52 protein-coding genes and 1 tRNA gene (2 of these 53 only partly in view) are annotated in these 57,671 nt (G+C 65.0%); 22 read left to right on the top strand and 31 right to left on the bottom strand.

Annotation, left to right across the window (positions count from 1 at the left end; genetic code table 11):
- Window positions 1-178, top strand: partial view of an ABC transporter permease gene (locus CH296_RS21470; RefSeq protein WP_094685707.1) — the end only. The gene continues 578 nt to the left of window position 1, outside the view; 178 of the gene's 756 nt are visible here — the last part of the coding sequence; the start codon falls outside the window, past its left edge; its stop codon occupies window positions 176-178.
- Window positions 179-241: 63 nt separating this feature from the next.
- On the opposite strand, the gene CH296_RS21465 is transcribed toward CH296_RS21470, so the two are convergent.
- The 17 genes from CH296_RS21465 to infC all read right to left on the bottom strand — a co-directional run bounded on the left by CH296_RS21465 (window position 242) and on the right by infC (window position 19,036).
- Window positions 242-448, bottom strand: a complete 207-nt coding sequence (locus CH296_RS21465; RefSeq protein ID WP_032394286.1) for a Trm112 family protein — start codon at window positions 446-448, stop codon at window positions 242-244.
- Window positions 449-549: 101 nt separating this feature from the next.
- A complete protein-coding gene (locus CH296_RS21460; RefSeq protein ID WP_094632470.1) occupies window positions 550-3,567 on the bottom strand; it encodes an AMP-binding protein in 3,018 nt (1,005 codons plus the stop codon).
- Window positions 3,568-3,675: 108 nt separating this feature from the next.
- A complete protein-coding gene (gene argH / locus CH296_RS21455; protein WP_230596634.1) occupies window positions 3,676-5,124 on the bottom strand; it encodes an argininosuccinate lyase in 1,449 nt (482 codons plus the stop codon).
- Window positions 5,121-6,320, bottom strand: coding sequence for an argininosuccinate synthase (locus CH296_RS21450; protein WP_094647846.1), 1,200 nt, complete (start codon window positions 6,318-6,320; stop codon window positions 5,121-5,123). Before CH296_RS21450 ends, argH begins: the two co-directional genes overlap by 4 nt.
- 51 nt (window positions 6,321-6,371) lie before the next feature.
- Window positions 6,372-6,887: an arginine repressor gene (locus tag CH296_RS21445; protein WP_037192611.1), complete on the bottom strand. Its 516-nt coding sequence runs from the start codon at window positions 6,885-6,887 to the stop codon at window positions 6,372-6,374.
- Complete coding sequence (gene argF / locus CH296_RS21440) at window positions 6,884-7,819, bottom strand: ornithine carbamoyltransferase (RefSeq protein ID WP_094632456.1); 936 nt, start codon at window positions 7,817-7,819, stop codon at window positions 6,884-6,886. Before argF ends, CH296_RS21445 begins: the two co-directional genes overlap by 4 nt.
- Window positions 7,816-9,021: an acetylornithine transaminase gene (locus tag CH296_RS21435; RefSeq protein WP_094647845.1), complete on the bottom strand. Its 1,206-nt coding sequence runs from the start codon at window positions 9,019-9,021 to the stop codon at window positions 7,816-7,818. Before CH296_RS21435 ends, argF begins: the two co-directional genes overlap by 4 nt.
- Window positions 9,018-9,932: an acetylglutamate kinase gene (argB, locus tag CH296_RS21430; protein ID WP_094658413.1), complete on the bottom strand. Its 915-nt coding sequence runs from the start codon at window positions 9,930-9,932 to the stop codon at window positions 9,018-9,020. The genes CH296_RS21435 and argB overlap by 4 nt, the downstream gene beginning before the upstream one ends.
- The gene (gene argJ / locus CH296_RS21425; RefSeq protein ID WP_094685706.1) at window positions 9,929-11,167 is read right to left on the bottom strand and encodes a bifunctional glutamate N-acetyltransferase/amino-acid acetyltransferase ArgJ; all 1,239 of its coding nucleotides are present in this window, start codon (window positions 11,165-11,167) and stop codon (window positions 9,929-9,931) included. The genes argB and argJ overlap by 4 nt, the downstream gene beginning before the upstream one ends.
- Window positions 11,164-12,219, bottom strand: coding sequence for an N-acetyl-gamma-glutamyl-phosphate reductase (gene argC, locus CH296_RS21420; RefSeq protein WP_094685705.1), 1,056 nt, complete (start codon window positions 12,217-12,219; stop codon window positions 11,164-11,166). Before argC ends, argJ begins: the two co-directional genes overlap by 4 nt.
- Before the next feature lie 52 nt (window positions 12,220-12,271).
- Window positions 12,272-12,829, bottom strand: coding sequence for a hypothetical protein (locus CH296_RS21415; protein WP_094647843.1), 558 nt, complete (start codon window positions 12,827-12,829; stop codon window positions 12,272-12,274).
- 115 nt (window positions 12,830-12,944) lie between these two features.
- Window positions 12,945-15,431: a phenylalanine--tRNA ligase subunit beta gene (gene pheT / locus CH296_RS21410; protein WP_094685704.1), complete on the bottom strand. Its 2,487-nt coding sequence runs from the start codon at window positions 15,429-15,431 to the stop codon at window positions 12,945-12,947.
- Between the two features lie 56 nt (window positions 15,432-15,487).
- Complete coding sequence (pheS, locus tag CH296_RS21405; RefSeq protein WP_094632466.1) at window positions 15,488-16,555, bottom strand: phenylalanine--tRNA ligase subunit alpha; 1,068 nt, start codon at window positions 16,553-16,555, stop codon at window positions 15,488-15,490.
- 106 nt (window positions 16,556-16,661) lie between these two features.
- Complete coding sequence (locus CH296_RS21400) at window positions 16,662-17,468, bottom strand: RNA methyltransferase (RefSeq protein WP_094632447.1); 807 nt, start codon at window positions 17,466-17,468, stop codon at window positions 16,662-16,664.
- A 38-nt stretch (window positions 17,469-17,506) separates the two neighbouring features.
- On the bottom strand, window positions 17,507-17,896 hold the full coding sequence (gene rplT, locus CH296_RS21395) for a 50S ribosomal protein L20 (RefSeq protein WP_032378959.1): 390 nt from the start codon (window positions 17,894-17,896) through the stop codon (window positions 17,507-17,509).
- 87 nt (window positions 17,897-17,983) lie between these two features.
- Complete coding sequence (gene rpmI, locus CH296_RS21390; protein WP_032394297.1) at window positions 17,984-18,178, bottom strand: 50S ribosomal protein L35; 195 nt, start codon at window positions 18,176-18,178, stop codon at window positions 17,984-17,986.
- 117 nt (window positions 18,179-18,295) lie between these two features.
- On the bottom strand, window positions 18,296-19,036 hold the full coding sequence (infC, locus tag CH296_RS21385; protein WP_045199680.1) for a translation initiation factor IF-3: 741 nt from the start codon (window positions 19,034-19,036) through the stop codon (window positions 18,296-18,298).
- 381 nt (window positions 19,037-19,417) lie between these two features.
- Between infC and CH296_RS21380 the strand changes: the two genes are divergently transcribed.
- Window positions 19,418-19,798, top strand: a complete 381-nt coding sequence (locus CH296_RS21380) for a DUF1844 domain-containing protein (RefSeq protein WP_052049360.1) — start codon at window positions 19,418-19,420, stop codon at window positions 19,796-19,798.
- Between the two features lie 114 nt (window positions 19,799-19,912).
- On the opposite strand, the gene uvrA is transcribed toward CH296_RS21380, so the two are convergent.
- Window positions 19,913-22,843, bottom strand: coding sequence for an excinuclease ABC subunit UvrA (gene uvrA, locus CH296_RS21375; protein ID WP_094632464.1), 2,931 nt, complete (start codon window positions 22,841-22,843; stop codon window positions 19,913-19,915).
- Between the two features lie 258 nt (window positions 22,844-23,101).
- Here uvrA and CH296_RS21370 point away from each other — a divergent pair, with 258 nt between their 5' ends.
- From CH296_RS21370 to CH296_RS21360, 3 genes are all read left to right on the top strand, one after another.
- On the top strand, window positions 23,102-23,791 hold the full coding sequence (locus CH296_RS21370; RefSeq protein ID WP_032394298.1) for an MBL fold metallo-hydrolase: 690 nt from the start codon (window positions 23,102-23,104) through the stop codon (window positions 23,789-23,791).
- Window positions 23,792-23,928: 137 nt separating this feature from the next.
- A complete protein-coding gene (locus CH296_RS21365; protein WP_094685703.1) occupies window positions 23,929-25,119 on the top strand; it encodes a DoxX family protein in 1,191 nt (396 codons plus the stop codon).
- Between the two features lie 140 nt (window positions 25,120-25,259).
- A complete protein-coding gene (locus CH296_RS21360; RefSeq protein WP_032394300.1) occupies window positions 25,260-27,581 on the top strand; it encodes an ATP-binding domain-containing protein in 2,322 nt (773 codons plus the stop codon).
- Window positions 27,582-27,650: 69 nt separating this feature from the next.
- Here the strand turns inward: CH296_RS21360 and CH296_RS21355 are convergent, their stop codons facing one another.
- Entirely contained in the window at window positions 27,651-28,103 is a 453-nt protein-coding gene (locus CH296_RS21355; protein WP_032378962.1) for a universal stress protein, read from the bottom strand.
- Between the two features lie 182 nt (window positions 28,104-28,285).
- On the opposite strand from CH296_RS21355, the gene CH296_RS21350 reads away from it, so the two are divergent.
- Both CH296_RS21350 and CH296_RS21345 read left to right on the top strand, forming a co-directional pair.
- Window positions 28,286-31,135 carry an alpha/beta fold hydrolase gene (locus CH296_RS21350; protein WP_094685702.1) on the top strand — a complete coding sequence of 950 codons (2,850 nt, stop codon included), beginning with the start codon at window positions 28,286-28,288 and terminating at the stop codon, window positions 31,133-31,135.
- Window positions 31,132-31,989: an ABC transporter permease gene (locus CH296_RS21345; protein WP_032394302.1), complete on the top strand. Its 858-nt coding sequence runs from the start codon at window positions 31,132-31,134 to the stop codon at window positions 31,987-31,989. Before CH296_RS21350 ends, CH296_RS21345 begins: the two co-directional genes overlap by 4 nt.
- A gap of 6 nt (window positions 31,990-31,995) precedes the next feature.
- On the opposite strand, the gene CH296_RS21340 is transcribed toward CH296_RS21345, so the two are convergent.
- Window positions 31,996-32,862, bottom strand: coding sequence for a hypothetical protein (locus CH296_RS21340; RefSeq protein ID WP_094685701.1), 867 nt, complete (start codon window positions 32,860-32,862; stop codon window positions 31,996-31,998).
- Between the two features lie 166 nt (window positions 32,863-33,028).
- Window positions 33,029-35,191 carry an excinuclease ABC subunit UvrB gene (gene uvrB / locus CH296_RS21335; RefSeq protein ID WP_032394304.1) on the bottom strand — a complete coding sequence of 721 codons (2,163 nt, stop codon included), beginning with the start codon at window positions 35,189-35,191 and terminating at the stop codon, window positions 33,029-33,031.
- A 77-nt stretch (window positions 35,192-35,268) separates the two neighbouring features.
- On the opposite strand from uvrB, the gene CH296_RS21330 reads away from it, so the two are divergent.
- Complete coding sequence (locus CH296_RS21330; protein WP_032394305.1) at window positions 35,269-35,814, top strand: DUF402 domain-containing protein; 546 nt, start codon at window positions 35,269-35,271, stop codon at window positions 35,812-35,814.
- A 45-nt stretch (window positions 35,815-35,859) separates the two neighbouring features.
- Here the strand turns inward: CH296_RS21330 and coaE are convergent, their stop codons facing one another.
- Entirely contained in the window at window positions 35,860-37,077 is a 1,218-nt protein-coding gene (coaE, locus tag CH296_RS21325) for a dephospho-CoA kinase (protein WP_094685700.1), read from the bottom strand.
- 129 nt (window positions 37,078-37,206) lie between these two features.
- Here coaE and CH296_RS21320 point away from each other — a divergent pair, with 129 nt between their 5' ends.
- On the top strand, window positions 37,207-37,416 hold the full coding sequence (locus CH296_RS21320) for a hypothetical protein (RefSeq protein ID WP_032394307.1): 210 nt from the start codon (window positions 37,207-37,209) through the stop codon (window positions 37,414-37,416).
- A gap of 156 nt (window positions 37,417-37,572) precedes the next feature.
- On the opposite strand, the gene rpsA is transcribed toward CH296_RS21320, so the two are convergent.
- Window positions 37,573-39,051 carry a 30S ribosomal protein S1 gene (gene rpsA, locus CH296_RS21315; RefSeq protein ID WP_027497255.1) on the bottom strand — a complete coding sequence of 493 codons (1,479 nt, stop codon included), beginning with the start codon at window positions 39,049-39,051 and terminating at the stop codon, window positions 37,573-37,575.
- Window positions 39,052-39,266: 215 nt separating this feature from the next.
- Between rpsA and CH296_RS21310 the strand changes: the two genes are divergently transcribed.
- A complete protein-coding gene (locus CH296_RS21310; protein WP_094635399.1) occupies window positions 39,267-40,094 on the top strand; it encodes a class I SAM-dependent methyltransferase in 828 nt (275 codons plus the stop codon).
- 15 nt (window positions 40,095-40,109) lie between these two features.
- Here the strand turns inward: CH296_RS21310 and CH296_RS21305 are convergent, their stop codons facing one another.
- Window positions 40,110-41,207, bottom strand: a complete 1,098-nt coding sequence (locus tag CH296_RS21305) for an isocitrate/isopropylmalate dehydrogenase family protein (protein WP_094685725.1) — start codon at window positions 41,205-41,207, stop codon at window positions 40,110-40,112.
- 10 nt (window positions 41,208-41,217) lie between these two features.
- Between CH296_RS21305 and CH296_RS21300 the strand changes: the two genes are divergently transcribed.
- The 3 genes from CH296_RS21300 (at window position 41,218) to trxA (ending at window position 43,391) form a co-directional block, all read left to right on the top strand.
- Window positions 41,218-41,724: a 2'-5' RNA ligase family protein gene (locus tag CH296_RS21300; protein ID WP_094658420.1), complete on the top strand. Its 507-nt coding sequence runs from the start codon at window positions 41,218-41,220 to the stop codon at window positions 41,722-41,724.
- Between the two features lie 209 nt (window positions 41,725-41,933).
- A complete protein-coding gene (locus CH296_RS21295; RefSeq protein ID WP_094685699.1) occupies window positions 41,934-42,932 on the top strand; it encodes a helix-turn-helix domain-containing protein in 999 nt (332 codons plus the stop codon).
- An 87-nt stretch (window positions 42,933-43,019) separates the two neighbouring features.
- Window positions 43,020-43,391 (top strand): thioredoxin, encoded by a 372-nt coding sequence (gene trxA, locus CH296_RS21290; RefSeq protein ID WP_032394311.1) that lies wholly within the window; start codon window positions 43,020-43,022, stop codon window positions 43,389-43,391.
- Window positions 43,392-43,468: 77 nt separating this feature from the next.
- On the opposite strand, the gene polA is transcribed toward trxA, so the two are convergent.
- A complete protein-coding gene (gene polA / locus CH296_RS21285; RefSeq protein WP_032394312.1) occupies window positions 43,469-46,210 on the bottom strand; it encodes a DNA polymerase I in 2,742 nt (913 codons plus the stop codon).
- 261 nt (window positions 46,211-46,471) lie between these two features.
- On the opposite strand from polA, the gene CH296_RS21280 reads away from it, so the two are divergent.
- From CH296_RS21280 to CH296_RS21265, 4 genes are read left to right on the top strand one after another with little or no spacing between them, the layout of a single operon-like run.
- The gene (locus CH296_RS21280; protein ID WP_052049316.1) at window positions 46,472-47,812 is read left to right on the top strand and encodes a branched-chain amino acid ABC transporter permease; all 1,341 of its coding nucleotides are present in this window, start codon (window positions 46,472-46,474) and stop codon (window positions 47,810-47,812) included.
- Window positions 47,813-47,819: 7 nt separating this feature from the next.
- On the top strand, window positions 47,820-48,809 hold the full coding sequence (locus CH296_RS21275) for a branched-chain amino acid ABC transporter permease (protein WP_032394313.1): 990 nt from the start codon (window positions 47,820-47,822) through the stop codon (window positions 48,807-48,809).
- On the top strand, window positions 48,802-49,899 hold the full coding sequence (locus CH296_RS21270) for an ABC transporter ATP-binding protein (protein ID WP_094685698.1): 1,098 nt from the start codon (window positions 48,802-48,804) through the stop codon (window positions 49,897-49,899). Before CH296_RS21275 ends, CH296_RS21270 begins: the two co-directional genes overlap by 8 nt.
- The gene (locus tag CH296_RS21265) at window positions 49,896-50,696 is read left to right on the top strand and encodes an ABC transporter ATP-binding protein (RefSeq protein WP_032394315.1); all 801 of its coding nucleotides are present in this window, start codon (window positions 49,896-49,898) and stop codon (window positions 50,694-50,696) included. Before CH296_RS21270 ends, CH296_RS21265 begins: the two co-directional genes overlap by 4 nt.
- A gap of 144 nt (window positions 50,697-50,840) precedes the next feature.
- On the opposite strand, the gene CH296_RS21260 is transcribed toward CH296_RS21265, so the two are convergent.
- Window positions 50,841-52,175, bottom strand: a complete 1,335-nt coding sequence (locus tag CH296_RS21260; protein ID WP_032394316.1) for an ABC transporter substrate-binding protein — start codon at window positions 52,173-52,175, stop codon at window positions 50,841-50,843.
- Between the two features lie 173 nt (window positions 52,176-52,348).
- Window positions 52,349-52,981 carry an ANTAR domain-containing response regulator gene (locus tag CH296_RS21255; RefSeq protein WP_032394317.1) on the bottom strand — a complete coding sequence of 211 codons (633 nt, stop codon included), beginning with the start codon at window positions 52,979-52,981 and terminating at the stop codon, window positions 52,349-52,351.
- Window positions 52,982-53,101: 120 nt separating this feature from the next.
- Here CH296_RS21255 and CH296_RS21250 point away from each other — a divergent pair.
- From CH296_RS21250 to CH296_RS21240, 3 genes are all read left to right on the top strand, one after another.
- Window positions 53,102-53,178: transfer RNA gene (locus CH296_RS21250), tRNA-Leu, on the top strand.
- A 1-nt stretch (window position 53,179) separates the two neighbouring features.
- A complete protein-coding gene (locus CH296_RS21245) occupies window positions 53,180-53,419 on the top strand; it encodes a hypothetical protein (RefSeq protein ID WP_032394318.1) in 240 nt (79 codons plus the stop codon).
- A gap of 3 nt (window positions 53,420-53,422) precedes the next feature.
- Window positions 53,423-54,154 carry an AAA family ATPase gene (locus CH296_RS21240; RefSeq protein WP_094685697.1) on the top strand — a complete coding sequence of 244 codons (732 nt, stop codon included), beginning with the start codon at window positions 53,423-53,425 and terminating at the stop codon, window positions 54,152-54,154.
- On the opposite strand, the gene CH296_RS21235 is transcribed toward CH296_RS21240, so the two are convergent.
- A complete protein-coding gene (locus CH296_RS21235) occupies window positions 54,139-55,128 on the bottom strand; it encodes an AraC family transcriptional regulator (protein ID WP_094629267.1) in 990 nt (329 codons plus the stop codon). The two genes, CH296_RS21240 and CH296_RS21235, sit on opposite strands and share 16 nt — an antisense overlap.
- A gap of 19 nt (window positions 55,129-55,147) precedes the next feature.
- On the opposite strand from CH296_RS21235, the gene CH296_RS21230 reads away from it, so the two are divergent.
- Window positions 55,148-55,768 (top strand): DUF1772 domain-containing protein, encoded by a 621-nt coding sequence (locus CH296_RS21230; RefSeq protein ID WP_256980527.1) that lies wholly within the window; start codon window positions 55,148-55,150, stop codon window positions 55,766-55,768.
- On the opposite strand, the gene CH296_RS21225 is transcribed toward CH296_RS21230, so the two are convergent.
- Window positions 55,744-55,947 carry a hypothetical protein gene (locus CH296_RS21225; RefSeq protein ID WP_141214795.1) on the bottom strand — a complete coding sequence of 68 codons (204 nt, stop codon included), beginning with the start codon at window positions 55,945-55,947 and terminating at the stop codon, window positions 55,744-55,746. The genes CH296_RS21230 and CH296_RS21225 overlap by 25 nt on opposite strands.
- A 57-nt stretch (window positions 55,948-56,004) precedes the next feature.
- On the opposite strand from CH296_RS21225, the gene CH296_RS21220 reads away from it, so the two are divergent.
- Entirely contained in the window at window positions 56,005-56,523 is a 519-nt protein-coding gene (locus CH296_RS21220) for a DNA-deoxyinosine glycosylase (protein ID WP_094685696.1), read from the top strand.
- Here CH296_RS21220 and CH296_RS21215 read toward each other — a convergent pair.
- Together CH296_RS21215 and pyk are read right to left on the bottom strand one after the other, a co-directional pair.
- On the bottom strand, window positions 56,489-57,322 hold the full coding sequence (locus CH296_RS21215) for an acyl-CoA thioesterase II (protein WP_256980531.1): 834 nt from the start codon (window positions 57,320-57,322) through the stop codon (window positions 56,489-56,491). The genes CH296_RS21220 and CH296_RS21215 overlap by 35 nt on opposite strands.
- A gap of 96 nt (window positions 57,323-57,418) precedes the next feature.
- On the bottom strand, window positions 57,419-57,671 hold the end of the coding sequence (gene pyk / locus CH296_RS21210; RefSeq protein ID WP_082073683.1) for a pyruvate kinase. Its footprint extends 1,166 nt past the window's final position; the window shows 253 of its 1,419 coding nt (coding positions 1,167-1,419); the start codon falls outside the window, past its right edge; it ends in the stop codon at window positions 57,419-57,421.

The following is a 57,671-nucleotide window of genomic DNA, read 5'->3' as shown; positions in this document are numbered from 1 at the left end:
CTGGCTGAGCGCGATCAGCGATGTTCTGCCGCTGAGCTACCTGGTCGACGCGCTCCAGGAGATAGCCCGGTACCCCGCGGCCACCGGCCGTATGTGGACCGACCTCGCCCTGGTCATGGCTTTCACCGTCGCCGCGCTGATCGGAGCCGCCGCGACATTGCGTCGTAGAACCCCGTAGTCGTAGAACGCCGTAGTCGACGAACCCAGTGGTCGACGAACGCGGGGTGACCGACGGAAAGTACTAGGACGTGGCGCGCGACAGGATCGACTCGTGCTCGGCGTCGTCGACATCGCGGGCGTCGTCCGCGAGCAACACCGGGATTCCGTTCTCGATGGGATATGCACGCCGAAGTCGCGGGTTGTATAGCAGTTCCCCTTCGATCAACAACAGCGGTCCCTTGTCCACTGGGCACGCAAGAATGGAAAGCAGTGTCGAATCGATTGCCACGGGTGTCCTTCGTTCTGATCCGGTCGAACCGGAAGTGGTGTACTCGCTTACGCTACCGAACACGTTCCGTTCTGCACTGAGTCATTGCTATGACGTCATTGCTACGACGATTGTTCGGCGGCGGCTTCTCGTCCGACGAACCGCTCGGCCACAACAGCTTTCGTCATTCGACGATAGCTGTTCGACTCGGAGTCGTAGTACCACGAACGCGCACTCGGCGTCGGAATGCCGACCTGCTTCAACGCCGTCGCGGTCGGTCGGTACGCGCGACCCACCGGAATTTCGGGCACCACGTGCACGATCGCCGGACGCTCCGCCGGCAGGAGCACGCCGAGAGTGTCCGTCAACGCGCGAGCAGTGATCACGGCTTCCGGTTGCAGCGATATGGCGCAGACGGCCACCTCGGTGGCCGATGCCTCGACGCGCACCGATCGTGGCCGATCGGACGTCACCCGCACTCCGTACACCACAGCCGAATCGACCTGATCCAGGTCACCCACCGCGTCGACGATCGGTTGGGTGTACACCGGCCCGCAGGCCGATCGCACGACGGTGTCCTTGCGGTCGACGAGCCAGTAGTCGCCGTCGGAATCGCGACGGAACAGGTTCTCGGTGGGGATCCACGCGTCCGCGGGTTCGAATACTCCCCGCATGACGTGACTGGTCGCTTCGCCGTCTCCGCTCGGTCGGCCGAGGAGTAGTCCGATCTCGTCGTCGCGGCACTGTCGGACGAAGCCCTCGTCGTCCTCTTCGAGACGCCCGGTGATCGGGTCGTAGGCCGCCAATGCAACCCGTGCGCTACCGGGCAACGGGCGGCCCTTAGATCCGATCTTCGAGCCTGCGACGTTGGCCAGAATCACGTCGTTCTCGGTGGAGGCGTAGAACTCGAGTACCCGAGCCGGGCTGAATCTTGCGAGAGTGCGTCGCCACAGCCCCACCGGCATGCCGGATCCGATGAACAGCCGCACCGGGTGACCGGAGTCGACGGGGAATCGGCCGTCGTCGAGGATCTGACGCATCATCGTCCAGGTGTAGCTCACGACCGTGACGCCGTAGCGGTAGACCTCTTCGCTGAACCTCTCGGGCTCGAGACCACGCGACAGTGCGATCCGCGATCCGCCCGCGAGTGCACCACCGATCGTGACGAGGATTCCTGCCGAATGATGCAGCGGTGCAAGGCAATACACAGTATCGCCGGGACCGAGAGCAGCAGTGGTGGCCGTACCGAAAGCGGACAAGGCCCAGCGGTGGTTGGTGATGTATCGCGGTTCGAGACCGTGATCGGTAGTCGTGAACAGGATCATCGCCAGTTCGCGGGCACGACCCGGGTCCGGCTCGTACCACTGGGGCAAACGCACCGTGTCGGGATCGATGGCCTCGAGATCTGTGACCTCGTATCCGGACGGGACGTCGAGCGTCCGCGTGTCTCCGCCGCCGAGCACCAGGACGTTCGGTGTCACCGACACTGCAGCTGCCACGTTCTCCGGATCCGCGATCACCGTGTCGACGTCGACGGTCCGCAAGGCTGCAGTCAGGTCGCTGCCAGGCTGCAGCAGAACAGGCACCGCCCCGATCCGCGAGAGCGCCGCCATGGCAGCCAACGCGCTGGGGCGGGTCTCCATCAGCACTCCGATGCGCGACGCGGGCCGCACGCCGACGCTGATCAGACCGCGCACCACGTTGTCGATGCGAACGTTCACGGCATCGTAGGTGTGCACTCGATCGTCGAACAGGAAGCACTCGCCGTTCGGAGATTTACGTCCCTGTTCGGCGATCAAGCGGCCCAACGAGACTCGGCTGTGGGGCTGCATCTGCCCCAGGCGGGCGAGCCTCGGCAAGGTACGCACGGCTTCGGACGAGATCTCCCGGGTACCGCGCACCGCCCCCGTCGCGGCCGACGCCAGCCCGCGGCCGACACCGACGCCGACTTCGGCGATGGAGGCAGCGGTATGAATCAGTCGATTGGTGATCGACACTCCGCTGTCGCTGTCACCGTGATCCTCGCGTTCCATGACGCGGACCGCCTCGGGCCTGGGTCCGAGATCTTCCCGCCACCGAATCCAGTTTCCCGTCGTCGGCCACGTCTGCGCAGCCGCGGTACTGCCGACAACCAAGCCGAAATGGCCTGCGCGCAAGGTTGTTTCGAAGACCTGCGCACGCGGGGCAGCGCGCTGGATGCCGCGGACGGCGAGCGGTTGACCGATGTCGTCCACCTCGCCGACGAAGGCCAACACCGGCACCGTCAGTTCTGCCAGAGTCAACAGTCTGTCCTTGATGACAAACCCGCCGGTCATCATGCGGTTGTGCACGACGAACTGCTTCAACAACTCGGCAACGGCCGGGCCGGACCAGGCCACCCACCCGTCCATCGCCAGAAAGCGTCGCTGCGGCTCGCGTGGCAACAGTGCCTCACGGTCGTGCAACTGGCGTAGGAAATCCAAGCGCGACCGCACGGTCTTCGCCGGATCGAGCAATTGGAATCCCGTCCGCGCCATCCACCCCGACACGGCGAGCCGGGTGAACACATGGTCGGCCAGGAACTCCGCACCTCGCGTCGCCACTCCGGCCGGGATCCCGAGAGGCAAACCGGCGAGTGTATCGACCGGAGCCCCGAAGGTGATGAGACTGGCCAGATTTCGGCCGCCTCGGTAGGCGGCCGCCTGGTAGCAGAACATTCCGCCCTGGGAATAGCCACCCAGGTGTACATCGCGACCGGTGTGCTCGTGCACCTTGTCGACGACCTCGCTGATCGCCACCACGTGATCGGCGAGCGTGCGGCCCCATCCGCCTTCCTCGGTATCGGGCGAACCGAAGTCGACGACCCACGGATCCAACCCCATGCCGTGCAGGATTCCCGCCGCCCCTTGGTCGGTCGTCACGTCGTAGACGTCCGCGGAGACCATCATCGGAGGAATCAGCACCACCGGAGGACTGTCCGCAGGAACATCGTCGGGGAAGTAACGACGAAGCCGATACATCGGCTCGCGGTCCATCACCCGAAACGGTGACGGGTCCACCTCGGTCTCGAGCCCACCGAGACGGATGACCTCGAGACCGTTCTGCGCCGTGGCGATGGCACGGCGCAGTGGGCCGCGTACGGCGTCTGCATTCAGTCCCACAAGTACACTCCTGCGTTCGGCCCCGACGGAACGACCGGCATCGGTCTTCGCGTGACGAAAGCTTCTCACATCACACTCGACGAACCGGCAGGGATGTCGATTGCGCACTCAGTGCCGCAACACCGGTTCCTCGGCCCACGTACGCAGCATCGACGCCGTGGCTCGCACGCCCCCGAGCTGATGCGCCACCTGCACCGCGGCAGTGCCACCGCGGGCGTCCCGCGACGAGATGGAACCCTCCACCGTGAGCACCTCACGAACGGCCGGCGTGAGGGAAGGATCGATCGCGGCGAGCTCGTCGTCGGTCAGATCCGCCAGCCCGACGCCTCGAGCCTCGGCCGCTCGGACACAGGCACCCGCGGCCTCGTGAGCTACGCGGAACGCGATCCCCTGCCGCACCATCCACTCGGCGATGTCGGTGGCGAGCGTGAACCCGGCCGGTGCGAGTTCGGCCATGCGCTCGGTGTGGAATTCGAGCGTTGCCGTCAATCCCGTGAGTGCAGGCAGCAACAGCTCGAGCTGCGCCACCGAGTCGAACACCGGCTCCTTGTCCTCCTGGAGATCACGGTTGTAGGCCAACGGTTGTGCCTTGAGCGTGGCCAGTAGACCGGTGAGGTTTCCGATCAGTCGACCGGTCTTTCCGCGGGTCAGCTCCGCGACATCCGGATTCTTCTTCTGCGGCATGATCGAACTGCCCGTGGACCATGCGTCGGCCAATGTGACGTAGCCGTACTCGGGCGTGCTCCACGATATGACCTCCTCGGCGAACCGAGACAGATCGACCGCCGTCATCGCCAACACGAACGCAGCCTCGGCCGCGAAGTCGCGCGAGGACGTGGCGTCGATCGAGTTCTCGGCGGACGAGTCGAATCCGAGCTCGGCTGCGATCTTCTCCGGACTCAGACCCAGTGACGAACCGGCGAGAGCCCCGGAACCGTACGGCGACACCGCTGCTCGCGTGTCGAAGTCCGCGAAGCGCTGCACGTCGCGCAGCAACGGATGGGTGTGCGCGAGCAGATGATGCGCCAGCAACACCGGCTGCGCGGCCTGCGAATGTGTCTTGCCCGGCATGACGGCCGTCGGATGCGCCGCTGCCTGGGTGGCCAACGCGTCGACCACATCGAGAACGCCGACCGACACCCGACGGACGGCGTCGCGCAGCCACATCCGGAACAGCGTGGCGACCTGGTCGTTACGCGACCGGCCCGCGCGCAGCCGGCCCCCGACCTCGGGTCCGACGCGATCGATCAGCCCGCGTTCGAGAGCGCCGTGCACGTCCTCGTCGGAATCGGCTGCCACGAACGCACCGGAGGCGACGTCGTCGGCGAGACGCTGCAAACCGTCGAGCATGGTCTCGAGGTCCTGCGGGGTGAGCAGTCCGGCACCGTTCAGCACCCGGGCGTGCGCCATGGATGCGCGGATGTCGTACGGCGCGAGTACCCAGTCGAAGTGCGTCGACTTGCTCAACGCCGCCATGGCGGCGGCCGGTCCGGATGCGAATCTGCCACCCCAGAGCGAACCCTCGTTGGTTCCGTGTGAGATCTCCGAATTCGTCACAGGCCCAGGTCCCGCTTCGCGGCGATCTTCGACGAGAGTCCGTGCAGCTGAACGAATCCCTTGGCCGCGGACTGGTCGAACGTGTCGCCCTCGTCGTAGGTGGCGAGGTTGAAGTCGTACAACGACTCACCACTGCGGCGTCCGTTGACGATGATCCCGCCCGCGTGGAGGACCAGGCGGATGTCGCCGGAAACGTGCTCCTGCGTGTGCTGCACGAACGTGTCGAGAGCGCCCTTGAGCGGGGAGTACCACAGGCCGTCGTACACCAGCTCGGCCCACTTCTGGTCGGTGTGGCGCTTGTAGCGACCGAGCTCGCGCTCGAGGGTCACGTGCTCGAGCTCCTCGTGGGCCCGGATGAGCACCATGGCACCGGGTGCCTCGTAGATCTCGCGACTCTTTATGCCGACGAGCCGATCCTCGACGACGTCCAAGCGGCCGACACCCTGCGCTCCGGCACGAGTGTTGAGCTCCTGGATCGCTTCGAGTACCGAGACCGGACGGCCGTCGATCGCGACGGGGCGACCCTTGTCGAACGAGACAATGAGCTCGTCGGGAGCCTGGAAGTTGACCGTCGGATCCTCGGTGTAGTCGTAGACGTCCTTGGTCGGCGCGTTCCACAGGTCCTCGAGGAAACCGGTCTCCACCGCGCGTCCCCAGACGTTCTGGTCGATCGAGAACGGCGACTTGGTGGTCACGTTGATCGGGATGTCGTTCTCTTCCGCGAACTTGATCGCCTTCTCGCGCGTCCACGCGTAGTCGCGAACCGGTGCCAACACCTCGAGCTCGGGGGCGAGGGTGTTGAAGCCGACCTCGAACCGAACCTGGTCGTTGCCCTTGCCCGTGCACCCGTGTGCGACAACGGTTCCGCCGTGCGCCCGCGCGTTCTCGACGAGGTGCTTGACGATCAACGGACGGCTGATGGCCGACACGAGCGGGTACCGATCCATGTACAGCGCGTTGGACTGGATCGTCGGCAGGCAGTACTCGTCGGCGAACTCGTCCCTGGCATCGACGACGACGGATTCGACTGCGCCGCAATCGAGTGCGCGCTGACGCACGACGTCCATGTCCTCGCCGCCCTGCCCCAGATCGATGGCGACGGCAACGACCTCCTTGCCGGTCTCCCTCCCGATCCAGCTGATGGCGACGGAGGTGTCGAGTCCGCCGGAATAGGCGAGGATGACGCGTTCGGCCATGGTGTTCAAGCTCCTTCGTTGTTCTTGTTGCGCATGATGGGTAACCGGATCTCAGTTACCGCGTCGAGCAAGCTTTTCGATCTTGTCCGCGACCTCGCCACCGGTATGTGGCTCGCGGGCTATCAACAGAATCGTGTCGTCTCCTGCGATGGTCCCGACGATCTCGGGCATCGCAGCGCGATCGAGAGCGCTGGCCAGGTAGTGCGCCGCGCCGGGTGGTGTTCGGAGCACGGCCTGGTTTCCGCTGTGATCGGTGGACACCAACAACTCACCCAGCAACTTCAGGAGCCGATCGGTGCCTCCGGACACTCCGCGAACCGGGCTGCCGTCCTCGGGCACGACGTACACCCCCACTCCACCGTCGGGTGCGCGCAGCTTCACCGCACCCAGTTCCTCCAGGTCCCGCGAGAGCGTCGCCTGAGTGGTGTCGATTCCCTCGGCGGCGAGCAACGACGCCAGCTGCGGTTGACTACGTACCTGATGCGTGGCCAGCAACGCGATGATCCGCGCCTGCCTGCCCGCGCGGGTCGACGCCGTCAACGGCACCGCAGTGACGTCCTCGCTCATGGTCGACTGGCCTGTTCGAGAAGCCACACCAGCAGAGCCTTCTGCGCGTGCAGGCGATTCTCGGCCTCGTCCCAGACGACGCTCTGCGGACCGTCGAGCACCTCGTCGGTGATCTCCTCGCCGCGATGTGCGGGCAGGCAGTGCAGTACAACGGCATCCGACTGGGCCTTCGAGAGCAGATCGGAGTCGATTCGATAGGGCCGGAACGGGGCGACGCGATCGAGACCGTCGTTCTCCTGGCCCATCGACGTCCAGGTGTCGGTGACGAGCGCGTCGGCACCGGTGGCTGCCTCGACCGGGTCCTCGGTGATGGTGATGGTGGCCCCGGTTTCCTCGGCGCGCGCCTGCGCCGCGTCGAGTACGTAGCCGAGCGGCGCGAAATCCTTTGGCGCGGCAATACGCACGTTCAGCCCGGCCGTGACACCGCCGATCAGCAGCGAGTGCGCCATGTTGTTGGCACCGTCACCGAAGTAGGCCAAGGTGCGGCCCTGCAGATTTCCCTTGTGCTCGATCAGGGTCTGCAGATCCGCCAGAACCTGGCAGGGGTGGAACTCGTTGGAGAGGGCGTTGACGATCGGAATGGTTGCGCCGGTGGCCATCTGCTCGAGCCGCTTCTGTCCGAACGTGCGCCACACGACCGCTTCGACGTAGCGCGAGAGAACTCGGCCGGTGTCCTGCAGAGTCTCCTCACGACCGAGCTGTGTGTCGCGACCTGTCACGACGACGGCATGGCCACCCAACTGAGCGATGCCCATCTCGAACGAGAAGCGAGTACGCGTCGAGTTCTTCTCGAAGATGACACCGATCCCCTTGGGGCCTTCGAGAGGACGCTTCGAGAACGGTGCACGTTTGAGCTCTGCTGCCAGAGCGAGGATTTCGCCCTGCTGCTGCGGCGTGATGTCGTCGTCCCGGAGGAAGTGCTGAACGGTCATGGCTGATGAGCCTCCTGTGCTGCGTCGAGAATGGCCGGTAACGCCGTCACGAACGACGCGGCTTGCTCTTCGGTGATGATCAACGGTGGTGCGAGCCGGAGCACGTCGGGCTGTGCCGCATTGAGGAGGAAGCCCGCCTCGCGCGCGGCCGCTTCGGCCGCCGGTGCGACGGCGGCGGTGAGGACCACGCCGAGGAGCAGTCCCGAACCCCGAACATGGCTCACCAGAGGGTGATCGAGACTCTCGATCGAGTGCGCGATCGTCTTGCCGATGCTGTCCGCGTGCGAGATCAGATCCTCGTCGGCAACGGTGCGCAGGACGGCCAGAGCCGCCGCAGCGCATACGGGGTTACCACCGAACGTGGTGCCGTGCTTGCCCGGATGCAGCAACTCCCCCGCCGCTCCGATGCCGATGCATGCACCGATGGGCAGGCCACCGCCCAGGCCCTTGGCGAGCGTGATCACGTCGGGCACGATGCCGACCGACTGGTGGGCGTAGAACCATCCCGTACGGCCGATACCGGTCTGCACCTCGTCGAGGATCAACAGTGCACCGTGCTTCGCGGTGATCTCACGCGCGGCGAGGAGGTATCCCTCGGGCGGAACCACCACACCGCCCTCGCCCATGATCGGTTCGAGAAACACTGCGGCAGTATCGGAATCGACCACAGCTTCCAGAGCTGCCACATCGCCGTACGGAACATGCTGCACGCCTGCAGGCATCGGTTCGAACGGGATCCGCTTGTCCGGCTGACCGGTCAGTGCGAGAGCACCCATCGTCCGTCCGTGGAAGGACTTCTCGGCTGCCACGATGTTGGGGCGACCGGTCAGGCGAGCGATCTTGAAGGCCGCCTCGTTGGCCTCGGTTCCCGAATTGCACAGGAACACCCGACCGGTGGCCCCGGCACCGAGGTGCGCGAGCAACTGCTCGGCCAGCGCGATACCGGGTTCTGTCGCATAGAGATTCGAGGTGTGTCCGAGGGTGGACAGCTGAGCGGTGACCGCCTCGATCACCGCCGGATGGGCATGTCCGAGGATGTTCACGGCGATACCAGCGAGCAGATCCAGGTACTGCTTTCCGTCGGCGTCCGTCACCACCGCACCCTCGCCGCGCACGAGCGCCACACGGGGAACACCGTAGTTGTCCATCAACGAATTCGACCACCGCTGTTGCAGATCGAGGGTGGACTCGGTGCCGGTCATGGCGTGACTCCTGACGTAGAAGAATGATCGGGGGTGACCATGGTGCCGATCCCCTCACCGGTGAACAGCTCCACCAGCACGGAATGTTCGACGCGACCGTCGATGACATGCGCCGACGGCACACCCGCTCGAACCGCACGCAAACACGCTTCCATCTTCGGCACCATCCCGGCGTCGAGCGAGGGCAGCAACGCCTCGAGCGCGGACGCGTCGATCTCGGAGGTCAACGAGCTGCGATCGGGCCAATCGGTGTACAGGCCTTCGACATCGGTGAGCACCACCATCTTCTCGGCACCGATGGCACTGGCCAGCGCCGCGGCCGCAGTGTCGGCGTTGATGTTGTGCACGACGCCGTCGCGGTCGGGAGCGATGGTGGACACCACCGGAATGCGTCCTGCTGCAATGAGATCGAACACCGCAGCGGGGTTCACCGACGTGACGTCGCCGACGAGGCCGATGTCGGTGTCGATGCCGTCGACCAGCACGGTACGACGCGTCGCGGTGAACAGGTGCGCATCCTCACCGGAGATCCCCACGGCATACGGACCGTGGCCGTTGATCAGGCCGACGAGCTCGCGCCCGACCTGCCCGAACAGCACCATCCGCGCAACGTCCATGACCTCGGGCGTGGTGACGCGGAATCCGCCGCGAAATTCACCTGCCAGGCCGAGTCTGGTCAGCATGGCCGAGATCTGCGGCCCTCCGCCGTGCACGACGACCGGATGAATTCCGACGGTGCGCAGAAACACCATGTCGGCCGCGAACGCCCGCTTCAGATCGTCGTCGATCATGGCGTTTCCGCCGTACTTCACGACGACGATCTTGCCCGAGAATCGCTGCAGCCAGGGCAATGCCTCAGCGAGGGTGAAGGCCTTCTGCGCGGCCGTCAAATCCAGTGCGGCCGAGGTCATGACGAGTACGCCGAGTTCTCTTCGACGTACGCGTGCGAGAGGTCGGTGGTTCGAATGGTGGCCGACCCCGCGCCGAGACCGAGATCGATGGTCACCGCGATGTCGACACCGGACAGATCGACCTCGCGAGCGCCGGGCGCACCGACGCCGTCGATACACACCGGATCACCGTTGAAGGACACGGCAATTCGATCGGGATCGAGCTCGATCGGGGCGATGCCGATCGCTGCGAGCACCCGACCCCAGTTGGGATCGGAACCGAACAGGGCCGTTTTGGTCAGAGAGTCCCTGGCGACCGCGCGCGCACCGATCAGGGCGTCGTCCTCGTTCATCGCGCCCGAGACGGTGATCCGTACCCGCTTGGTGACGCCCTCGGCGTCGGCCATCATCTGGTCGGCCAGGTCGTCGCACACCGCCAGAACCGCCGCGTCGAGTTCTTCCTGCGACGGTGCCACTCCGCTGGCCCCGGAGGAGAGCAGCAGCACCGTGTCGTTGGTCGACGATGCGCCGTCGACGTCGAGCCGGTCGTAGGACAATCGGGTCGCCGCGCGCAGCGCCTTGTCGAGCTGGTCTGCGGTGGCAACGGCATCGGTGGTGATGACACTGAGCATCGTGGCCAACGACGGCGCCAGCATGCCTGCCCCCTTGGCCATGCCGCCGACGTTCCATTTGTCGGCATGATGAACAGCCGCCTGCTTGGGCACGGTGTCGGTGGTCATGATCGCGTACGCCGCATCGGTACCACCGGAAATGCCACCTGCGAGTTCGTGCACGACCTCGGTCACGCCGGGCAGCAGCTTGTCCATCGGAAGCCGGTCACCGATGAGACCCGTCGAGCAGACGGCAACCTCGACAGCGCCGGTCTCGGAACCCCAATTGCTCAGTGCCGACGCCACTTCCTCGGCCGTGCGGTGCGCGTCCTGGAACCCGGGCGCACCCGTGCAGGCGTTGGCACCACCGGAGTTGAGGATCACCGCACGCAGTCGACCGGTGGACAGCACCTGCCGAGACCACAACACCGGCGCTGCCTTGACCTTGTTGCGGGTGAACACACCCGCTGCCGCGAAGTCGGGGCCCTCGTTGAACACCAGGGCCAGATCGGACTTGCCACTTGCCTTGATACCGGCCGGAATACCGGCGGCACGGAAACCCGCGGGAGCGGTGACACCCTGTGTGCGCACGAGCTTGCCCGCAACCGTGCCGACGGCCTCCGCCTGGCTCCCGACGCTGCTCATGGCGCTACTCCTACGGTAGAGAGACCCTCGGTCTCGGTGATTCCCAGTGCGAGGTTCATGGATTGGACGGCGGCTCCTGCCGTGCCCTTGGCCAGGTTGTCGATGGCCGCGATCACGACGAGCAAGCCGGCGTCTGCGTCGACCGACACGCTCATCTGTACTGCGTTCGATCCGATGACCGCACCGGTCTGCGGAAGCCGGCCGGCCGGAAGTACGTGCACGAACGGCTCTGCGGCGTAGGCCTTTTCGTACACCTCGACGGCCTGTGCCTGCGTTGCAGTGGTGATCGCGGTACAGGTGGCGAGGATCCCGCGCGGCATCGGGGCGAGAACCGGCGTGAAGGACACCGCAACTGCGCTACCGGCGACGGCCGAGAGGTTCTGCACGATCTCGGGGGTGTGGCGATGCGCGCCGGCAACCGCGTACGCCCGAACCGAACCCATCACCTCCGAACCCAGAAGATCGGCCTTGGGAGCGCGACCGGCACCCGAGGTACCGCTCACGGCAACGATATTGACGCGAGGCTCGATGATGCCTGCGGCGACCGCGGGCGCGAGCGCGAGAGACGACACCGTCGGGTAGCACCCGGGAACGGCGATGCGGGTGGCACCGACGAGCCGCTCGCGGCCGCCCGGCAGCTCCGGCAGGCCGTACGGCCAACTGCCCGCGTGAGGACTCTTGTAGTACTTCTCCCAGGCCGCACCGTCGGTGAGGCGAAAGTCGGCCCCGCAATCGATGATCAGCACGGAATCGGGCAGCTGCAGTGCGAGCTCGGCGGACTTGCCGTGTGGGAGGCCGAGGAACACGACATCGTGCCCGGCGAGTTCGTCGACAGTGGTGGGACCGAGAACGCGATCTGCCAGTGGCAGCAGGTGGGGATGGAATTCACCCAGCGTCGCGCCTGCATTGCCGCCCGCAGTCAGAGAGCCGATGATCAACGAACCGTCGCGCACTCCCGGATGCCCGAGCAGCAGCCTGAGAATCTCACCGCCGGCGTATCCGCTGGCACCCGCGACCGCGACGCGCCGCGGCGTCGCCTCCGAAGTAATCATGCGGTTTATTATGCAGCATCATGCAAGCTCATTCATGAACGGGTCCGGTGTGTCAGCGTCCACCCATGGACTTGCGGATCTCGTCGAGCTTCCTGCGGCCCGCTTCCTGCCGTTCGTTCCACTGCTCATCGAGGTCACGGCCCGCCCTCGACTCACGGTCCAACTCCTCTGCGCCGACGGCTGTGCCCGCGCGCTGTTCGACCCTGTCTCGCACACCGTCCCACGTGGGCACCCCCGAATCGGTGAAGTCACCGATCGGAGCGCTCACCGCACCGGAACCGTATCCGGCACCGCCGGGCAGGTCCTCGACCAATTCGGCGTCGATGATTCCCGGTACCGTGCCACCGAGCGGAGCCCCCGGCGGTGGATCACCGAGCGGCTGGTCGATCCGCGGCTTGGTCACCTGCGGGACGTCGACGTCGGGGACCGTTCCGGGTGGGGCTCCACGATCGGGGGTGACCGGCTCCGGATCTGCAGTACCCAGCTCGGCCGCCAGAGCCGCCGCGGCAGCCGCCACCGGGGCCAACCGCGGACGACCCGACACTGCAGCGAGGATCTGCTCGATCACCTGCACATCCGTCGCCGTACCGTCTGTCCCGAATTCACTCATGCGCTGCTCCCGTCACCTGTGGCCACTCGTGACTCCACGCTACGGACACCCGAGCCCGGGCGTGCACGGATCCAACTGCGCAGCGGCGCCGAGTCCGCTGCGCAACTGCGCTGAGTCAACTGCGCAACTGCGCTCCGACGGCCTTCGATGCCGCTTCGACCGCCGAATCGCGGGCAGCCGTCGCCTGATCCTCGGTCAAGGTGCCGTCGGCTCCGCGGAATCGCAACGCGAACGCCAGGGACTTACGACCCTCACCGACCTGTTCGCCCTCGTAGACGTCGAACAAACGAATCGACTCGAGCAGGTCGCCACCGCCGATCGTGAGTGCAGCTTGCACCGACGCCGCAGGTACGGACGCGTCGACCACCACGGCCACGTCCTGCAACACCGCCGGATACGGCGACACCTCGGGGGCAGGGAGCGATTCGACGACGGGAAGAGCGCTCAAACTCAACTCGGCGGCACACGTGCGCGGCGGCAAGCCCGCCCGCTCCAGCACCGCCGGATGCAACTCGCCCGCGTACCCGACGACCTCGCCGTCGAGCAAGACCTCCGCGCACCGACCCGGATGCCACGGAAGATGCTGTGCTGCGCGAAGATCGACGTGCACCCCGGACGCCTCGGCAACGGTCCGCACCGCTGCGAAGGCATCGGCGGCCTCGGCCGCGCGACCGGGACCCCAGGGACCCGACAATTCACGCTGCCCGGTGAGCACCATGCCCACATGCACCGGCTGCGCCGGCAACGAACCGCGAAGCATGGCGATCTGGTCGTCGGTCGGACGACGATCGACCGGCAACGCGTCCACCGCAGCGGTGGCGTCGTGTCGAAGCACCACCTGAGCAATGCCGAACAGCGAGACGTCTCGCTGGCCGCGGGCGATGTTCCTGCTCAGCATCTCGAGCAAACCCGGAAGCACTGTGGTCGCGAGCTCGGGACGATCGGCCTCGAGCGGATTGAGCACCGAGGTGGTCGCGCGCCGCGGATCGTCCGCGTCGAGTCCCCACGTGTCGAACACACCCTTGGGCAAGAACACCGGAGGCAGCACCTCGACGTACCCGGAGAACGCGAGTGCCTTACCGACGGCGCGCCTGCGCTTCTGCTCGGCGGTGAGGCCACGACCGCCCGGGGCCGACGGCAGTACCGACGGGATCTGTTCGAGCCCTTCGAGGCGCAACACCTCTTCCACCAGATCGGCGCGCTGCACCAGATCCGGTCGCCAGGACGGCGGGGTGACGATGAGCTGGCCGTGTCCGCCGTCGTCGACCGACACCTCGACCCCGCAGCCGATCTGCGTCAACCGACGGGCAGCGGTGCCGTTCGGGTACTGCACTCCGGCGATTCGATCAGGGAGGTCGAAGTCCATCGTGATCGTGGGGTACTGGGCGGCCTCGCCGATATCGGTCAGCACGGGCTCGATCCGGCCACCGGCGATCTCGACCAGCAACTGCGCGGCCCGATCGAGCGCCGCCACCGGCAGTGCCGAATCCACGGTCCGCTCGAAACGCTTGCTGGCCTCGCTGGAGAGTTTGTGACGACGACCGGTGCGGAACACCGCGAGCGGATCGAACGACGCCGCTTCGAGCACGACCTCGGTGGTCGAATCGTCGACTTCGGTGGACGCGCCGCCCATGACGCCCGCCAACGAGATCGCTCCCGATCCGTCGGCGATGACGACATCCTCGGGATCGAGAGCCCGCTCGACGCCGTCCAGGGTGGTCAGCTTCTCCCCCGCATTCGCGCGGCGGACGACGAGGTCGCCGTCGAGCTTGGACGCATCGAACGCGTGCAGCGGCTGCCCGAGCTCGTGCAGCACGTAGTTGGTGACATCGACGGCAGCCGAGATCGGGCGCACACCGGCCAGCAGAAGTCGACGCTGCATCCACCAAGGCGTGGTCGCGGTCGGATCGATGCCGACGATCTTGCGCAGCGCGAATCGCGATGCGCCCGAGTTCGGTTCGACGGTGACCGGCCACGCGTCACCGGTGACCTCGGTGGGAACCGTCCGCGCCGGATCCACGAAGGGGAGATCGAAACTGCAGGCCAGCTCACGGGCGAGGCCACGGACCGAGAAGGCGTACCCGCGATCGGGGGTCACGTTGAGCTCGATGACCGAGTCCTGTAGGCCGAGAACAGCTTTGGCGTCGTCGCCAGGAGCGGCCGTGCCCTCGGGCAGCACCAGGATTCCGGAGTGATCCTTACCCAACCCCAGTTCGAGCGTCGAGCAAATCATGCCGTTGGAGTTGCGGCCGTAGGTCTTGCGCGACGCGATGGCGAATCCCCCGGGCAGAACGCTGCCCGGCAGAGCCGCCACGATCAGGTCACCCTCGGCGAAGTTCCTGGCACCGCACACGATTTCCTGCGGCTCGGCACCGCCGACGTCCACCAGGCAGAAGCGAATCGGCTTCTTGAACTCGGTCAGCTCCTCGATCGAACTCACCCGACCCACCACCAATGGGCCGGTCACGTTGTCCAGCGAGTCGAGTTCCTCGACCTCGAACCCGACCCGCACGAAACCGGCATCGAGCTCCTCGGGCGAGACGGCCCAGTCGGGAGTCCCCGCGTGCAGGACCTCGGTCAGCCAGGATTGTGGGACTCGCACGTGTGCTCAGCTCTTTCTTGTATCCGTGAAGAAGTGGGGCGGGTGGGAAACTTCCGTCAGGCCTGAACACCGAAGGGCAACGTGAACCTGATGTCGCCCTCGACGATGTCACGCATGTCCGGGATGTCGTTGCGGAACTGCAGCGTCCGCTCGAGACCCATTCCGAACGCGAATCCGGTGTAGACCTCGGGGTCGATGCCGCTGGCCTGCAACACCTTCGGGTTGACCATTCCGCAGCCACCCCACTCGACCCAACCGGCCCCGCCCTTCTTCTTCGGGAACCACACGTCGACCTCGGCGGACGGCTCGGTGAACGGGAAGTAGTTGGGTCGCATGCGAGTACGGGTGTCGTTGCCGAACAACGCCTTGGCGAACGCATCGAGTGTGCCGCGCAGGTGCGCCATGGTCAGGCCCTTGTCGATGGCAAGACCCTCGACCTGGTGGAAGACCGGAGTGTGCGTCGTATCGAGTTCATCCGTGCGAAACGTCCGTCCCGGGCACACGACGTAGATCGGAACCTCGCGCGAGAGCATCGACCGGACCTGCACCGGTGAGGTATGGGTGCGCAGTACCTGCCGCGAACCTTCCGGTGCGATGTGAAACGTGTCCTGCATCGTGCGTGCCGGGTGGTCGGGCAGGAAGTTGAGCGCATCGAAATTGAAGTGCTCGGTCTCGACCTCGGGTCCTTCTTCGACTTCCCAGCCCATAGCGACGAAGACGTCGGCTACCTGTTCGGAAATGATCGTGATGGGGTGCCTGGCACCGACGGGAGCTCGGTCGGTCGGCAGGGTGACGTCGATGGTTTCCGCGACCAGGATGGCGGCATCACGCTCGGCCGACAGCACGGCGCGGCGCTCGTCGAAGGCCTTCTGCACTCGGTCACGCGCTGCCTTGACGCGTTTGCCCGCGTCCGCCTTCTGGTCCCCCGGGATCGACCCGAGTGCGCGCTGTGCCAGTGCCAACGGTGCCTTGCCGCCCACATGGTCGATCTTGACCTTGGTCAGAGCATCGAGGTCCGACGCGTCGGCGAACGCCTGCTCGGCCGAGTCCACTGCGGATCCGAGCGCGGACTCCTCGAGAACGCTCGGATCCACCGGCTCGGTTCCGACATCTTTCTTCGCCACGACAGCTGCACTCCTCGAGTAATAGTCGGTGTCTGCCACGAAGGGTCGTTGCGCAGGCTTCACTCCTGCGCGGAGCAGACAGGTATCGATCCTAGGCGAGACGCGCTCACGAAGTTTCGGAGCGTCGCTGCACTCGGGCACTCGCGTACAGGCAGATCGCCGCGGCGGTGGCCAGGTTGAGGCTCTCGGCACGGCCGTGGATCGGGATTCGAATGCGGTGATCGGCATTGCGCGTCACGAACTCGGGCAGCCCGTGCGCCTCGTTGCCGAACAACCACGCGGTCGGTTGCACGAGGAGCTCATCGGCGTCGTCCAAGTCCACTTCGCCGTCGGCGGCCGTGGCGACGATGGTCAGACCCGCTCCGCGCAACGCATCGATTCCGGACTCGATCGACCGCTCCCGAGCGATGGGGAGATGGAACACGCTGCCGGCCGATGCGCGGACACATTTGCCGTTGTGGGGGTCCACCGAGTCGCCCAACAGAACGACCGAATCCGCTCCGGCTGCGTCGGCGACGCGAATGACCGTCCCGGCATTGCCCGGCTCGGCCATCTCCACCGGTACGGCCACCAGCCGCGGTGTTCCGGCCAACGCGCGGTCGATCGGGACGTCGACCAACTCGGTGACCGCGATCAGGCCCTGCGGGGTGACGGTGTCGGACAGCGCCTTTGCAGCACGGTCGGTGATCGGATGAACTCGTGCGCCACCGGCCTCGACGGACGCGATGAGGTCGTGGTGGCGCTCGCGGGCATCGGCGGTGTAGAAGAGCTCACGAATCAACCGGGACCGCGCCGCCTCGGACACCGCGTTGAAGCCTTCGGCGAGAAACAACCCGGTCTTCTTGCGTTCCGCGGCTCGAGCGAGCTTGACGGCCGAAACGACCCGCGGAGTTCGCTCGGTCAGCGAATCCACGGGCCGTTTCGGTGTTGAGTCGTCGTACGTCGACTCGCTCAGGCTGCTTCTCCGGCCGGAGCGTTGACATCGGCAGGCAGTGCAGCCTTGGCGATGGCGACCAGGCTTGCGAACGCCGCAGCATCCGACACGGCGAGCTCGGCGAGAATCTTGCGATCGACCTCGACGCCCGCGGCCTTGAGGCCCTGGACGAAGCGGTTGTACGTGATGTCGTTGGCCCGAGCTGCAGCGTTGATACGCGTGATCCACAGCTTGCGGAAGTCACCTTTACGCGCGCGGCGGTCCCGGTAGGCGTAGGTCAGCGAGTGGAGCTGCTGCTCCTTGGCCTTGGTGTACAGACGTGAGCGCTGTCCGCGGTAGCCCTTGGACGCTTCGAGAATCGAACGGCGCTTCTTCTGGGCGTTGACGGCCCTTTTTACGCGTGCCACTGGTAAATCCTGTCGATCTGGGGGCTTGTGAAACCCCGAATGGTAATGGGATGAAGCCGACCGCTATCGGTCGGCGGCCGGTCCAGATCAGATGCCGAGCAGGCGCTTGATCCGCGGTACGTCGGGCTTCTTGACGACGGCAACACCATCGAGGCGACGAGTCACCTTGGTGGGCTTGTGCTCGAGCAGGTGGCGACGGCCGGCCTTCTGGCGCAGGATCTTGCCGCTGCCGGACACCTTGAATCGCTTCTTGGCACCACTGTGGGTCTTCTGCTTGGGCATGAAATCCTCTTCTTCTTCTGATAGCTCTTCGGTGTTGCATGGCACAGCCGTACATCGCCACGGAAAAGCTGTGCACCGAAGCAGATGTAGGGCTGTCTTACTGGTAGAGCGCGAGGCTCAGTTGGTCTGCGCCGGAGTAGCCGGAGCTGCTGCGGCCGGTGCCTCGGCAGCCGGGGCTGCGTCGGCGGGCTGTTCCGGCGCGGGGGCCGGTGCGCGCTGGGCGGGCGGAGCCGCTGCGCTCTCCTGTGCCTTGACGCGAGTCTTGGCACCCTTATGCGGTGCCAGCACCATCGTCATGTTGCGGCCGTCCTGCTTGGCCGAGGTCTCCACGAAGCCGAGCTCCGCGACGTCCGCGCCCAGGCGCTGCAGCAGCCGGAAGCCGAGTTCGGGACGCGACTGCTCGCGGCCACGGAACATGATGGTGACCTTGACCTTCGAGCCGGCTTCGAGGAAGCGAACGACGTTGCGCTTCTTCGTCTCGTAGTCGTGCGCGTCGATCTTGGGACGGAGCTTCTGCTCCTTGATGACGGTGAGCGTCTGGTTCTTGCGCGATTCGCGCGCCTTCTGCGCAGCCTCGTACTTGAACTTCCCGTAGTCCATGATCTTGCAGACCGGCGGACGTGCGTCGGGAGCTACTTCTACAAGATCGAGGTCGGCTTCGAGAGCCAAGCGGAGTGCATCTTCAACACGCACGATCCCCACCTGTTCACCGCCCGGTCCGACAAGCCGGACCTCGGGAACTCGGATGCGATCGTTGATGCGGGTCTCAGTGCTGATGGGGCCTCCTAGGTAGTGCGGTGTGGTGTGTAACCCGACCGCCTGCCACTGGCACAGCCCGTCGCCGTCGATCCTCGACATTCCCTGCAGCGGTGCGTACCACTGCAACGAAAAAACCCTGCTCTCGGTGTGATCCGATAGCAGGGCCCGATGTCGACCGGTCGACCAGCACGACAACTATCGTCGTACAGTCTCCTCACTGGGAGGAAGCACGCAGGAAATCTGTGAGGATCTCCATCGTGCGACCGGACCGGAAGTAACTTGTTGAAGGCTACGTGCCGGTGGGAGTCGGGCTCCACTTGCTGCCTCCGTGCGGTGAACTCCATCGAGGAGCGCACGCCGAAGACGGTCGTCGAGTCACACTACCAGCAGATTCCCGAATCGAACAATCGAGCGGTGTCGGCCCCTTCTCTGCGGATACCCGATGCTCTCCCCAGCGGGAGGCGTGGGATTCTCGTAGGCATGACCAGCTCCCCCAATCCCGACGATTCCGCAGGCGCCGATCCCCTGGGTGCCGAGCCCGAAGTCCGTGAACTCGCCGAGGTCCCCGCTGTGGAGGTGATCAGCCGCGCTGCGGTGATGCTGATGAGTTCTGCGGCCGAGAAGCTGGGACTCTCCGAGCCGGATCCCGCGGAGAGCCCCTACCTGGACCTCGACGAGGCACGACGCGTCATCACCGCACTGGCCGGCCTGGTCACCGCATCGGTGGAATACCTCGGCCCCCATGCCGGGCCCATTCGCGACGGATTGCAGGCACTGCAGCGCGCATTCCGGGAAGCATCGGCCCACCCGGACGAGCCGGGAAAGGGCCCGGGCGAGAAGTACACCGGCCCGGTGCACTGAGCAGAACGCCGGCGAAGTCGACAGAAGCACGAAGCCGCATCCGGTGAGCACCGGATGCGGCTTCGTCGTTGCCGGGGTGTGAATCCGGCGGGTGCCTCTATCGGGCTGCTCCACTCATCGGACGGCGGCGACCTTGCGAGGCCTGCGCTTCTTCGGAGCCGTCTTCACCGGAGGAGCGACCACCGACTCGCGGGTGAGCGCCTCCTGTAGGAACTTGCCGGTGTAGCTTTCGGAAACGGCCGCAACGGCCTCCGGATCACCTTGCGCCACAACCATTCCGCCTCCGGAACCACCTTCGGGGCCCATGTCGATGACCCAGTCCGAGACCTTGATGACGTCCAGATTGTGCTCGATCACGATCACCGTGTTGCCCTTGTCCACCAGGCCGTTCACGACGCCGAGCAGCTTGCGGATGTCCTCGAAGTGCAGGCCGGTGGTCGGTTCGTCGAGAATGTAGACCGTGCGGCCGGTCGAGCGCTTCTGCAGTTCCGCGGCCAGTTTGACGCGTTGCGCTTCGCCGCCGGACAGCGTCGTTGCCGGTTGGCCGAGGCGGACGTACCCGAGACCGACCTCGACGAGCGTCTTGAGGTAGCGGTGAATCGAGGTAATCGCCTCGAAGAAGTCGGCAGCCTCCTCGATCGGCATGTCCAGGACCTCGGCGATGGTCTTGCCCTTGTAATGCACCTCGAGTGTCTCGCGGTTGTACCGCGCACCCTCACAGACCTCGCACGGAACGTAGACGTCCGGCAAGAAGTTCATCTCGATCTTGAGTGTGCCGTCTCCCGAGCACGCCTCGCACCGGCCGCCCTTGACGTTGAACGAGAATCGGCCGGGCTGGTAGCCGCGCACCTTGGCCTCGGTGGTCGCCGCGAACAACGTGCGGATCTTGTCGAACACCCCGGTGTACGTTGCGGCGTTCGAGCGTGGCGTGCGTCCGATCGGCGACTGATCCACCCGCACGAGCTTGTCGAGCTGATCGAGGCCGTTGATGCGCGTGTGCCTCCCTGGAACCTGACGGGCACCGTTGAGCTTGTTCGCCATCACCGTCGCGAGGATGTCGTTGACGAGGGTGGACTTGCCCGAACCCGACACCCCTGTGACCGAGGTCAGTACGCCGAGCGGAAAGCTGACGTCTATGCCGCGGAGGTTGTGTTCGCGGGCTCCGACCACGGTGACCTGACGCTTCTTGTCCACGACCCGGCGGGTGTCGGGCAGCGGAATCTCCATCCGCCCGGACAGGTACGCACCGGTCAGCGATTCGTCGTTCGTCAGCAGGTCCTCGTACGAACCGCTGTGCACGACGCGTCCGCCGTGCTCACCCGCCAACGGACCGATGTCGACTATCCAATCCGAGGTGCGGATGGTGTCCTCGTCGTGCTCGACGACGATCAACGTGTTCCCGAGGTCACGCAGCCGGGTCAGCGTGTCGATGAGCCGGCGGTTGTCACGCTGATGCAGTCCGATCGACGGCTCGTCGAGGACGTAGAGAACGCCGACGAGTCCCGATCCGATCTGGGTCGCGAGTCGAATGCGCTGGGCCTCGCCACCGGACAGCGAGCCGGCGGTCCTGGCCAGTGACAGATACTCCAGACCGACGTCCAGCAGGAAACCGAGACGAGCTTGCACCTCCTTGAGAACCTGACCTGCGATTGCCTCCTCGCGGCGACCCAGGGTGAGGCTGTTCAGGAAATCTGCGGTGTCGGCGATCGACAACTCGCACACCTCGGCGATCGACTTCGGCCCGAAGTCGCCCGCGGAGATCGTCACCGACAGAATTTCGGGCCGCAGCCTGGCGCCATTGCACGTGGGACACGGCACGTCGCGCATGTAGCCGTCGTAGCGTTCCTTCATCTGCTCGGACTCGGTCTGCTCCAACCGACGGTGCAGGAACGGCATCACACCCTCGAACTCGGCGTAGTACGACCGCGTGCGGCCGTAGCGGTTCTTGTACTTCACGTGCACCTGGTGGTCGCTGCCCTCGAGGACCGCGCGCTTGACCTTGGCGGGCAACTTGTTCCACGGCGCGTTCAGATCGAACCCCATGGCGTCGGCGAGCCCGGACAGCAGGCGGCCGAAGTACTCCGACGTCTGGCCCATCGACCACGGTGCGATGGCACCGTCCGCGAGGCTGAGATCGCCGTCGGGAACGACCAGTTCCGGGTCGACCTCCTTGCGCACGCCGAGGCCGACGCAATCCGGGCACGCACCGTACGGCGAGTTGAAGGAGAACGACCGCGGTTCGAGATCGTCGATGGACAACGGGTGACCGTTGGGGCACGCGAGCTTCTCGGAGAACCGGCGCTCACGGTCCGATGCGTTCTCGTCACGATCGACGAAATCGAGGACCACGATGCCGTCGGCCAATCGCAGGGCGGTTTCCACCGAGTCGGTCAGACGCTGCTTCGAGCTCGACTTGACGGTCAGGCGGTCGACGACGACCTCGATGTCGTGCTTTTCCTGCTTCTTGAGCACCGGCGGGCTCGTGAGCTGATGCACGACGCCGTCGACGCGAACACGTGAGTAGCCCTGAGTGTTCAGCGAATCGAACAGGTCGACGAACTCGCCCTTGCGGGTGCGCACCACCGGGGCGAGCACCTGGAACTTCAGGCCCTCCTCCATGTCCAGCACCTGATCGACGATCTGCTGGGGAGTCTGCTTCGCGATCTGTTCGCCACACACGGGGCAGTGAGCCGTTCCCGCACGCGCGTACAACAGACGGAGGTAGTCGTAGACCTCGGTGATGGTGCCCACCGTCGAACGCGGGTTGCGGTTGGTCGACTTCTGATCGATGGAGACCGCAGGCGACAGGCCCTCGATGAAGTCGACGTCCGGCTTGTCCATCTGGCCGAGGAACTGCCGCGCGTATGCGGACAGCGACTCCACGTAGCGACGCTGCCCTTCGGCGAAGATCGTGTCGAAGGCGAGAGAGGATTTGCCCGATCCGGACAGACCCGTGAACACGATCAGCGCATCCCGAGGCAGGTCTATGTCGACTCCTCGCAGATTGTGCTCCCGCGCACCTCGCACTATCAGGCGATCCGCCACTGTGTTCCCTTCTTTCCGAACGAGCACGTCCAGCCGAGTTGCTGCGTCGCAGCACTGCATGACCTTCGAGTCGCGTGATGACGTGTGATGCCGACGCATCGGTCACACGTCGTGTAACCGTGGACCCCACGTCGAAAACCTGTTGCGGTGAGGGACGAACCTCACCCGGTTGCAATGGTAGATCCAGGCACCGACAGACTTTTCCACGTCCGCGACCCCGCCGCCCATCGTGCCGTCGACGACGGTAGCGTCCTCGAAATGGACGAGCACCTCATGGTCATCGATGACAACTACACCGGCGTCGTCTCGCAGGGTTCGCAGCCGCAGCGGCGAACGATTCCCGGAGCGACGATCACCAAGATGTCGGTCGGCCCCATGGACAACAACACCTACCTCGTCGTCTGTTCCGCGACAGGTCAGTCGGTTCTGATCGACGCCGCCAACGAGGCCGACCGCATCTCGTCGCTCATCGACGAGAACGCGCCGACGCTCTCACTCATCGTGACGACTCACCAGCACGCCGACCACTGGCAGGCGCTGGCGGACATCGCCGGCGGTACCGACTCCCCGACGGCAGCCCACGAACTCGATGCCGAGCCGCTGCCCGTCACGCCGGACCGACTGCTGGCCGATCGAGACACCGTGTCGGTGGGCGAGCTCACGTTCGATGTTGTGCACCTGACCGGACACACCCCCGGCTCGATCGCCCTCGCACTGACCGATGCCGACGGCGCTCGAACCCACCTCTTCACCGGAGATTCACTCTTTCCCGGTGGCGTGGGCAAGACCGGCAGCCCCGAGGATTTCACCCGCTTGCTCGACGACGTAACGGCGAAATTGTTCGACCGCTACGACGACGAGACCGTCGTCTACCCGGGCCACGGAAAGGACACGACGCTCGGGGCCGAGCGCCCTCACCTGGACGAATGGCGCGCCCGCGGCTGGTGACGATCGGCGTGCTTGAGACCGCGAACCACGGGGTATGAATAGTGTGACAAAAGGACGCACAGCGGTAGGTTTTCGGATCGCCGTGCCGTCCAACGTTCCACCGCCGATGACACGAGAAACTACGCAGGAGGCTGTCAATGCTGGTCCGCCGTATCGCCCGTCCGCTGATGTCTACGATCTTCATCGCAGGGGGCGTCGACGCACTCCGTAATCCCACCGGCAAGGCGCAGGTCGCCACTCCGCTGATCGAGCAGAGCAAGGACGCCCTTCCCAACGACGTCACTGCGAACGTGCCGAACGACCCGGAGACGCTGGTCCGCATCAACGGCGGTATCCAGGTTGCCGGCGGTATTCTGCTGGCCACCGGCAAGGCACCGCGGATCGCCTCTCTCGCCCTCGCCGGAAGTCTCGTACCGACGACACTCGCCGGACACGCCTTCTGGAACGAGACCGACCCGGAGGCGAAGGCTGCGCAGCGTATCCATTTCTTCAAGAACCTGAGCCTGCTCGGCGGACTGCTCATCGCAGCCGTCGACACCGAGGGCAAGCCGTCCGTGGCATGGCGGAGCAAGCGAGCAGCACGTCGCGCGCAGGAGAGCGTCGTCTCGGCACTGCCCGGACACTCCACCCACGAGACCGGTGAGCGTGTCAAGGAAATCGCGTCGATCGCCGCAAGCCGCAGTGCCGATCTCGCCGAGGCTGCACAGCCGAAGCTGGCCAAGTTCGCCGACGCCGCCCAGCCCAAGTTGGCCAAGCTCGCCGACATCGCCACCGACAAGGGCTCGGAGCTCGCCGACGTCGCTCAGCCGGCACTGAACCGCTGGGCTCACCTGGCCGCCGACAAGGGATCCGTGCTCGCCGAGGAAGCACAGAAGCGTGGATCCAAGCTGGCCGAGCTCGCCGCCGACCGCGGCAGCGACTTGGCCGACGAGGCGCAGAAGCGCGGCTCCAAGCTCGCCGACAAGGCAGCGCATCGCGGAACCGACCTGGCAGAGCTCGCGCAGAAGCGCGGCTCCAAGCTCGTCGACCTCGCCGCCGATCGTCGCAGTGAATTGGCCGATGTCGCGCAGAAGCGCGCGTCCAAGCTCGCCGATCTGGCCGCCGAGAAGGGTTCCGTCCTCGCCGACGAAGCACAGAAGCGCGGGGTCACGTGGGCCGATCTGGCGTCCGATCGCGTCGAGACGCTGAGCAAGCGCGCCCGCAAGCGCGCCGAGAAGCAGAGCAAGGAACTCGAGAAGGTGACCGAGCAGGCTCGCGCCAAGCTCGAGAAGCGAGTCGCCAAGGCTCAGAAGAACTTGGACAAGAAGCTGCAGCAGTACGCGAAGTAGTTCCTCGCGACAGCACGAACGACAGATGCGGCCCTGCCCCGGAACCAGCGGTTCTGCGGCAGGGCCGTTGTGCGACGTAGACTGCTCTGGCTGATTTCGAGGCGATATCTTCGCCTCGGCCGAACTCCCGAGGAGACCCTTTGCCGGACGACGGCCACACATCGACGAACCCCGATGTGCCGATCGAAGAAGACTTCGAGCAAGCGCATCTGACGCGGCTCTACACGCAGCTCGACGCGTTACGCGAATACGCCGCGAACCGATTGCGCGCAGTGCTGCTCGAGACCGGCGGCACCCCGCAGGCCCGTAGCGAACGCGAATCGTTCAACCAGATGTACACCGAGGACATCGCCAAGTACGACGCGGCCGAGAACGGACTGTGCTTCGGGCGCATCGACCTCGATCCCGAGTCCCTCGACCCCAAGGTCGACGATCGGCCCGAGCGCTACATCGGCCGCGTCGGAATTCTCGACGACAAGAACGACTACGAGACTCTGCTGTTGGACTGGCGAGCACCGATGGCCCGGCCGTTCTACCTGGCCACACCCGCCGCACCCGAAAACGTGTTGCGGCGCAGACACATTCGCACCCGTGGTCGTCGAGTGACGTCGATCGCCGACGAATTTCTCGACCTGAACTCTGCCCGATCGTCGAGCGATGCCGCCGTGGCAGGCGGTGTCGCGAGCGAAGGTGCGCTGCTCTCGGCTCTCGATGCCGCACGTACTGGTCAGATGAACGACATCGTCGAGACGATCCAGAGCGAGCAGGACGCGATCATCCGTTCGCAGCATCGCAGCGTGTTGGTGGTTCAGGGCGGACCGGGCACCGGTAAGACAGCCGTCGCGCTGCACCGCGCCGCGTACCTGCTCTACACCTACCGCCAGCAGCTCGGTAAGAGCGGTGTGCTGATCATCGGACCCAACGCCACGTTCCTCGATTACATCGGGCAGGTGCTGCCGTCGCTCGGCGAGACGGGCGTCCTGCTGTCCACGATCGGTGACCTCTACCCGGGAGTTCGTGCGCAACGGGAAGATTCGGCCCTGGCCACCGAGGTCAAGGGCAGACTGTCGATGGTCGAGGTGCTGACCCAGGCGGTACGCGACCGTCAGGAAGTCCCCGCGCAGCCCCGTCGACTGAAGTTCGACACCTACGACATCACGCTCGATCGCAAGATCGTCACCAGGGCTCGTGGTCGCGCTCGCTCGTCCCGGCGACCGCACAACCTGGCTCGGCCGCTGTTCGTGTCCTCGGTCATCGACCAGTTGGCCAACCAGCTGGCAGCGAAACTCGGGCAGAATCTCGTCGACGGGTCCAGCCTGCTCAGCGCCGACGACATCGCGGACATGCGCGACGAGATGCGCGAGGATCAGGACGTCATGGCCGCCGTGGACGAACTGTGGCCGGATCTGTCTCCCCAGCAGGTTCTCCGCGACCTCTACGCATCTCCCGAGAAGATCGCGTCGGCCGCGCCTGCGCTCGATGAGGCGGAGCGTGAGGCACTCGTCCGTCGGGGCAACGGCTTCTCGTCGGCCGACGCTCCCCTGCTCGACGAGCTCGCCGAACTGCTCGGCGTCGACGACGCAGCCGAACGTGAACAGGCGCAACGACAATGGCGCGGCCAGATCGCCGACGCTCAGGGTGCCCTGGACATCCTGACCGGTTCGGCACCTCAGGACCTAGAGGACGAACTCGATCCGGAGATCCTGATGGCCTACGACCTCATCGATGCCGATCAGCTTGCACGACGCCAGAATTCGGGTCAGCGACTCACGACGGCCGAACGGGCCGCCGGTGACCGAACGTGGACCTACGGGCACGTGATCGTCGACGAGGCGCAGGAACTGTCTGCGATGGCGTGGCGAATGGTGATGCGGCGCATACCGAATCGGTGGATGACACTGGTGGGCGATACGGCGCAGACCGGTGATCCCGCCGGAACCTCGTCGTGGGGTTCGGTTCTCGAACCGTATGTCGCCAAGCGCTGGAAGCTGACCGAACTGACGGTGAACTACCGAACACCGTCCGAGATCATGGCCGTGGCACACGATGTGTTGGCTGCCATCGATCCCGAGCAGTCCGAGCCGCGGTCCATCCGCAGCACCGGAACCCGGCCGTGGGCTCAACGGGTGGCAGCGGCAGATCTGGTCACCGCGGTGGAGAAGCGAGTGGCCGATCACCCGCGCCCTGGCCTCAGCGCGGTGCTGGTTCCCGCAGACCACGTCGACCGATTCCGCCATCTGGCCTCGGAACTGGTCACCGTGTCGACTGTCAAGGATGCCAAGGGACTCGAGTTCGACTCGGTGCTCATCGTCGAACCCGGTGCCATAGTGAACGATTCGGTCAAAGGCATGAACGATCTGTACGTTGCCCTCACCCGGGCCACGCAGCGACTCGGCGTGGTGCACGTGAACGCACTGCCGGGTGAACTCTCGGCGCTGCAGCCGTTCGAGCCGGAAGCGTAGAGAACCGCACACACCAACGGCCCGCTCCGTCGATTCGACGGGCGGGCCGTTGGTGTGTGCGGGGTGAGATCAGCGGACGGTGTGCACGATCAGAACATCGCAGGTGGACTTGCGCGCGGCGTCCGACGGAACCGAGCCCAGCAGGCGGCCGGTCAACGAGTTCAGGCCGCGGTTGCCGACGACGAGCAGGTCGCCCTTCACCTCGTCCACGAGTGCCAGCAGCGACTCGACGGGAGCACCGACGATCGCCTTCTCCTCGATGTTCTTCGCACCGGCCTTGGTGGCGTGCTCGCGCGCCGTGCGCAGAATCTCACGCGTCGGTGCCGACCCGGTGATCTGATAGGCGTCCTCGCGCAATGCGTCGGCGGCAGCGGACGTGTCCTTCGGATCGGCAGGGTAGTACGCGCAAGCGATCACCAGGGTGGCATCGGCGTCTCCCGCGAGAGCCGCGGCCTTCTCCACTGCCCGCAGTGACGATTCGGAGCCATCGGTCCCGACGACGACGGTGCGGTAGGCGCTCATTCATTCCTCCATTTGTCGGTCACACACAGATGTGACACTTCTGGTCGAACTCGATTGGTGCAAGTCACAGGACCGAAAGACGTGGTCCGGGGACTGATTCGCTGACATTAGCCGGAACCGGCCGATCGGCACGTGAACTTGGGGAACAACACGATCCGCGCCACTCACATACATTGGTTTCCATGCCGATTCCCCGCCCGCCACTGTCGAGACGGGCCATGACTGTCGGTGCCGCCGTGATTGCGGTTCTGGCGCTGGTCGCCCTCGCATTCGTCTTCCTCCCCCAGGATTCGAGCGCCGACACATCCACGCGTGAAGCGCGCATCACGCTACCGGACGACCCCGGGTCGACGGGCACCGTCGACATCGACGCTCGTCTCTACGTACCCTCCGTCACGCCCGCGCCGACGGTGCTGCTCGCCCACGGCTTCGGCGGCAGCAAGGACTCGGTCGACGGGGAGGCACGTGATCTCACTGCTCGCGGGTACACGGTGCTCGCCTACAGTGCACGCGGGTTCGGCGACAGCACGGGTTCGATCTCGCTCAACGACCCCGATCGCGAGGTCGCCGACGCACGCGGACTCATCGACTGGCTCGCCGAACAACCGGAGGTGGAACTGGACGCTCCCGGCGACCCGCACGTCGGAGTTGCCGGCGGATCCTACGGCGGCGCACTGGCACTGAGCGCAGGCGGCACCGACCCCCGGATCGATTCGATAGCCGCAGCGATCACCTGGAACGACCTGGGTCAGGCCCTGTTTCCCAACTACGGCGTCACCTCGGTCGAAGGCCGAGAAGCCCTCGGCGACATCGCCACTCCCGCAGCTGCCGAGTACGGCGGACCCGGCGTCCTCAAGCGCGGCTGGGCCGGAGTGTTCTTCGGAGTGGGCGCAGCGAGTGCACCACCCGGCGGAAACGGCGACGACAGCACCGATTCCGGCACCTCCGAGGGCACCTCGGCCTGCGGACGATTCGCACCCGAATTCTGCGACGCCTACACCGAATCCGCCGTGACCGGAATCCCCAGCCAGCAGTTGCTCGATCTGCTGACGGCTCACTCGCCGGTCGCGGTGGCGTCGAACATCACGGCACCGACGCTGCTGGTTCAGGGCACCCAGGACACACTGTTCGGTCTCGACCAGGCCGACGCAACGGCACGTCAGATCGCCGCAGCCGGTGGGAACGTCACCGTGCGATGGTTCGACGGTGGCCACGATGCAGGCGGAACCGACGGCACGAGCGATCGAGCCATCGCCGACTTCTTCGACACGACATTGCGGGGCACCGGCACCGGCACCGACGCCGAGCCGTTCGTCTACTCCACTCAGCGGGCAGCCGACGAGCGCGGCGGCGATCGTGACCGCCGAATGACGGCTCCTGCTTACCCGGGACTGACCCCCGCGTCCGATCCCACGCAGACCCGATCGGTGACGTTCACTCCCACCGCCGAGAACCAGTCGATCATTCGTCCACCCGGAGCATCGCCGTCGGCGATCTCGTCGGTACCCGGTTTGGGCTCGGTGCTCTCGACTCTCGGATCGACCGGGGCCGGAGCAGCCCTGACCGCGGACCTGCCGGGCCAGTCGGCAACGTTCACCAGCGATCCCGTCGAGTCGTCCGTGACGATCACCGGTGCCCCGCGGGTGAACCTGCGCGTGGCGTCGCTGGCGTCACCCGATCAAGCCGTTCTGTTCGCGAAGCTCTACGACGTTGCGCCGAACGGCACGAGAACGCTTCCGGGCGGGGCGGTCTCGGCGATCCGACTGCCCGTTACCGAGGGCATCGATCCCGTCGACGTCACGGTTGCGCTTCCTGGCATCAGCTACACCGTGCAGCAGGGTCATCGCCTCGAACTGAGCATCTCCACCACAGATCAGGCCTACGCCGTTCCACTCGAGCCGGCGCAGTTCAGTGTTGCCCTGACCGACGACACCATCGCGTTGCCCACCGTCCCCGCCGAGGCGAGCGCCGACAGCACCGTTCCGGTGGCACCACTCGTCGGCATCGGAATCGTCCTGCTGGCGGTCGCCGGTGCGATCGTCGCCGGAATCGTGCGGACCAGACGTCGCGCAGTCGCCGAAGTGGACGAGGACCTCATCGACACTCCCCTGGTGATCACCGATCTGGCCAAAACGTATTCCAACGGCTTCCGCGCCGTCGACGGCGTCAGCTTCGAGGTGAAGCAGGGCCAGGTTCTGGGTCTCCTCGGGCCGAACGGCGCAGGAAAGACCACCACCCTGCGCATGCTGATGGGCCTGATCACGCCCACCGGCGGCGACATTCGAGTCTTCGGCCACAAGGTGACCCCCGGAGCCCCGGTGCTGTCCCGGTTGGGCTCCTTCGTCGAGGGATCCGGCTTCTTGCCGCACCTGACCGGAACACAGAATCTGCGGCTGTACTGGGAAGCGACAGGTCGCCCGATCGAGGACGCTCACCTCGAGGAAGCCCTCGAGATCGCCGACCTCGGCACCGCGATCGAACGCAAGGTCAAGTCCTACAGCCAAGGTATGCGGCAGCGGCTCGCGATCGCCCAGGCCATGTTGGGGCTGCCGGACCTGATGGTCCTCGACGAACCGACCAACGGACTCGACCCACCACAGATCAGGACGATGCGCGATGTGCTGATCAACTACGCGAAAACCGGTCGAACCGTGTTGGTGTCGAGCCATCTGCTCGCCGAGGTGGAGCAGACCTGCACCCACGTGGTCGTCATGAATCGCGGATCGGTGATCAGTTCCGGTACCGTCCGCGAACTGACCGCGGCCGGCGGACAGACGGAGATCAGGGTCGACGACGCCACCCGCGCGCAGTCGGTGCTCGACGCCTCCGGCCACGACGGCGCGGTGATCGTCGACGACGGCACCGTGACCGTCGACCTGACCGATGCGGATGCCGCAGTAGTCATCAGAGAACTCGTCACCTCGGGGGTCTCGGTGCGCGGATTCTCGCAATCGACGCGCCTGGAAGACGTCTTCCTCGACCTCGTCCACCGAGACAACCCGGGGACCGACACCAGCAAGGATCGCGCATGAGCACCACACACGCAGACGGGCGCGCTGCCGGGTACACCGGCGGCAGCACCTTGCCGTTCCGTACCGAGTTGCGCAGGCAACTGGGACGTCGCCGCACTCAGCTGGCCATCGGCTTTCTGGCCCTGCTTCCGGTGATCCTGGCCATCGCCTTCACCGTCGGCAGCTCGAATGCGGACTCCGATGCCGACGGGCTCATCGAGCTCGGCACTCGCGGCGGTATGAACTTCACGGTCTTCGCTCTGTTCATGTCGGTCGGATTTCTGCTGATCGTGGTGGTGGCCCTGTTCTTCGGCGACTCGGTGGCAAGCGAAGCGTCGTGGTCGAGTCTGCGGTACCTGCTGGCCATTCCCGTGCCAAGGAGTCGACTGCTGACGCAGAAGGCTCTGGTGTCGGCGACGCTGTCCGGCGTGGCGATCGCCGTGCTCGTCGGGGTGTCGCTGTTGATCGGAACCGTGCTCTACGGAGCCGAATCACTCATCACCCCGCTGGGTGAGGGACTGCCCTACGGCACCTCGCTGGTGCGGCTGCTGATCGCAGTCGCGTACATCGGCATCAACCTGCTGTGGGTGGCCGGCCTGGCGATGCTGCTGTCGGTACTCACCGACGCCCCGCTCGGGGCCGTCGGTGGTGCCGTGATGACGTCGATTCTGATGCAGATCCTCGATCAGATCACGGCGCTGGGATCGCTCCGCAACTACCTTCCCGGGCACTACGCGAACTCGTGGATCGACGCATTCGGAACGAGCATCGACTGGAACGACATGGTGGTCGGATCGTTCTCCGCCATCACGTACGCGGCAGTGTTCGGGTTGATCGCGTGGCGACGTTTCGGCACCAAGGACATCACCAGCTGAGGCGGATCACTTCTTCGTGAGCGCGGGCCCGAAGACGCCGGCGGGAATGACGCCCTGGCCGACGATCGACTCGCGCCACGGCGTCGCGATCGAGACCAGCCGAGCAGCACCGTCCTCACCGAGGGCGGCCCAGGGCGCAACAGCGAGGTCATTGGTGATGTCCTCGACCAACGTTCGGAGATCCTTGCCGTCCTGGGTCAGTGCACCGTCGGACGAGAGCAGCTCTCGATCGGCCAGAGACGCGACCGCCGCGTCCCACTGCTCGGTCGACCACCCTCGACGCTTGCGGGCGAACTCCTTCTCGAACCCGTATCCGGTGGCGGTATGGGTGATCAGCGCTTCGAGACCGCTCAGGCCCGCCGTCTGCAGCGCCGCGATGTGACCGTCACCGCGGTATTCACGGATGAGAGTGAGGGCGTGCCACAGCACGAGATGCGGAGCTGTCGGCCAGTCGAGCTCTGCATACGCCGCGTACAGGGGTCGACCGTCGTCACCGGGAATCCCCCGGGCCGCGATCGATGCCAGGTCCGCGGCCTCGGCCATGTCCGCGGATTCGAGAACCTCGGGGCCCAGCAGTCGACCGAAGGCGGCATCGAGAGTGGCGTAACGGATGGCCATGATCTCGTCGGGTGACGTGATGTCCCAGGCCGCCGGGATGAGCGGTGCCACCAGCTCCCGATTGAAGTTGTAGAACGTGGCGGTCACGACGCCCGCACCGACGCGCCCCAGTGGTGCAGCTCGACCCGCGAAATAGCAGGCCCGCGGCGCCAACCCGGTTGCGACCAGAGCATCCTGCGTCTCCGGAAGGAAATAGGTCATCGAGTGGATCAATTCGAGCGCGCGAGAGGTGCGGCCGGCGGTGGTTGCGTCCATCACTGAACCGTAACCGAACCATCTCGAACCACTCCGCAGGCTCCACTCGCGCCCCCCTGGCTCATTCCGCTGGCTCCACTCGCGCCCCCCCCTGGCTCATTCCGCTGGCTCCACTCGCGCCCCCCCTGGCTCATTCCGCAGGCTTCACTCGCGCCACCCGCCCGACCTACTTGAGGCCGGCCGCGTCCATGCCTCGGAGCTCCTTCTTCAGATCCTGGATCTCGTCGCGCAGCCGGCCGGCGAGCTCGAACTTGAGCTCACGTGCCGCGTTCATCATCTGATCGGTCATGTTCTTGATCAGATCGGCCAGCTCGGCGCGGGGCATCGACGACACGTCCTGACCCTCGTACACACCGGTGCTGACCGACCTGCCCGCCTCGCCCTGCGCTCGCCGTCCGCGGCTGGCGTTGCGACCGGATCCACCGACTTCGACGACGGACTCGGTGTCCTCGGCCTCCTGGTACACCTGGTCGAGAATGTCGGCGATCTTCTTGCGCAGCGGCTGCGGATCGACGCCTCGCTCCTTGTTGTACGCGATCTGCTTCTCGCGTCGACGCTCGGTTTCCTCGATGGCGTAGGTCATCGAATCGGTCATCTTGTCGGCGTACATGTGGACTTCACCGGAGACGTTTCGCGCGGCACGGCCGATGGTCTGAATGAGACTGGTGCCGCTGCGAAGGAAGCCTTCCTTGTCGGCGTCGAGAATCGCCACCAACGAGACTTCGGGTAGGTCGAGACCCTCACGGAGCAGGTTGATGCCCACCAGTACGTCGTACTCGCCCAACCTGAGTTGCCGGAGCAGTTCGACGCGGCGCAGCGTGTCGATGTCGGAGTGCAGGTAGCGGACACGAATGCCGAGTTCGAGGAGGTAGTCGGTCAGATCCTCCGACATCTTCTTGGTCAGCGTTGTCACCAACACACGCTCGTCCTTCTCCGCGCGTTCCCGGATCTGATGGACCAGGTCGTCGATCTGCCCCTTGGTCGGTTTGATGACGACCTTGGGGTCGACGAGTCCGGTGGGACGAATCACCTGCTCGACGAACTCTCCCCCGGTCTGGCCCAGCTCGTACTTTCCCGGAGTTGCCGAGAGGTAGACCGTCTGACCGATGCGCTGGGTGAACTCCTCCCACGTCAACGGTCGGTTGTCGGTCGCGGACGGCAAGCGGAACCCGAAGTCGACGAGATTGCGCTTGCGCGACATATCGCCCTCGTACATGGCTCCGATCTGCGGCACCGTCACGTGGGACTCGTCGATGACCAGTAGGAAGTCCTCGGGAAAGTAGTCGATCAGCGTCGCGGGCGCGGTGCCTGCACCACGGCCGTCGATGTGCCGCGAGTAGTTCTCGATACCAGAGCAGAACCCGACCTGCTTGATCATCTCCAGGTCGTATTGCGTCCGCATCCGCAGCCGCTGAGCCTCGAGCAGTTTTCCTTTGCTCTCCAGCTCGGCGAGCCGATCTTCGAGTTCGGCTTCGATGTCCTTGACGGCTCGTTCCATTCGCTCCGGACCGGCAACGTAGTGCGTGGCCGGGAAGATGCGCACCGAATCCACCTGCCGAACGATGTCGCCGGTGAGCGGATGCAGGTAGTACAGCGCTTCGATCTCGTCACCGAAGAACTCGATTCGAATCGCGAGTTCCTCGTAGGACGGAATGATCTCGACGGTGTCGCCGCGGACCCGGAACGATCCGCGGGTGAAGGCCATGTCGTTGCGGGTGTACTGCACGTCCACCAGCAGCCGGAGCAGCGCGTCACGCTGCACTTCGACGTTGACCTCCAGCTCGATCGACCGATCGACGTACGACTGCGGGGTGCCGAGACCGTAGATGCACGACACCGACGCCACCACGACCACGTCTCGGCGCGAGAGCAGCGATGCCGTCGCCGAGTGCCGCAGACGTTCGACATCGTCGTTGATGGACGAGTCCTTCTCGATGTAGGTGTCGGTCTGCGCGATGTACGCCTCGGGCTGGTAGTAGTCGTAGTACGAGACGAAGTACTCGACTGCGTTGTTGGGCAACATGTCTCGCAGCTCGTTCGCCAACTGCGCCGCCAGCGTCTTGTTCGGTGCCATCACCAGGGTCGGGCGCTGCAGCTTCTCGATGAGCCAGGCGGTGGTGGCCGATTTGCCGGTACCGGTGGCACCGAGCAGGACGACGTCCTTCTCGTCCGCCTTGATCCGCCGTTCGAGCTCGGCGATGGCGGTCGGCTGATCGCCTGCCGGTACGTGTTCGCTGACGACCTCGAACGCCGGTCCGGTGCGCTCTATTGCGCCCACTGGACGGTGTTCGGAGTGCGCGACAACGGGATGTTCGGATGCAAACGCCATTTCACAAGCGTAGACGCGACCACCGACAAGTTCCGTCGGACAGACCCACACGCTGGTTCCCGGTAGCTTCTACAGGCATGGTCGCTCACACGTCAGCCGGTGCGCACGCCGTCGTTCATGCCCCCAAGCACGAGACGTTCGACCTCGTCGCCAAGACGAACGTGGATCCCAAGGGGTTCGTCCGTGTCGTCGACGAATACCGCGTCGAGCCGTGGGGGCTGTACATGGCCCGCCCGTCGGATCACGCCCATTTCGACTACCTGGAGTCCTGGTTGCTGCCCGCTCTCGGGCTCCGAGCCTCGGTGTTCCACTACCTGCCTGCACACGCCCGCGATCAGGACTACTACGTCGACATCGGCGAGTACACCGCCGGCACCACCCGTTGGACATCCGTCGACCACTATCTCGACCTCAGTGTCCGTACCGGCCGCGATTACGACCTGCTCGACGTCGACGAGTTGTTCGACGCTCGGGTGGCGCAACACGTCGACACCCCGACGGCCGAGCTGGCACTGGCCAGATCGATCACGGCCATCGAAGGTCTGACGCGACACGATTACGACCTGAACGCGTGGCTCGCGTCGGTCGGAATGCCGACCGAGTGGAACGGTAAACCGTCCTGATCCACCGACCCGGGTTCTCAGGGTCCAGGATCAACCCGACCCGATTCACGCAGACCAGTTCGTCTCCTCCGCCCACTGCCATGCCCGGCGGTATGCCACATCGAACCACGGTGCTTTTGCGTTCTCGTAGGCCTCGATCGCCGATGCGAAGTCCGTGATTCCGGCAGCGGCCTCGGAGGCGCGTCGCTTGATTCCGGAATACTCGGTCCTGATGCTGTCGTCCGCCCGCAACCAGTCCCGGAACAGCAGGGCGAACGTCTGATTGGGCCAGCCGTCCACCCGGATGTGGACGTTCGCCGGCCGGCCGGGGTCTGCACTGCCGTGAAAACGCTTGGACCACACGGCCGGATCCGCTTCGCCGCCGATTCCGTATGCGGGCTTCGGATGGTCGAAGTCGCTCGCCTCTCGTCGGGGGAACCCCGCCACACGCAGCTGCTCGGCGACGGAATCAGCGTCGTCGAGGCCTCGCACGGTGATCTGAATGTCGATGACATCCTTGGCGTCGAGGCCGGGCACTGCGGTGGATCCGATGTGGTCGATTCGGAGCGCTTTGTCGGCGCAGGCCAGGGCCAGGCGCGAGATGATGCGTCGGGCCTGCAACTCCCACGTGGGGTCGGCCGTCACCTGTTCCGGATGAACACGCGCGATGACTCCCTCCCTGATGTTGCGCTCGAAGGGAATCAGACGGTCGTTCCACAGGGCTCGGACGACGTCGTCGACGCTGCCCGGCGCACCGGTGTTGTCGATCCACACGTCTGCCGCGGCTCGGCGCGCATCATCGGTTGCCTGCGCTGCGATACGCGCGCGAGCGTCGGCCTCGGGCATACCTCGCTGTCCGGTGAGACGACGCACCCGTTCCTCGGCGTCGACCCACACGATGACCACGAGGTGGAAGAACGGGCCCATCGATCCCTCGACGAGGAGCGGAATGTCCTGCACCACTACGGCATCCGGCGCTGCTCCGTCGATGATCTCGGCGGTGCGCTCACCGACCAACGGATGAACGATCGCGTTGAGTTTCTTGCGGGATTCCTCGTCGCCGAATGCTTTGGCCGCCAAGGCCGGACGGTCGAGCGAGCCATCGGGTGCAAGAATGTCGGCTCCGAAGGTATCCGTCAGGCGTTGCAGCCCAGGTGTTCCCGGCTCCACGACTTCACGGGCAAGTACATCGGAGTCGACGAGCACTCCCCCGAGTTCGGTCAGCACCTTGGCAACGGTCGATTTTCCGGCACCTATTCCACCGGTCAGTCCCAGTCTCAGCATGCACCCAGTCTGACACTCGAACACGCCGAAGCACACCAGCCTCAAATGCACCGGTTTCGGAGGCCGGTCGGTTATCTTCGACGAGCGCGACCTCGATGTGCCGACCCACAGCTATTGAAAAGGACACCCATGCGAAGCAATCAGATCCAACCGGGTCGGCACCGCCTTGGCATGGATGCAGGCGTTCATTGCATTCTCATCCCGGAAGTTGCCTCGGCGTTGGCCGACCACCGGCGTAACTGGTTCACCAACCTCCTGACCCCCGCCCGCCACAGCTTCGCCACCATGCGCAAGCGCACGGAGAGCGTCGGCCAGTGGAGTCCAGCCACCGCCGCGTAGTTCGCACTCCCCCTCCACCATGGGCCCGGTTCATCCGAACCGGGTCCATTGTCGTGTCCGCACGTTCTCTGCTCACCTGATTCGAACGAGAAAGCCCCGGTTCTCACGTGGAGAACCGGGGCTCGGTGTCACACCCTCACGGGTGGACCACTTCTATCAGGCGTTGCCCGACAGCTTCTCGCGAAGTGCAGCGAGCTGCGCATCGCTGGCCAGCGATCCACCGGTCGAGGCCGGAGCCGACGCTGCGGGAGCGTCGCCTTCTGCATCGGCGGGGGCCTGACCCGACTCGGAGGAGTAGTTGGTGTTGGCGGCTTCGGCAGCTTCGTCCTTGGCCGTCTTCTCCATCTGAGCGGTGTGCATCTTGTGGCGACGCTCTGCCTCGGCGTAGCGACCTTCCCACTCTTCACGCTGCTTCTCGTAACCTTCGAGCCATTCGTTGGTCTCGGAGTCGAAGCCCTCGGGGAAGATGTAGTTGCCACCCTCGTCGTACGAGTCGGCCATGCCGTACTTGGACGGATCGAACTCTTCTGCGTAATCCTCGTTGGCCTGCTTGAGGCTCAACGAAATCCGGCGACGCTCGAGATCGATGTCGATGACCTTGACGAGTGCGTCGTCGCCGACACCCACGACCTGGTCCGGAACCTCCACGTGGCGCTCGGCCAGCTCGGAGATGTGCACGAGGCCCTCGATGCCCTCTTCGACGCGCACGAATGCACCGAAGGGAACCAGCTTGGTGACCTTGCCGGGCACGATCTGGCCGATCGCGTGGGTGCGAGCGAACTGGCGCCACGGATCTTCCTGAGTTGCCTTGAGCGACAGGGAAACACGCTCGCGGTCCAGGTCGACGTCGAGAACCTCGACGGTGACCTCGGTGCCGACCTCGACAACCTCGGACGGGTGATCGATGTGCTTCCAGGACAGCTCGGAGACGTGCACGAGTCCGTCGACGCCACCCAGGTCCACGAAGGCACCGAAGTTGACGATGGAGGACACGACGCCCTTGCGGACCTGGCCCTTCTGAAGCTGGTGCAGGAACTCGCTGCGGACCTCGGACTGGGTCTGCTCGAGCCATGCGCGGCGCGACAGGACCACGTTGTTGCGGTTCTTGTCGAGCTCGATGATCTTGGCCTCGATCTCCTTGCCGACGTACGGCTGGAGATCGCGGACGCGACGCATCTCGACGAGCGAGGCGGGAAGGAAGCCACGAAGACCGATGTCGAGGATGAGTCCACCCTTGACGACCTCGATGACGGTGCCCTTGACGGCCTCGTCCTTCTCCTTGAGCTCCTCGATCGTGCCCCAAGCGCGCTCGTACTGAGCTCGCTTCTTGGACAGGATCAGACGGCCTTCCTTGTCCTCCTTGGTGAGGACGAGTGCTTCGATCTCATCTCCCACGGAGACGACCTCGTTGGGGTCGACGTCGTGCTTGATGGAGAGCTCGCGGGAAGGAATGACGCCTTCGGTCTTGTAACCGATGTCGAGTAGAACCTCGTCACGATCGACCTTGACGATGGTGCCCTCGACGATGTCACCATCGTTGAAGTACTTGATCGTGGCGTCGATGGCGGCGAGAAAATCCTCTGCGGAGCCGATATCGTTGACGGCTACCTGCGGTGAGGTTGTGGTTGAGGGCATGTGTTGAGTTGCTCCGGACGGGTTGGGTATCGGTTGATGGATGTTCGGTCGGACTTGGTGAAACGTGTGCAACACGAGCATCTTCGGCGAATCCCTTGACGGATCCGTATGCGCCGACGTCGAGCGAACCCGACCTGGGCGCAGCATGAACACACTCGCGTTGAACAGGGTACGCGATGCCGCAGTACCAGCACAAACCCGGTTAGAGTCGGCGTGTGACCGATCTTTCCACACCGTCGTCCACTCCCGGCCGCGGCCGAATCGATTCGGTCGCCAGCGACCGTGCGAGTCGTCTCTGGTGGGATTCCGACGCCGACAACTACCACCGTACGCACGGCGCGTTTCTCGGCGTGACGACCGAATCCGGGGAGTTCGTCTGGTGCCCGGAGGGACTGCACGAGGGCGACGTGCATCTGCTCGGTGACGTCGTGGGCAAGGACGTCCTGGAAGTGGGCTGTGGCAGCGCACCGTGCGCCCGCTGGCTCGGAGCTCAGGGTGCGCACGCCATCGGCCTCGACATCTCGATGGGCATGTTGCAGCGAGGCGTCGACGCGATGAACACGGGCGGATCGACGGTTCCGCTGGTCCAGGCCAGTGCCGAGTCCTTACCGTTCGGCGACGAGCGGTTCGACATCGTCTGCTCGGCCTTCGGGGCGGTGCCGTTCGTCGCGGACTCCGCCAATGTGATGAAGGAGGTCGCGCGGGTACTGCGGCCGGGCGGGATCTGGGTGTTCGCGGTCAATCATCCGATGCGCTGGGTGTTCCCCGACGATCCCGGCGTCGGCGGTCTGACCGCGACGATTCCGTACTTCGATCGAACCCCGTACGTCGAGTACGACGCCGACGGGACCCCGAACTACGTGGAGCATCACCGCACGATCGGTGACCGTGTGCGCGAGCTGGTCGCCGCAGGCCTCGAGGTGCGCGACATCGTCGAACCGGACTGGCCGGAGTGGCTCGACCGTGAGTGGGGTCAGTGGAGCCCACTGCGCGGGCAACTCTTTCCGGGCACCGCGATCTTCAGCAGCCGCAAACCGCTCTGACCGGGAGCGCCGCGATCAGCGCCGGTGAACTCGGGCCTCGACGGCCTCGGTGAAGGCACTGGTCGACGCCTGCCCGCCGAGGTCGGCTGTCGCGACCCCGGATTCGACCGTGGCGTCGACGGCGTGTCGGATCCTGCCGGCGGCTGCGGCCAACCGTTCGTCCCGATGCCGCGGGGCAAGCCATTCGAGCAGCATCGCGGCCGACAGGAAGAGCGCGGTCGGATTGGCTCGGTTCTTGCCCGCGATGTCCGGGGCCGATCCGTGCGAGGCCTGCGCCATCGCCTGGGTTTCCGAGGAGTTGATCGACGGCGCGGTGCCCAGCGACCCGGACAGCTCACCCGTCAGATCCGAGAGAATGTCGCCGAACATGTTCTCGGCCACGATGACGTCGTAGTCCTCGCCCCGTCGAACCAGGTGCGCGGCAAGGGCGTCGACGTGCTCCTCGGTGACCTCGACGTGCGGAAACTGTTCTCCCACTGCGCGGCACGCATCGCGGAACAACCCCGTCGTCATCGATAGCACGTTGGTCTTGTGCACGATCGTCAGTTGTCGATTGCGTCGCTCGGCCAACGAGAACGCTTCGCGTGCAATGCGTTCGCAGGCCGCGCGGGTGAACACTCCGACCGCGAGAGCCACATCGGGAGTGGGCATGAACTCCCCGCTGCCGACGAACATGTTGCGATCGGCGTAGAACCCCTCGGTGTTCTCCCGCACGACCACCAGATCCATTCGCGGGGACACTGCACGTACGCCGGGCAGTGCCTTCGCCGGCCGAATGTTGGCGAACAGACCGAAGTTCTTACGAATCCGTCCGCCCGGGGTCAGCTGAGATCGGAACGGCTGCGGGTAGGAGGCGCTGTCGTGCGGACCGAGAATCCAGCATTCGAGCTCGCCCAACTTCGCGAGCGTGGAATCGGGCATGGGCGTTCCGTGCTCGTCCATGGCACCGAGGCCCAGCGGCAGGTGCACCCAGTCCGCAGCCGGTCCACGGGCCGCCGCGAGGGCCGAATCGACCACCCGGATGGTTGCAGGCACGATCTCGTGGCCTATCCCGTCGCCGGTCATGGCCCCGATCCGTAGTGCCGTTGCATTGCGACCGTTCGTCTGCGACATCATGGCCTCCATGGTGCAGTCCGCAGAACTTCTCCTCGACCCCGGCCTCGACGCTGCGGTTCGCCGCGAGTGGGCGGCACTGTCCGACGCCGGCCTCCCGAGCCAGAACCGGCACCGCGGTGAGTCGAACCGCCCGCACGTCACCGTCGCGGTGGCGTCGTCGATGCCGGACGCGGTGGACGACGGCGATGCGGTCCGCTTCGATCCGTTCGATGTGCGTCTCGGCGGGCTCGTCGTGTTCGGTGGTCGATCGATCACCCTGGCGAGACTGGTGGTTCCGTCGAGCGAGTTGCTCGATCTGCACGCCCGGCTGTACGAGGCCGTGGGCGAACGTTCGCTCGATCACCTCGAACCCGGCCGATGGACACCGCACGTCACGGTGGCCCGACGGTTGACGCCCGAGGAGGCAGGAGCGGCGGTGCGCCTGCTCTCGGTAGACGTCGACGATCTGGTCGGAGCTGCTGTTGCGCTGCGCCGATGGGACGGCGAGGCCAAGCGCGAATGGCGGATCGGCTGACCTGGGCACCCTAGAACCGGTAATCGCCGAACTGAGTCACCTCCGCGTGGGTATCGGGAGCGACGCCTGCGACCACGAGGGCGTCGAGGGCCAGGAACAGCAGCACAACTACCAATACAATTGTCATGTCGCTAGCTTCCAACCTGCGGAGACGGTGCACGAGTGGCAGTAACGCCATATATCGACGACTTTCTGCCATACTTCTGTACATGCTGAAACGAGTGGTCGTCGCGCTGATGCCGTTGACAGAACAGTTCGAGCTTGGCGTCGCCTGCGAGGTGTTCGGATTCGATCGCTCGGACGAAGGACTGCCCACCTACGACTTCTCCCTGATCTCAGGTGTCCCACAACCGATCCGCACCCGCGTCGGCTACACCATCGACGTGCCACACGATCTCGACAGCCTCGACACCGCCGATCTGATCATCATTCCGGCGGGAGGCACCGAGGCGGCGGTCGACGGCAGCTTCGTGTGCGGCACCGAATACGACGCGTCCATCGAACCCCTGCTGGCCAAACTGCGCGCGGCGGTGGAACGAGGGGCGATGGTCGCGAGCCTGTGCAACGGTGCCTTCGTACTCGGCAAAGCGGGTCTTCTCGACGGCAGACCCTGCACGACGCATTGGCGGCACTCCGACTCGCTGGCCGCGAAATATCCCCTGGCACAGGTGGATCCGAACGTCCTCTACGTGGATGCCGGCAACGTGCTCACCAGCGCAGGCACGGCAGCCGGCATCGACCTGTGCCTGCACATCGTGCGCAAGTACCAGGGCAGCGTCGTGGCCAACGGGATCGCCCGCCGGATGGTCGTTCCTCCGCATCGCGACGGCGGGCAGGCTCAATTCGTCACCAGTCCGCTGCCCGCCACTCGCACCGAGACACTGGCTCCGCTGCTGGATTGGATGACCGAGAATCTCGACTCCGAGCTCACCATCGGTCGACTGGCGGCGCGGGTGAACATGTCTGCGCGAACCTTCGCCCGCAGGTTCGCGGCCGAAACCGGAACGACGCCGGCGCGCTGGCTCAACGACCAGCGAGTACTGGCAGCGCAGCAACTGTTGGAGAACTCCGATCTTCCGATGGATTCGATCGCCGAGGTGGTCGGCTTCGGAAATGCCGCGGCTCTGCGGCAGCACTTCGTGCGGTTGCGATGCACCACACCGAACTCCTACCGCCGCACGTTCCGCGCTGCCTACCAACCAGCCTGACCCGCCGCGCTCCTACACAGTCGGGATGATTCCGGCGAGTACCTGCGTTGAGACACAGCAGAAGCGCAATCAAACGAAAGGGACCGCGTGGCCACTCAGACTTTGACCCAGCAGAATTTCGACGAGATCGTGACGAGCAACGACGTGGTGTTGGTCGATTTCTGGGCGTCCTGGTGCGGACCGTGCCGCCAGTTCGCGCCCACCTTCGAGAAGTCGTCGGACGCGCACCCCGACGTCGTGCACGCCAAGGTCGACACCGAGGCCGAGCAGGGTCTTGCTGCGGCAGCGCAGATCCAGTCGATCCCGACGATCATGGCGTTCCGCGAAGGAATTCTCGTCTACGCACAGCCCGGCGCACTGCCTGCACCGGCGCTGGAAGACCTTGTCGGTCAGATCAAGGCACTCGACATGGACGTCGTACGCCAGCAGATCGCCGAGCAGGCTCCCGCGGCGGAGTAGTTCGCCGCAGCCGTACATAGAGCGAAGGGCCGCTCACCGAATTCGGTGAGCGGCCCTTCGCCTGGCCATGGGTCGAATCAGTGTGCAGCGGCGTCCCAGCTGCGACCGGTGCCGACCGAGACTTCCAGGGGCACCGACAGTTCGATGGCCGAGGACATCTTGTCGCGTACCAGTGCCTCGACTTCCTCGCGCTCGGAGTCGACGACTTCGAGTACCAATTCGTCGTGCACCTGCAAGAGCATCCGCGACTTCAGCGTCGACTCCGCCAGCGATCGGTGCACGTCGATCATCGCGACCTTGATGATGTCTGCGGCGGTGCCCTGGATGGGCGCATTGAGAGCGGCCCGCTCGGCGACCTCGCGGCGCTGACGATTGTCGCTGTTGAGGTCGGGCAAGTAGCGGCGCCTGCCGTACAGCGTGGAGGTGTATCCCACTTTGCGCGCTTCCTCGACGGCGTTGCGCAGGTAGTCACGGACGCCTCCGAACCGCGCGAAGTACGCCTCCATCTGCTGCTTCGCCTCGTCGGTGGAGATCTTGAGCTGCGCGGCGAGACCGAAGGCGCTCAATCCGTAGGCCAGTCCGTACGACATGGCCTTGACGCGGCGACGCAGTTCGGGCGTGACCTCCTCGATCGGCACTCCGAAGGCCCTGGCACCGACGAAACTGTGCAGGTCCTCGCCGGTGTTGAATGCCTCGATCAGCCCTTCGTCGCCGGAGACGTGCGCCATGATGCGCATTTCGATCTGGCTGTAGTCGGCGGTGAGAAGCGTGTCGTATCCGGCCCCGACGACGAAGCCGTCACGGATGTGGCGTCCCGCCTCGTTGCGCACCGGAATGTTCTGCAGGTTCGGCTCGGTGGACGACAGTCGCCCGGTTGCCGCGACCGTCTGATTGAACGTGGTGTGAATGCGTCCGTCGTCGGCGACGGATTTCAGCAGGCCGTCGACCGTCACCTTCATCCGCGTCGCGTCCCGATGATCGAGCAGGAACTTCAGGAACGGATGCTCGGTCTTCTCGAACAACCCTTGCAGCGCATCGGCGTCGGTGGTGTAGCCGGTCTTGGTCTTCTTGGTCTTGGGCATGTCGAGTTCCTCGAACAGCACCACCTGCAACTGCTTCGGTGACCCGAGGTTGATCTGCTTGTCGATCACGCCGTAGGCGGAGTTCGCAGCCTCGTCCACCTGCGCAGCGAATCCGGACTGCAATGCGCGGAGGTGATCACCGTTCACGGCGATACCCGTTGCCTCGACATCGGCCAACACCGTCAGCAGCGGCAGCTCCATCTCGGAGAGCAGGGTGGTCGACTCGATGGCGGCGAGCTCGGCGTCCAACGCATCGGCCAGGTCGATGACGGCCCGCGCCTTGAGAATCTCGCCCTCCGCGAACGCCGCATCGGCGGTGTCCTCGGCATCGAGCAACGACATCTGGCCTTCACCCGCATCCTCCACCCGGAGTTCGCGTTTGAGGTAGCGCAACGACAGGTCGTCGAGGTTGAACGACCGCTGCCCGGGCCGCACCAGGTACGCCGCAAGGGCTGTGTCGGTGGTCAACCCACCGAGGGTCCAGCCGCGGCCACGAACTGCATGCAGAGCCCACTTGGCCTCGTGCAGAGCCTTCGGCTGCGCCGGATCGGCGAGCCAGGCAGCAAGTGCCTGCTCGTCGGATTCGTCCAGAGCGGTCGTCGTGACGAACGCGCCTTCCCCGTCGGCCGCAGCGATCGCCACCGACGTCGCGTCGCTGTCGAAAGGCCGACGCGGGCCGAGGATGGACAGCCCGCTCCGTCGGCCGTCGGCCGCGTGTTCTCCCAGCCATGCGGCCAGATCGCCGGGCGCGACAATGCCGCCGCGGACGTCGAAACCTTCTTCTGCTTCGGGTTCGACCGACGCGAGCGTCTCGAACAATCGGTCCCGCAGAATGCGGAACTCCAGGTCGTCGAACAAGGCGTGGATCTTCTCGCGATCCCACGGAGCCAGTTCGAGCTGATCGGGGGTGTAGGGCAACGGCACATCGCGGACCATCTCGGTGAGCTCGCGGTTGAGCACCACACTCGACAGGTTGGCCCGCAGTGCATCTCCCACTTTGCCCTTGACCTTGTCCACGTTGTCGACAAGAGCGGTGAGGGAACCGTATTCGATGATCCACTTGGTCGCCGTCTTCTCGCCGACCCCGGGAATGCCGGGGAGGTTGTCGCTCGGGTCTCCGCGCAGGGCCGCGAAGTCCGGGTACTGCGATGGCGTCAAACCGTACTTGGTGGCGACCTCGGCGGGGGTGAACCGAGTCAGATCCGACACGCCCTTGCGCGGATACAACACCGTGACGTTGTCCGTCACCAACTGCAGCGCATCGCGATCGCCGGTGACCACCAGAACGCGGTACCCCAGTGCCTCTGCCTGGGTCACCAGAGTGGCGATGATGTCGTCGGCCTCGAAGCCCGCCTCGGCCATCACCGGGATACCCATGGCCCCGAGTACGTCCTTGGTGATGTCGACCTGACCGGCGAACTCGTCGGGCGTCTTGCTGCGGTTGGCCTTGTACTCGGGGTACCGCTCGGCGCGAAAGGTCTGCCGCGAGACGTCGAACGCCGCCGCGATGTGCGTCGGTTTCTCGTCCCGCAGCAGGTTGATCAACATCGAGGTGAACCCGTACACCGCATTGGTGGACTGACCGCTCGTGGTCTTGAAGTTGTCCGCGGGCAACGCGAAGAAGGCACGGAACGCCATCGAGTGGCCGTCGATGAGCAGCAACGTGGGCCGCTCTCCGCCCGCTTTCGCATCGGTCTCGGCTGCGGGCGCTGCACTTTTCTCCGTTACTGGGCTCACGGTTGACCAGTCTAGGGAGACAGTCCGACAACTCGTAGCCGGATGCACGCGCCACGACGCGATCGCACTCGATGCGCACGCCGCGCACCGCGAAACACAACCGATACTTTCCGGAAATCTCAGTCGCCGATTTTGCGTCGTTTCAGCGGATAGAGTCCGACAATTGCAGGAAACCCACATACCCGTGGCACAACGACAACCGTCCGGAGGACGTGCGTGGCTCCAAATGTTCGATGGACCAGAAAGGTGCAACCGCCGAGGTTGCGCGCAAGATCTGCCGTTCGGCTCCTTCAGCGAACACTCCTACTCGCCGTTCTGAGTTCCATTGCCGCGCTGCTGTTCAGTGCGCCGGCATTGGCCCAGGAACCTACCCCCACTCCCCCGGCAGCGCCGGGGACCAGTGCCGAACAGGCACCACCGGCGGACGCGGTCAGCGTCGCCGGATCCCTGAACAACGGTGGCGAACGACTCGTCGGCGTCGACGTCGCGGCGCTCGACGCGTCCGGCTCCGAAGTCGCCCGTACCACCAGTGAAACCGGGGGCCGGTGGACCCTCGAACTGTCTCCCGGCACCTACACGTTCCAGGTGGTTCAGGAAACGCTCCCCGACGGCGTCAGCGTCCAGGGCGAGGTCCAGCGCGATGTGCAGGCCGGGCGTTCCAACACCGTCATCTTCTCGTTCGGTGAGGCCAGAACCGCCACCACCATTCCGTTCTACGAGAAGTTCGTTCGCACCACCGTCGACGGCTTCCGTTTCGGCCTCGTCATCGCGCTCGCCGCGGTCGGGCTGAGTCTGATCTTCGGCACCACCGGTCTGACGAACTTCGCACACGGAGAACTCGTCACACTCGGTGCCGTCGCGGCGTGGTTCTTCAACGTCAGTGTCGGCATACAACTGATCCCGGCCACGCTGCTCGCGATAGTCGTCGGAGTCGCGATCGGCTGGCTCAACAATGCCCTGATCTGGCGGCCGTTGCGCAAACGGCGAACAGGCCTCATTGCTCAGCTGGTGGTCACCATCGGCCTGGCGATCGCACTGCGTTATCTCATCCTGATCTTCTTCTCGGATCGCTCCGAGCCCTTCGACGATTACCAGGCGCAGACCGAGAACGACTGGGGTCCGTTGTCGATCACCAACGTCAACCTCGCCTGCATCGTCATCAGCATCGTCGTCCTGGTCGGCGTCGCGCTGATGCTGCAGCGCACCAAGATCGGCAAGGCCATGCGTGCGGTGGCCGACAACCGGGATCTGGCCGCGTCCTCCGGCATCAACGTCGAGCGCGTGGTCACGTTCGTCTGGTGCCTCGGCGGCGGCCTGGCTGCCCTCGGCGGCGTGTTGTTCGGGCTCTCCGAACTCGGCGGTCGCGTCCAGTGGGAGATGGGCTTCAAACTTCTGTTGCTCATGTTCGCCGGCATCACACTGGGTGGCCTGGGAACGGCCTACGGCGCATTCCTCGGTTGCGTCATCGTCGGTCTGCTCGTGCAGTGGTCGACGCTGGTCATCAATCCCGATCTCAAATACATCGGAGGGTTGCTCGTCTTGATTCTCATCCTCGTCGTCCGTCCACAGGGCATCCTCGGCTCGCGACAAAGGATCGGGTGACCTTCACATGGATATCATCGGCGCACTTCAGATCTCACTCGCTCAGCTGGTCGGCCCGTCCGCCATCTTCTACGCCCTGCTCGCCATCGGCCTGAACCTGCACTTCGGCTACGCCGGACTGCTCAACTTCGGCCAGATCGGCTTCGCACTGCTCGGCGGCTACGGCGTCGGCATCACCACGATCACCTACGAACAGCCGCTCTGGCTCGGCATTCTGGTCGGTCTCGCCGCGGCAGGACTGCTCGCCCTGGTGCTCGGCATCCCGACTCTGCGACTGCGAGCCGACTACCTCGCGATCGTCACCATCGCCGCGTCGGAAATACTGCGACTCGTGTTTCGTTCCACCGCAACGGATTCGGTGACCAAGTCGACCAACGGCATCACCGGCTTCGCCGGCCCGTTCACCAGCATGAGTCCGTTCGAGGGTGGCAAGACGTACAGCTTCATTGGCGTGCGATTCCTGGGTAACGACCTGTGGGCCATGCTCGTCGGCTGGACGCTGGTCCTGCTGCTGTGCGGGGTGGTCTACCTCCTGACGCACAGCCCCTGGGGACGTGTGCTCAAGGCCGTTCGTGAAGACGAGGACGCGGCCCGCTCGCTGGGTAAGAACGTGTTCGTCTACAAGATGCAGGCGCTGGTTCTCGGTGGTGTCATCGGCGGCATGGGCGGCGTGTTCAACGCACTGCAAACCCAGTCCATCAACCCGGACTTCTACTCGACGGCGCAGACGTTCTTCGCCTTCGGTGCCCTGATTCTCGGTGGTGCCGCAACGGTGTTCGGCCCCGTCCTGGGCGCGATGCTCTTCTGGTTCCTGCTGTCCATTCCCGATGCCATTCTGCGACAGCTGATCTCCGGCGACGACCCGGTGCTCAACCTCACCGGCGCGCAGGTCGGTGCCACGCGGTTCGTGCTCCTGGGAATTCTGATCGCCGTCTTGATGGTGTTCAGACCTCAGGGCATTCTCGGCAACAAGCGAGAGGTTCAACTCAATGCCTGACCCGAGCAAGGATGCCGCCGCAACAGCGGCACCGAGCAAGAAAGCAAGCACCCTCGAATCACGTGCTGCCAAGGCACTGTCGAGTGATCAGCGGTCGGCGTTGTTCGCCGGTGTCGCCAACGAGCCCGGATCCCCCAAGCCCGACGCCACCCTGGTGGTCGACGGCGTCTCGCGCACCTTCGGCGGCCTGAAAGCCGTCGACGTCGCGCACCTGGAGATCCAGCGTGGGTGCATCACCGGACTCATCGGGCCCAACGGCGCAGGCAAGACCACCCTGTTCAATCTGCTCACGGGATTCGATCGACCCGACACCGGTACCTGGTCGATGGACGGCCAGGAACTGGGTCGGATGCATCCGCACCAGGTGGCACGCAAAGGTGTCGTCCGTACGTTCCAGTTGACCAAGGCGCTGTCGAAACTGACTGTGCTGGACAACGTTCGGCTGGGCGCAACCGGTCAGCGCGGCGAGCGCATGATCAACACGTTCATGCCGTGGACGTGGAAGGCCCAGGAACGTCAGATCACCGAACGCGCCTACGAGCTATTGGGGCGCTTCAAGCTCGACGCCAAGGCCGACGACCTGGCCGGCTCGTTGTCCGGCGGCCAACGCAAGCTGCTCGAGATGGCGCGTGCGCTGATGACCGATCCGTCGGTGGTCATGCTCGACGAGCCGATGGCCGGGGTCAATCCTGCTCTGACGCAATCGCTTCTGGGGCACATCAAGTCCCTTCGCGACGACGGTATGACGGTGGTGTTCGTCGAGCACGACATGGACGTCATCCGCGACATCAGTGACTGGGTGGTGGTGATGGCACAGGGCAGCATCATTGCCGAGTCCACCCCCGAGGAGCTCTCCAACAACGGAGCCGTCGTCGATGCGTATCTCGGTAGCCATCACGATCAGGCTCTGGAATTCGATGCCGACGGCAATCCGGTCGGTGCCACTGCGGAGCTCGCAGAGGCACTGAAGAAGGCCGAGGCCGAGGAACTCGAAGCGGGAGGCGACCTCTCGGAGCCGGAGTTCGTACGCCCGGTGGTAACCGACGAGACCGAAGGCGGCTCGCACCGGGCCGAGGAGGACGAACGATGAGCGAACAGACATTGACGCCGGCAGAGTTCGCCGCGACACCCGAGGAGCACGCCCGCCTCGCCGAAGGTGCATTGCTGCGCGCCGACGGCTTGGTGGCCGGGTACATCCCGGGCGTCAACATCCTCAGTGAATGCAACTTCTTCCTCAACGACGGGGAGATCGTCGGCATCATCGGACCCAACGGAGCCGGGAAGTCGACCCTCCTCAAGACCCTGTTCGGGCTGGTTGCCGTCCGTGAGGGCAGCGTCAAACTGCGAGGTGACAACATCACCTCCGCCGAAGCGCACGTCCTGGTCACCAAGGGAGTCGGCTACGTTCCGCAGACGCAGAACGTCTTTCCGTCGTTGACCATCGAAGAGAACCTCGAAATGGGAATCTATTTGCGTCCCAAGAAGTTCGGCGAGCGATTCGAGTTCGTCAGCGAACTGTTCCCGCTGCTCGGTGAGCGCAAGAAGGTCAAGGCGGGCGCACTGTCCGGCGGCGAGCGACAGATGGTCGCCATGGGACGCGCACTGATGATGGAGCCGTCGGTACTGCTGCTCGACGAACCGTCGGCCGGACTGTCACCGATGTTCCAGGACGAGGTGTTCATCCGCTGCAAGAAGATCAATGCAGCGGGCGTGTCGATCATCATGGTCGAGCAGAACGCCCGTCGTTGCCTCCAGATCTGCGACCGCGGCTACGTTCTCGATCAGGGCCGTAACGCCTACACCGACACCGGTCCGGCGTTGATGAACGACCCGAAGGTGATCGAGCTGTATCTCGGCACGCTGGCAGGAAGCAAAGAGAAGAAGTAGCTCCTCGCAACGACGAAGGCCCCGGTTCGATCGACATCGAACCGGGGCCTTCTCGCTGCCGTCGAACGTGCGGCACATACGCAAGCCACTGGGCCCGAGTCCTGATCGAGGACTCGGGCCCAGAGGCTGTGTGACAGTTACAGATCACTCACCGACGACGATGTAACCGTCCGTCGTCAGGGTGTTGTCCGGTCCGAAGACCAGGTTGCCGTAGGAACCGGTGGCGGGCTCTCCTGCGTCACTGAAGTTCAGCGCGCCGGTGATTCCGTCGTAGTCGATGTCGGTTCCGGCCTTGACGAGCGGAAGGCACTCGGCGTAGCTGGTGCACTTGGTGCCGTCCTTGGTGACGCTGTTGATGTTGGCAGCGATGTCGGTGCCTGCCGTCGACTTGGCCTGCTCGGCCGCGAGTGCCGAGATGACCACCGCGTCGTAGGACTCGCCTGCGTAGTTGAAGTCCACCAGGGCCGGATCCACGCTCTTGAGACGATCCTGGAATCCGGTGCCGACGTCGGTCAACGGGGTGGTGCCACGCATCGTGTCCAGCAGACCTGCTGCCACCGACTCTCCGAGGGCGTTACCCATGTTGCCGTCGACTCCGTAGACCAGCGTGCCGTCGGACGGTCCGATGCCGATCTCGTGCATACGGGTGATGATCTTCGCGGACTCCTCGAAGCCGATGATGGCCACGGCGTCCGGGTTGAAGTTCTTCACGCCGTCGACCTCTGCGTTGAACGACTGTGCGTTCGGGTCGTAGATCGTGGTCTGGATCTGGTCCGCCGCGATGCCGGCCTCTTCGAGGTTGTCCGCGGTGTTCGCGGCCAGGCCCGTACCGTACGGGTCGTTGAGCGCGAGGATGGCGACGCGCTGCGCACCGTCCTGGGCGATCAGCTGGGACAAGGCCTGTGCCTGCAGCACGTCGGTGGGTGCGGTACGGAAGTACTGACCCTTGTCCGGGTAGCAGACGAACTGGTCGGACGTGTTGGCCGGCGAGAACTGCACGACGCCTGCGCTGGCGATCTTGTCGATGACCTTGAGCGAGACAGAGGACGACGCCGCACCGACGATGACGTCGGCACCGCCGGCGAGCAGACGGTCGACCGTGGTGTTGGCGGTATCGGTCGTCGTGTCGCCCGAGTCACCGGGGATGAGCGTGACGGGCTGCTCGAGGACGCCACCGGCGGCGTTGACGTCGTTGACGGCCAACTGGACGCCGGCAACTTCGGGCGGGCCGAGGAAGGCCAGGGTTCCGGTCTCGGGGAGAAGGGTGCCCACCACCAGCGGTGCCGTATCCGGGGTTGCCCCGGCAGTGGCCTGCTCGGGCGTGCAGTCGGTGGAGACGGTCGTTTCCGCGGCTGCAGTGCCGCCGCTGGCACTGGTGGAGTCGGTCGAGCCCGAGTCGTCGCTCGACGAACAGCCGAACAGTGCGAGCGAGGTAACGCTCAGCACCGCAGCCGTGCGGACATAGGTCCGAATTGCCATCTAGGTTCTCCTTGAAATTGCTCGTCGATGAAGCGCACCTGAGTTACATGTCGCTCACGTGTGGGTCAGACGCTAATGCTCGGAGCTGATTCGCAAGGCCTAGAACGACGCTCGTGACCTGACTGTGACCTAGGGAGTCGAAGTTTTACGTGGCCGTAGCTTTCGAGGGCCGATCAGCTCTCTGCCACAGGCTTGTTCGCAGGGGTACCGAGCGTGTCGATCACGACCTCCGCGACGGCCTTCATCGTCGTCCTGCGATCCATGGCGGCGCGCTGAATCCACTTGAACGCCTGCGGTTCTGTGAGAGATTGCGATTCCATCAGGATGCCCTTGGCCTTCTCGATGAGCTTGCGCGTCTCGAGCCGGTCCTGCAGATCCACGATCTCGGATTCGAGCGCGGAGATCTCACCGAAACGGCTGGCGGCCAACTCCACCGCAGGCATCAGATCGGCTTTGGTGAACGGCTTGACCAGATACGCCATCGCTCCGGCATCGCGCGCCTTCTCCACGAGCTCGCGCTGACTGAACGCGGTGAGAATGACGACGGGCGCGATGCGCTTCTCGGCGATCTCCGATGCCGCATCGATTCCGTCCCGACGCGGCATCTTCACGTCCATGATGACCAGATCGGGACGCAGTTCGACGGCCAACTCCACCGCCTGCTGACCGTCGGCCGCTTCACCGACGACGTCGTAGCCCTCTTCGCGGAGCATCTCCACGAGGTCGAGCCGGATCAGGGATTCGTCCTCTGCCACCACCACACGAAGCGGGGGCTTGCCAGTACCGTGCGCACCAGGAGCGTTCATCTGTATCGGTCTCCTTTGACAGTCATCGCCCATCGGGGCCGTCGAGCATCTGAAGGGTACCGGTGCGCGACGCCGAAAGCGCATCTTCTAAACTCGTCAATCGTTGCTTGAAAGACGCCAGCCCTCGTATCCCAATTGGCAGAGGAAACGGATTCAAAACCCGTCCAGTGTGAGTTCGAGTCTCACCGAGGGCACCACGTGGATACATCCCCGTTCGCGACGTCGGTGATCGTCTTCGTCGATCGCGCCTACAGTGGGGTGATGTACATACCCAGCAGTCTTCGTTGCCACGACACCAGTGCGGGCAGTTTGTGCGCAGCGAAGGTCGACCATCGGTTCGGGGATTCGGCGGACCTGTCGGCGCAGTGGGTCTTCTACACCTGCAGCGCGGACTCCGCCCACGAGACCGGTTACGTCGACCGCCTGGTCACTGCCTGAACCATGTTCGTAGAGCGCGCGTACGTCCACACCGACGACGTCGGAGCGGATTGGCCCTTCACCGTGCCCGCAGTCGCCGACCTCGCCCGTGACGGACTCGAATTCCTGGCACCGGTCACAATTCTGGTCGGCGACAACGGTTCCGGTAAATCCACCCTGGTCGAGGCGATCGCCGAGGGTTTCGGAATCGATGCCCGCGGCGGTCGGGCGGCGCAGCAGTCGCGTCGACTCGACGAGGTGACGAGCGCTCTCGGTGAGGTACTCAAGCTCGAGACCACACCGCGGGGTTCTCGCATGCTTCGTGGTCCGCGACAGCAGAAGCGTGGCTTCTTTCTGCGCGCCGAGACCGCGTTCGAAATGGCCGAAAACCTGAGCGGGATGCCGGGATTCTGGGACGAGAACACCGCCGAGATGAGCCACGGCGAAGGGTTCCTGACCATGTTCGGTGCAATGTTGACCGAACCCGGCTTCTATGTCCTGGACGAGCCGGAATCTGCCTTGTCGTTCACCGCGAGCCTGCAGCTCGTTGCACTGATGTCCGAGCTGGGCGACGAGGGCGCGCAGATCGTCTGCGCCACCCATTCACCGATTCTGGCGTCGACCCCCGGTGCCGACATCGTCGAAGTCGGCGAACACGGTCTGCGCCGAAGCACCTGGGACGAACTCGAATTGGTCCAGCATTGGCGTCGCTACCTCGAAGACCCGAACAGCTATCTCCGTCATCTGCTCGACTGAACCGCGGCCATCGACACCTCGGGACGGCGACGCACACTTCCAGGCGAGACCCCCATCGCCCGCTTGAACGCTTTCCCGAACGCCGCCTCCGAGAGATACCCACTGCGCCGGGCCAATTCGGCCAGCGCGACGTCCTCGGAACGCAGGGTCTGATATGCGACCTGCATTCGCCACGTGGCCAGGTAGCTCATCACGGATCGACCGACCAGCTCGGTGAAACGCGCCGAGAACGCCGAACGCGACATGTTCGCGCTCGACGCCAGAGCCGCAACGGTCCACCGCTGGTGAGGATGTCGATGAATCAGGGCCAGAGCAGCGCCGATTCGATCGTCCTGCAACGCTCCGAGCCACCCCGACTGCGCTCGCGCAGTGCCGCCGATCCACGACCGCAGCGCCAGGATCACCAGAATGTCGGACAGCCGGGTGATGACCGCTTCTCCCCCGGGCTCGAGAACTCGGGCTTCGTCCGCCACCATCGCCAGGACGTTCTGCATCCTCGTTTGCTGCGGTCCTGGCTCCGCATCGACGAACACCACGGCAGGAAGCAGACGGACGAGCTGTTGCGCCGCAGGGTGATCCAGCCGCACCGCCCCGCACACCAGAGTGGCAGGCGGTCCTGCTCCTTCACCGTGAGTGATCACCGCATAGCGGTCGCTGACGTACTCGTGCGGGAGGTCGTACACACTCACCGCTCGTGTCGCCGCATCCGCGTCGGCGGCGAGAACATGACCGCGCCCATGAGGGACCAACGCGAAATCGCCTGGCACCAACTCCCGCGTCGGCTCATCGGGAACCGCCAGCAGGCACCGACCGTCCACCACCGTGTGAAACCACAGCGCATCCTCCATGGCGGGCAGGTCGAGACCCCACGAACCGCTCATCTCCGATCGTACGTAGAACGATCCGGTCATCCGTAGAAAGTGCAGGGCCTCACCGAGCGGATCGGGCGATTTCCAGGGGTCGAGTCCACGCATCGATCGATTGTCCCACGACATGGACGATCGGACATCGAATCCGGCGTTTCGAGCATTGTTCATCCCGCCGTTCCGAGCAACAGTGGACGACAGAGCAGTTCTCGACGAAAGGACCACCGACCGTGAACATCCACCGAACAGACCCGTCGTGATCGAGCGGGCGTCCTCGGTCGCCACCACCGTATCCGCCGTCGGATGCGGATCGATGGCAGGAGTGCTGCTCGCGTTCTCCGTCAGCGTGCTGCCCGGCCTGGCGACACTGCCGGTACCCGACGCGATCGCCGCGATGCAGAGATTCAATGCGGCGATTCTCGGTCCGGTGTTTCTCGGCCTCTTCTTCGGAACGGCCGTATCATGCACTCTCGCAGCGATTCTCGCCGTGTCGGCCGGTCGGGGTTCACCCCTGCTCGTCGTGAGCGGTGCCGTTCTCTACATTCTCGGCTGCGTCGCGATCACGGCCGTTCTGAACGTCCCCCTCAACGACGCGTTGGCCGGCGTGGATCCCGGCAGTGCTGCCGGCGCTCAGGTGTGGCAGAACTTCACCGACACGTGGACGCGATGGAACAACGTGAGGACGATTGCGGCGACTGCCGCCTGCGCCGTCCTGATCGTGGGTCAGGGCAGATCGGCACTGGGCTGATCGGACACCGAATCCTGATGTCTCCTGCGGATTTCTTCCTCGAACCGCGCGATGAGGTGGTCGGTGTCGGCGGTCGAGACATCCCGCGCGCCTTCGTCCATCGCGGCGTCACGCCCCCGACGCAGTGCGGCGAGTTCGGCTTCGAGTTCGTTGTTGTCGAGTACGCGTGGATCCAACATGACCTCCATTGTGGTCCCCCGTCCGCTGCCCCCGCGGGGATTTGCTGTAATCGCGCAATGAACGTCGTGCACAGTTTCGAGCCGATCGTCGGACCGGGCGCAACCATCCTGATCCTTGGGTCGATGCCCGGCGTCGCGTCGCTGGCCGCGCAGCAGTATTACGCGCATCCGCGAAATGCGTTCTGGCCGATCATGGGAACGCTGTTCGGTGCGGGCCCCGAGCTACCCTACGACGAACGCACCGAGCGTCTGCGCGGCCATGGCGTCGCCGTGTGGGATGTGCTGAAGCTGTGCACGCGAGAGGGAAGCCTGGACTCGGCGATCGTCGAATCCTCGATCGAGGCAAACGATTTCGGGAATCTGTTCGCCGAGAACCCCGGCATCGACAGGGTGTTCTTCAACGGAGCGAAAGCGGCCGAGAGCTACCGTCGCCACGTGAGGACGGTGACGCCCCACGTGAGATTCACCCGACTGCCGTCGACCAGCCCTGCGCTCGCCACGCTCGATCTCGCCGCGAAAACGCTGGAGTGGTCGAATGCCCTCAGGCCCGCTCCCGCTTCGGGAAGTGCCGGATGAGACCCTCCTGCACAACAGTGGCCAACAATTGGCCGTCCATCGAGAAGAAGCGTCCGGTGGCCAGCCCACGGGACCCGGCCGCTACCGGCGATTCGGTGGCGTAGAGAGCCCACTCGTCGAACCGGAACGGGCGGTGGAACCAGATGGAATGGTTGACCGTCGCCGCGACGATGCGATCGAGCCCCCACGACAGACCGTGGGTGGTGATGATCGAGTCGAGCACAGTCGTGTCCGACGCGTAGCCCATGGTCGCGGCGTGAAAAATCGAGTCGTCGGGCAGATCGCCGTCGGCCTTCATCCAGACCCGATTGTGATTGAGTTTCTCGCCGGTGCCGTGCATGATCCACGCCGGATCGTTCGCGTAACGCATGTCGATCGGTTTGAGTGCATCGACGAACATCTGCAGCCGGTCCTCGTACCCGACGAAGTGATCGCCGAGCGGAGGCAATGCATCGGGGTACGGAACCTCGGGCACCTCCACGCTGTGCTCGAGTCCCTTGCCGAAATCCTGGAAAGCGGCGAGCATGACGAACAGCTCATTGCCGTCCTGGACGGCGGTGACCTGGCGGTTGGCGAATGCTCGGCCGTCGCGCTGACGGGAGACCCGGTATTCGATGGGCTTCTTCACGTCACCACCACGGATGAAATGTGCGTTGATCGCATGCACGTCACGCGACGTACCGGACACCGTGCGCCCTGCCGCGATCAGGGCCTGAGCGACCAGTTGCCCCCCGAACGTCCGGCTCCCCACCTGCTCGGGGTGAACGCCGACGAACACGTCCTCCTCGATCTCCTCCAGTGCGAGGAGATCGAGGAGCGTCTCGAGATCGGTCTTGCGTACAGCTGTACTACTCGGCGCGCTTTCGCTGACGCCGGTTCCCCCCGCTTCGACCACTTACCGGTCCTCTTCTCCGATTCGGTGCACATGGATCAAGTTGGTCGAGCCTACTGTGCCGGGAGGGGCACCGGCCACGATCACGACCTGATCGCCCTTGTTGTACCGACCGAGTTCGAGCAGAGCCTTGTCGACCTCTTTCACCATCGCGTCCGTCGAGCCCACATCGGGGACCAGGAACGTCTCGGTGCCCCAGCTCAGCGACAGCTGGCTACGGACCTCGGAGATCGAGGTGAAGGCGAGCAACGGCAGC

The organism is Rhodococcus sp. 14-2496-1d (assembly GCF_002259365.1).
Taxonomy (GTDB): Bacteria; Actinomycetota; Actinomycetes; order Mycobacteriales; family Mycobacteriaceae; genus Rhodococcoides.
This window is presented reverse-complemented; position numbering and strand designations above follow the sequence as displayed.

Excerpts from the sequence above, each read along its gene's own strand:
- CH296_RS21300 (WP_094658420.1), top strand. The coding sequence starts at position 41,218 with ATGGTGCAGTCCGCAGAACTTCTCCTCGACCCCGGCCTCGACGCTGCG.
- CH296_RS21445 (WP_037192611.1), bottom strand. The coding sequence starts at position 6,887 with ATGAGCGAGGACGTCACTGCGGTGCCGTTGACGGCGTCGACCCGCGCG.
- CH296_RS21330 (WP_032394305.1), top strand. The coding sequence starts at position 35,269 with ATGGTCGCTCACACGTCAGCCGGTGCGCACGCCGTCGTTCATGCCCCC.
- CH296_RS21270 (WP_094685698.1), top strand. The coding sequence starts at position 48,802 with ATGCCTGACCCGAGCAAGGATGCCGCCGCAACAGCGGCACCGAGCAAG.
- argJ (WP_094685706.1), bottom strand. The coding sequence starts at position 11,167 with ATGAGCAGCGTCGGGAGCCAGGCGGAGGCCGTCGGCACGGTTGCGGGC.
- CH296_RS21415 (WP_094647843.1), bottom strand. The coding sequence starts at position 12,829 with ATGAGTGAATTCGGGACAGACGGTACGGCGACGGATGTGCAGGTGATC.
- CH296_RS21345 (WP_032394302.1), top strand. The coding sequence starts at position 31,132 with ATGAGCACCACACACGCAGACGGGCGCGCTGCCGGGTACACCGGCGGC.
- CH296_RS21365 (WP_094685703.1), top strand. The coding sequence starts at position 23,929 with ATGCTGGTCCGCCGTATCGCCCGTCCGCTGATGTCTACGATCTTCATC.
- CH296_RS21380 (WP_052049360.1), top strand. The coding sequence starts at position 19,418 with ATGACCAGCTCCCCCAATCCCGACGATTCCGCAGGCGCCGATCCCCTG.
- infC (WP_045199680.1), bottom strand. The coding sequence starts at position 19,036 with ATGTCGAGGATCGACGGCGACGGGCTGTGCCAGTGGCAGGCGGTCGGG.
- CH296_RS21230 (WP_256980527.1), top strand. The coding sequence starts at position 55,148 with ATGGACGATCGGACATCGAATCCGGCGTTTCGAGCATTGTTCATCCCG.
- rpmI (WP_032394297.1), bottom strand. The coding sequence starts at position 18,178 with ATGCCCAAGCAGAAGACCCACAGTGGTGCCAAGAAGCGATTCAAGGTG.
- CH296_RS21355 (WP_032378962.1), bottom strand. The coding sequence starts at position 28,103 with ATGAGCGCCTACCGCACCGTCGTCGTCGGGACCGATGGCTCCGAATCG.
- CH296_RS21265 (WP_032394315.1), top strand. The coding sequence starts at position 49,896 with ATGAGCGAACAGACATTGACGCCGGCAGAGTTCGCCGCGACACCCGAG.
- CH296_RS21370 (WP_032394298.1), top strand. The coding sequence starts at position 23,102 with ATGGACGAGCACCTCATGGTCATCGATGACAACTACACCGGCGTCGTC.
- rpsA (WP_027497255.1), bottom strand. The coding sequence starts at position 39,051 with ATGCCCTCAACCACAACCTCACCGCAGGTAGCCGTCAACGATATCGGC.
- CH296_RS21320 (WP_032394307.1), top strand. The coding sequence starts at position 37,207 with ATGCGAAGCAATCAGATCCAACCGGGTCGGCACCGCCTTGGCATGGAT.
- CH296_RS21255 (WP_032394317.1), bottom strand. The coding sequence starts at position 52,981 with ATGAACGCTCCTGGTGCGCACGGTACTGGCAAGCCCCCGCTTCGTGTG.
- CH296_RS21225 (WP_141214795.1), bottom strand. The coding sequence starts at position 55,947 with ATGTTGGATCCACGCGTACTCGACAACAACGAACTCGAAGCCGAACTC.
- CH296_RS21240 (WP_094685697.1), top strand. The coding sequence starts at position 53,423 with ATGTTCGTAGAGCGCGCGTACGTCCACACCGACGACGTCGGAGCGGAT.
- CH296_RS21220 (WP_094685696.1), top strand. The coding sequence starts at position 56,005 with ATGAACGTCGTGCACAGTTTCGAGCCGATCGTCGGACCGGGCGCAACC.
- CH296_RS21275 (WP_032394313.1), top strand. The coding sequence starts at position 47,820 with ATGGATATCATCGGCGCACTTCAGATCTCACTCGCTCAGCTGGTCGGC.
- CH296_RS21305 (WP_094685725.1), bottom strand. The coding sequence starts at position 41,207 with ATGTCGCAGACGAACGGTCGCAATGCAACGGCACTACGGATCGGGGCC.
- argB (WP_094658413.1), bottom strand. The coding sequence starts at position 9,932 with ATGACCTCGGCCGCACTGGATTTGACGGCCGCGCAGAAGGCCTTCACC.
- argC (WP_094685705.1), bottom strand. The coding sequence starts at position 12,219 with ATGATTACTTCGGAGGCGACGCCGCGGCGCGTCGCGGTCGCGGGTGCC.
- argF (WP_094632456.1), bottom strand. The coding sequence starts at position 7,819 with ATGACCGTTCAGCACTTCCTCCGGGACGACGACATCACGCCGCAGCAG.
- coaE (WP_094685700.1), bottom strand. The coding sequence starts at position 37,077 with ATGCTGAGACTGGGACTGACCGGTGGAATAGGTGCCGGAAAATCGACC.
- uvrB (WP_032394304.1), bottom strand. The coding sequence starts at position 35,191 with ATGGCGTTTGCATCCGAACATCCCGTTGTCGCGCACTCCGAACACCGT.
- CH296_RS21350 (WP_094685702.1), top strand. The coding sequence starts at position 28,286 with ATGCCGATTCCCCGCCCGCCACTGTCGAGACGGGCCATGACTGTCGGT.
- CH296_RS21340 (WP_094685701.1), bottom strand. The coding sequence starts at position 32,862 with ATGGACGCAACCACCGCCGGCCGCACCTCTCGCGCGCTCGAATTGATC.
- CH296_RS21260 (WP_032394316.1), bottom strand. The coding sequence starts at position 52,175 with ATGGCAATTCGGACCTATGTCCGCACGGCTGCGGTGCTGAGCGTTACC.
- CH296_RS21295 (WP_094685699.1), top strand. The coding sequence starts at position 41,934 with ATGCTGAAACGAGTGGTCGTCGCGCTGATGCCGTTGACAGAACAGTTC.
- CH296_RS21235 (WP_094629267.1), bottom strand. The coding sequence starts at position 55,128 with ATGCGTGGACTCGACCCCTGGAAATCGCCCGATCCGCTCGGTGAGGCC.
- CH296_RS21435 (WP_094647845.1), bottom strand. The coding sequence starts at position 9,021 with ATGACCGGCACCGAGTCCACCCTCGATCTGCAACAGCGGTGGTCGAAT.
- CH296_RS21450 (WP_094647846.1), bottom strand. The coding sequence starts at position 6,320 with ATGGCCGAACGCGTCATCCTCGCCTATTCCGGCGGACTCGACACCTCC.